The sequence below is a fragment of the Pseudomonas sp. LBUM1673 genome (genome assembly GCF_059695645.1).
Genome location: NZ_CP166780.1, coordinates 1827894 through 1885147 on the forward strand (window position 1 = coordinate 1827894; position 57254 = coordinate 1885147).

The window sequence follows — 57254 nt, forward strand, 5'->3', positions numbered from 1 at the left end:
TGCCGCAGGCGTTGCAGTTACTGCCGTGCGTTACAACGGCATGATCCATGACTACGGCTTGCTCAACGCAGTCACCGAGGTCCCTGCCGTGCGTGCATCCATGATCCAGGCAGGCACCGCGCTCAAAGAGCACCTGCAATAAGGCTTTGGTATCTATGCCCCTTAGCACCAGGTGCCACAAGACGCTCATCCATTACAGGAGTCCATCATGGACGTAGGTACGGTCAACGAGGCAACCACCCTAGTTGTCAGGCACAGGGTTAAGGTTGGATATGAGCCGAAATATGAAGCGTGGCTGCGGCGCATCATCGATACAGCAAGCCGTTATGCCGGGCATATGGGTATTGATGTATTCCGCAGCCAAAGCGATGGACTGCCTCTTTTCACCTGCGTACTGCACTTTTCCTCCACGTTGCACTTGCAGAGCTGGCTGGATTCGACTGATCGCCAGGAGTTGATCGCCGAGGCGAAGCCTTTGCTCGCCGACGGCGATCAGATCGAAGTGTCGAGCGCCCGCGAGTTCTGGTTCGTACCCGCCTCAGAGCAACGGCCTCCACCACGCTGGAAGCAGGCCTGTGTGACCTTCCTAGTCATTATGCCGCTTAGTTTGATAGTGCCCCAACTGTGGCAGCCCATCTTCAAACACCTTGTCTGGCTAGGCAGTTATCCCGTCAGCGATGTGGTGATCACGCTGAGTATCGTGCTGCTGGTGGTTTATTTTTTCATGCCAATGATGACCCGCTGGTTAGCTGGCTGGCTCAACCCACCACGTCCTGAGGAATGATCATGAGTGAAGATCTTTCAGACAAAAGCCGTCGCAAGTTTCTCGCTACCAGCTCAGTTCTCGGCGCAGCCGGAGCACTCTGGTCTGCCATGCCTTTTGCCGGCTCCGCCGGCGCCTCTTTCGCCAACCCTCCGGGAGGTTCCATGAAAGCCGATCTGATCCTTTACAACGGCCGTCTGCACACCGTGGATCGTGAAAAGCCGCAAGCAACAGCTGTCGCCATTAAGGACGGAAAGTTCATTGCCGTGGGCAGCGACGCAGAGGCCATGGCGGTCCGCGGTGATGCGACCCAGGTTGTCGACTTGCAAAAGCGCACCGTGATCCCGGGTCTCAATGACTCACACCTGCACCTGATCCGTGGTGGCCTGAATTACAACCTGGAACTGCGCTGGGAGGGTGTTCCATCTCTCGCCGATGCGTTGCGGATGCTCAAGGATCAGGCCGATCGCACTCCTGCTCCGCAATGGGTTCGGGTCGTGGGGGGCTGGAATGAATTCCAGTTCGCCGAGCGTCGCCTGCCCACCCTGGATGAATTAAACAAGGCCGCACCAGATACACCAGTCTTCGTCCTGCATCTTTATGACCGTGCCCTTCTCAACAGGGCGGCACTACGCGTTGTCGGCTATACCCGCGACACGCCAAACCCACCGGGTGGCGAGATTGTCCGCGACAGCAATGGCGAACCCACCGGCATGCTGGTGGCAAAACCCAACGCGATGATTCTCTACTCGACCTTGGCCAAGGGGCCAAAGCTGCCGCTGGAGTATCAGGTCAACTCGACACGCCAGTTTATGCGCGAACTCAACCGCCTTGGCGTGACCAGTGCCATCGATGCTGGCGGTGGTTTCCAGAACTACCCGGACGACTACGAAGTGGTCCGCGAGCTGGCCAAGAACAATCAGTTAAGCGTGCGCATCGCCTACAACCTGTTCACCCAGAAACCAAAGGAAGAGCTGACCGACTTCAAGAACTGGAGCAGGATGGTCAAGCCTGGCGATGGCGATGACTTCTTGCGGCACAACGGTGCCGGCGAAATGCTGGTGTTCTCTGCCGCAGACTTCGAAGACTTCCTCGAACCTCGCCCAGACCTTGCGCCGACTATGGAGCAGGACCTGGAACCTGTGGTCCGCCACCTGGTGGAGCAGCGCTGGCCATTCCGGCTGCACGCGACCTACGACGAATCCATTTCACGGATGCTCGATGTGTTCGAGCGGGTCGATCGCGACATTCCCTTCAACGGCCTGCCATGGTTCTTCGATCATGCTGAAACCATCAGTCCGAAGAATATTGAGCGGGTACGCGCCCTTGGCGGTGGCATTGCCATTCAGGATCGAATGGCCTTTCAGGGCGAGTACTTCGTCGACCGCTACGGCAGCAAGGCCGCCGAGCAGACCCCGCCAATTCAACGCATGCTGGCCGAAGGCGTACCAGTTGGTGCGGGGACTGATGCAACCCGCGTCTCCAGCTACAACCCCTGGACCTCGCTTTACTGGCTGGTCAGCGGCCGAACCGTTGGAGGGCTGGAGCTTTACCCCAACGGTCTTTCTCGTGACACCGCACTGCAGCTCTTTACACATGGCAGTGCCTGGTTTTCGTCAGAGCAGGGCAAGAAGGGGCAGATCAAGGTTGGGCAACTGGCGGACCTTACGGCCCTGTCGGCAGACTTCTTCAGTGTTGAGGAAGAGGCGATCAAGTGGATCGAGTCCGTGCTGACCATCGTCGATGGAAAGGTGGTCTACGGCGCTGCGGAATTCGACCAGCTGTCGCCGCCGATCCTGCCGGTCATGCCGGACTGGTCGCCGGTGGCCAAGGTGCCTGGTCACTGGCGCCCGGGTTCGCCGCTGGTAGCCCAGGTACACCACTGCTCCGGTCCGTGCGCGGTGCATGCGCACAGCCACGACAAGGTACGCCGCTCGTCGGTGCCGATCAGTGATTACCAGGGCTTCTGGGGCGCCTTCGGCTGCTCCTGCTTTGCTTTTTGAGGTGCTGATGCTGCCCATGAAAGAGCCGGTACGCCGGCTCGTTTCTCTACCGCGAATGTTGTCGGGTGTGACGCGGACGCCGCATGCGCTCGCGTTTCTCGCCCTGGCGTTCACTGCGCTCGACGCGCAGGCGGATAGCGAACGCACGCAGGGCGACACTACCTGGTCGTTGCTCGGCCGTAACTACGCCCTGCATAACGATTACCGAGGCACGCCGGTCGCTGGCCGAAGCTACCAGCAGGAGTGGGCGCAGGGTTTCATTGCCGGTGTGGCGTCCGGTTTCACGCCGGGCGTGCTCGGGCTGGGTGTCGACGCCCACGGTTTTCTCGGCCTCAAGCTGGACGGCGGGCGCGGTCACACTGGCACGGGCCTGTTGCCGCTCAACGGCGACGGCCGTGCGGCCGACAGGTATTCGAGCGCCGGCTCGGCATTGAAGCTGCGTCTGCGGCAAAGCCGGCTGCGGTATGGCGAGATGACCGTCGAGACTCCGGTATTCGACACTTCGGACAAGCGCTTGCAGCCGGAGTACGCCACCGGTGTGCTGTTCGACAGTCGTGACATCGCGAACCTGCACCTGCAGGCGGGACGCTTTACCCGCTTCAAGAACCAGGACGCTAGTTCCGGGCATGGCGACTTTTCCGGCTACGGTGCGTCCACTCGCGGCCGTGCGATCAGCTTCGTCGGCGCAACGATCAAGACCGACGCGCCGCTTGGAGCAGCGCTCTACGCCTCGCAACTCGACGACACCTGGCGCCAGGCCTACCTCAACCTGAACCTCCAGCACGGAGCCCTGACACTCGACGCGAACCTCTATACCACGCGCGATCAGGGCCAGGCGCGCGCCGGCGATATCGACACCTTGGCCTATAGCCTGTTGGGCAAATACAGGCAGGGCGCCCAGGCGTTCACGCTTGCTTTCCAGCAGGTCCGGGGCGACACCCCGTTTGACTTCGTCGGAGGCGACTCGATCTACCTGGCCAACGCGATTAAATACGCCGATTTCAACGGCCCGCACGAACGCTCCTGGCAGATCCGCTACGACCTGGACCTGGCGCCGTTCGGCGTACCGGGCCTGACCGTCATGGCGCGCTATGTCAGCGGGCGCGGCATCGATGGCAGCCGTGCCCCCGTCGGCGGCGCTTACAACCCGCTGGACCCGGCGAGTGGCGTGCCGGTGCCCGTGCAGGGCAAGGGCGGGCGTCACTGGGAGCGCGACCTCGAGCTGCGTTACGTGTTTGCAAGCGGCCCGGCCAAAGACCTCAGCGTGAACGTGTCGCACGTCAGCCACCGTGGCAATGACGCCCAGGCCGCGGCTGACATTGATCGGCTGTACCTGATTTTCGAATACCCCCTAAAGGGTTAGTTGCGATCATGACTTCACATGCTGTTTCCCCCTGGAGCGCCCTGCGCCATCGCACATTCCTCTGGCTGTGGCTGGCCAGCATCGCCTCCAATATCGGTACCTGGATGCACGAAGTGGGTGCCGGCTGGCTAATGACCACTCTGTCCGCTAGCCCGATGCACGTGGCGCTGGTCCAGGTGGCCGGCTCGGCACCGATGTTCTTCCTGGCCCTGCCCGCAGGCGCCATGGCCGACATCGTCGACAAGCGTCGCTATCTGCTCAAGGTGCAGGTGTGGATGGCCGTGGTGGCGATGCTCCTGGCTCTGCTCACGCTCAACGGCATGATGACCGTCTCGCTGCTCCTCTTGCTAACCCTGGGCATGGGCGTTGGGACTGCACTGATGATGCCGGCCTGGTCAGCTTTGACGCCCGAGCTGGTCGACAAGCGCGATCTCGGTTCGGCCATCGCTCTGTCCAGTCTAGGCATCAACGTGGCTCGGGCCATTGGTCCGGCGATTGCTGGGGTATTGGTCAGTCTCACCGGCCCCTGGGCCACCTTCGCGCTGAACGCCGTGTCCTTCTTCGCGGTGATGGCAGTGCTGTACACCTGGAAACGCGAGCAGGCGCCTGCTCTTTTTCCGGCGGAACGGCTACTCGGCGCTGTTCGCGCAGGTTGGCGCTACAGTCGAAGCTCCCAGCCGTTGCAAGCGGTGCTGATGCGCTCGGCAGCGTTCTTCGTCGGTGCCAGTGCCGGTATGTCGATGCTGCCGCTGATCGTGCGCGGTGAGCTGAACGGTAGCGCCAGCGATTTTGGACTGCTACTGGGCAGCGTTGGCATCGGTGCAGTGCTCGGTGCGACGTTACTGCCGCGCATCCGTGACGCGGTGAAACCCGACCACCTGGTGGCCGGCTCCAGTGTGCTCTATGCCTTGGTGCTTGCCGCGCTGGCCGGGGTGCGCAGCCTGTACTGGCTGATACCGGTGATGATGATCAGTGGTGCGGCCTGGATTGCCGTGCTTTCGAGCCTGCAAATGGCGGCACAAACCTCGGTACCCAACTGGGTGCGCGCGCGGGCGCTATCGGTGTACATCCTGGTGTTCTTCGGCAGCATGGCGGTCGGCGGCACGCTGTGGGGCTTCGTCGCCAGCCACCTGTCGCTCAGCGTTACCCTGCTGATCGCTGGCGGGGTCCTGCTGCTGGGCATCGTGCTGACGTTGCGCTTCCACCTCCCGGTTACCGAGGCCGAAGATCTGGCGCCGTCCCTGCACTGGCCTACACCGATTCTTGCCGATGACCAGGACCAAGACCAGGAACGCGGTCCGGTAATGGTGACCCTTGAGTACCAGGTCGATCCGTCGCAGGCGGAGCCATTTCGCCTTGCGATGAAAAATGTACGCAGCATGCGGATGCGCAATGGTGCCTTTTCCTGGGGCCTGGTCCAGGACAGCGAACATCAACACCGTTGGTTGGAATTTTTCTTCGATGAGTCTTGGCTTGAACATCTGCGCCACCATAGCCGGGTAACGCGTGCCGAACAACGTATCGAGGCGGCGGCTCGCCAGTTTCAGGTTGCCGGGATCGACATACGCATTCACCACTACCTGGCACCCAGTAAGTCCCACATCTGAGCGTACTTGCCGAGGAGTCAGCGCATGTATCGCAATGCCACGCGCAAAGGTGGATCTAAATCTGCTGATGTTTTGAAGGAGTTCATGCACGAACACAATTTTGCTCGTGCGCCGGGAAAATGCTCATTGGGGCCACACCGGTTAACCTCGCGCATCGCTCTGCCATGCCCACCAGAACGGCACGCCGACGAACCGCAGCCTCGGTATCAATGCTTTAGTGCAGGCCCGCAGCAAGCTTGTGATTAGTTTACGCCCATAGGGGGCAGGGATGAATACGACGGTGCTATTTATACATGGCGAATGGTTATCTGCCGCCGTCTGGGATAATTTTTCCAGTCGCTATCGGGCCTGTGGCTACACCTGCATTGCACCACCTTGGCCCTTATCGAAAGAGCCACCAGATAGGCTGCGCGCCGCGCCACACACCGACTTCGCAAGGCTTGGGATCACACAAATTATTGAACACTATGCAGCGCTGATTCGGCGCATGCCTCAGCCCCCGTTGCTGATTGGCCACTCGCTGGGTGGTCTGCTCGTACAAATACTGTTGGATCGTGGTCTCGGCTGTGCCGGCATATCCATAGCCGCGATTCCCCCTCGCGAGGTAATACCCCGCTTGAGCGTTCTCTGCCAAGCGATACCCATGCGCATGGCGTGGGGCAGTTGGAAGCGGGTCATGTATCTTCCGCTAAGAGAATTTGCCCAACAATTCACCCCGGCTATGGCGGTCCGGGATCTTAGGTTGTTACATACAAGCCATATTGTGCCGGCACCAGGGCGGATTTTCTTTGAAGCGGCTTTCGGGGTTGGCACCTATGTTGACTTTGCCAATGACCGCCGAGCACCGCTGCTGTTGATCGCCGCCGAGAACGATCGCAGCATACGGCCACGCGTAGTGACGTCGAATTATCGGCACTACAATCGCTCTGCGGCCAGTACCTCGTATAAGTGCTTTGCTGGATATAGTCACTGGCTCATCGCAGAACCCGGTTGGGAGCAGATAGCTGACTACACAATTGAATGGGCGCAAACTCAACTGGGTCGTTTTTGATTATTTCAGGTAGCGCGGTGATGAGCGTAGTGGGCTCTTCCTCAACCCAACAGCAGATACCCAGCCCACGCTGGCGCACATGCACGATCTATATGCTACTGGTTTGCCTGCAATGGTTCAGTGCGGCGGTAACGGCCTCCGACTATTTAATGCAAAAACTGGAGCACCACCGTTGGACCGCCGCTGATGACGGCCCTAGCCAGGTCGGGGCCTTGGCTCAGACCCGAGACGGTTACCTCTGGCTCGGAACCAATGATTCGCTCTACCGTTTTGATGGGCTGGACTTCGAGCGCTACACATCACCGAACGGCAATCCGCTTGGCATCATTTCCGTACTCAAGGCGGAGGATGAAGGCTTGTGGGCCGGCTTGCGTAATGGGGGCATGAGCCTGATCACCGACGCAGGCATAACCACCTACCCGGTTAGTGCAGGATTGCCTGGCGGGGTGATATATAGCATCGCCAAAGATCACAGTGGCGCAGTTTGGATCGCCGCCAATAATGGGTTGGCACGTTTTGACGGTAACTCTTGGCAACGTATCAGTTCCGACTGGAACTTTCCGGGAGGAAATGCCCGAGCTGTGCTCGTCGACCGCGGTGGTACGCTGTGGGCAGCAAATGAAGATCGCCTTTTTTACCTGCCGCCGGGCGCTCGAACTTTTATCGATGCAGGCATTGCGGTTGGTTGGGTGAGTCAGATGGCTCAGGCTCCAGATGGGTCCATCTGGATGGCCGAACGATATGGCGGTTCGCTACGCCGAATCGTGCCAAAGGAGGGCGATGCGGCTACCGAGGTGACCGTAATCGATGGTGCTCACAGCTTGTTATTCGACAGCGCCGGGGCGTTATGGGTGGGTACCAACGGTAAGGGCGTTCGCTACGTGCCTGCCTCTAACAGCCTCGGGACACTTTCGTTAGCTGATGCATCCGGGCACCAAGAAGAGTTTTTGGTCAAAAATGGCCTGAGTGCAGACAACGTTCTCCCAATACTTGAAGATGTCGACGGCAATATTTGGGTGGGCACTCGCTCCGGGCTGGACCGTTTTCGGCCAAGGGCAATGGTTTCGGCGGCATTTCCACACTACGCTCAGAATTTCGCATTGGTTGCCGGGGCTGCAGGCAGTGTCTGGGCAGGTACCAGCAACCTCCCGGCAATGCGCCTTAGCAGTGCGGGGTTGGCTATCCAGGATATCCCGGCACCAATTAGTAATGCCTTCGGTGATGTTAACGGTGATATATGGATGGCCGGCAGCAATGGCATTTGGCGTGCGCAAGGAGACAAAGTCGAGCGAGTTGCATCATTACCAACCCAGGATGCGCTTGACTCAGCCGTCCGCGCGATGACTCTTGATGAAAAGGGCAATCTGTGGGCGTCTATCAATCGTAAGGGCCTGTTTGTTCTTCGAGGCGGGCGTTGGTCAATAGTTGCGCCGCCTAGTACAGATCCAAGCCAATTAATGCCTGTCACTGCTACCACTGATGCTCTTGGTAGGCTCTGGTTCGGCTACCGAAATAACTTGATCGTGACTTATGACGACGAAGTACCGCGACACTGGGGAGCAGACGACGGTTTAAATGTTGGTCATGTCACGGCGATGCTGCATCAGGATAATCTCACTTGGGTTGGTGGCCAGCGTGGAGTGGCATTTTTCGATGGTGAGCGCTTCAACAGCCTTCAACTACCGGACAATGGGCTGTTCGATAATATCTACGCGATCCTAGCCTCGCCTCCCAAGGACCCAGAAGGCGATGGTAGCTATGATCTCTGGCTTCATGGCAAAGCCGGTGTCTACCAACTGACCGCAAGTGAATTAAATCGCGCCATCGCTGACCCGCAATACCATATACGTTACCGCAGCTTTGAGGTGATGGGTGGCTTGGCCAATGATCCACACCATCTACTCCCATTACCCACTGCAGTGCGTACTACGGATGGACGTCTATGGTTTAGCACCAGTAAGGGCGTGACTTGGATTGACCCGACTCGCTACGTACAGAGTAAAACCGCCCCCAAGGTAGTAATCCAATCATTCAATGTGGATGGTAAGGAGCCCCGACCAAGTGAGTTGTCACAGCTGGGAGCAGAGCCTAAAAGCATCGAAATCTCTTATACAGCGCTCAGTCTATCCGGTATGCAAGGCTTGCACTTTCGCCATCTGTTGGAGGGCGTGGACACGGATTGGCAGCCGGCGGGCTCAAAGCGTAGCGCCACCTATGCAGAGCTCGGGTCTGGGGATTATCGGTTTCGCGTCTTAGCCTCCAATCAGGACGGACTACTAAGCACCGAGGAAGCGGTGCTAAGCTTCAGTATTCAGCCAGTTTTCTACCGCACCCCCCTGTTTCTAATGCTGAGCGGTCTAGCGGTGGTAAGTATTTTAGGGATGCTGCATCGGTTCAATATTCGCCGTTCAGCCCAGAATCTGCGGGATCGCCTTGAGGAGCGACACGCCGAGCGTGAGCGAATCGCCCGTGAGTTGCATGACACCTTACTCCAGGGTGTGCAGGGCCTTATGTTAAGTTTCCAGGCCGCCACAGAGCAAATCCCCAACACTCATCCAGCGCGATGCAAAATGGAGAGCGCGCTAGACCGTGCAGATCAAGTTTTAGTGGAGGCACGAGAGCGGGTGAATAATCTGCGTGATTTAAACGAGCCTGCTCTGAATCTGATCAATGCTTTTGCTGCTGTCACGTGTGAGCTGCAGCTAGAAGGCAGTACCAGCTTTACTCTGAGCAGCCACGGCACGCCGCTGCCGCTGCACACTATCGTCGGTGAGGAAAGCTACCGGATAGGCTACGAAGCGATCATGAATGCCTTCCGACATGCCAATGCAAAGAACGTAGAAATCCGCATCATCTACTCCCAACACTCATTTCAGCTAAGCGTTGGCGATAATGGTAGCGGCATCAACCCCCAGTATCTGCCTCCCAACATCCGCCCCAATCACTGGGGCTTACACGGCATGCTGGAGCGGGCTCAAAAAATAGGCGGACGGCTGTCTATTCAAAGAGGAGCCCACAGTGGCACTGAAATTCAACTGACCGTACCCGCGTTAACAGCCTATCGAAGTACCCCCCGACGTCTCAGCCTGTGGCTACGAGCATTGACCCAACTGAGGACCTAAGTGTGCACTCGGAGAAAGAACAGATAAGCGTGCTGGTCGTTGATGACCACCCTCTGCTGCGCGAGGGTATAGCCGCCGTCCTTGAGGCCCAATCAGACATAGCACTGGTCGGCGAGGCGACCAATGGCTGCGAAGCGCTTCAGCTATTTCGCTCGCTGCGCCCGGACGTCACCCTAATGGATATACAAATGCCCGAGATGGATGGCATCGAGGCGATTCATGCCATCCGCGCCGAGTTTCCTTGCGCACGCATTGCCATCTTGACTACGTATCGGGGTGATGTACGCGCATTGCATGCAATCAAGGCGGGAGCCATCGGCTACTTATTGAAAAGTAGCCTGCGCAAAGAGTTGCTGGATGCCATCCGCTCTATCGCTGCAGGCAAAAGTCATTTTCCGGCAGAGATAGCTGTTGAGCTGGCTGATCACTTAAGCCACGACTGCCTGACCGCTCGTGAAGTCCAGGTTCTGCAATGTGTGGCTATGGGTAAACCCAATAAACATATCGCCGCAGAGCTTATGGTCGCGGAGGACACCATCAAGGGGCATTTACGGAACATCATGGACAAATTAGGTGCTAGCAACCGTACCCATGCGGTCACCCTCGGCATTCAGCGCGGCATTATTACTGTGTAGCACCCCACTTTTGAGGGGGGCGAGCGCCCCCCATTGTTGTCTTATACCCATTCTGTGCACGACATAGCATGGCTCCATGGACATAAAGATCCACAGTGGAGCACCGCCATGCGTGCCGCCTTGCATGCCATTACCCCGGTAATCGCAGTAGACAGTCAGACTCAGCGCTGTATTCCCGACGAAACCTATGACAGCGTCATGCTATTGCTAAGAGATGCTCAAGCGCATTTGAGCATTGATCGTGACTCAGCGTGCCTATGCCTGACCCGTGCCCTAGCCATGTTACAAAAGAGTAATAGCCAGTTAAAAAGTCGCCATGGCTGCCTACCCAGTTGGCAAGTTAAACGGTTGGTTGATTACGTCGACGCTAACCTCGACTCATCAATACGCACAATTCAGTTAGCTGCTGCTCTAGGCCTGAGTGTCAGTTATTTCTCCCATGCTTTTAAAAACACCTTTGGTGTAACGCCACTGGTTTACGTCGCACGTCGCCGCATCGAATCTGCTCGACAGATTATGCTCACGACCGACTCCTCGCTGACCGATATCGCCCATAGCCACGGATTCTGTGACCAATCCCACTTCATCCGTACCTTCCGCCGCCAGATTGGAGTTACACCCCAGACTTGGCGACGTTTGTGCGATGCAGGGTTATACGAGGAACAGACCAGTACCTCTCCCATAACATTGGCCATTATTAGGACCCCAGTGTGCAGCGCATAGCGCACTTCTTCGTTCATCGTTTCAGGAACCCGCTTTACCACAACTTCTGTCCCTGGAACGCTGCGCGCACCTTCGGCGATCTTGTTCGCCATGGTCTCAATGTGACCATACATGGAGTGATAGAGCACTAAAACTTTAGCCATTGTTAGTTCTTCATTGCGTGATTTACACGATTGGATACCCGCACTTCGGGTGTATCTCGCCAGCCCAAGCGAGCATCTTGGGCAGATTTCAATATGGCGCCGTTATGCAGCTGCACTGGCGCCAGTCATGATGCACTGCTGACTTGTGCAGCTTATTGGGTTGAAGAATCAGGTAGGGAAGCATGCAGCCGTGCGTTGGGTGCATGCAGATTTCGCCAGGTTTGCGGCGAGAAGCCTGTTTCGCGTCTGAATACACGGCAAAAGTGTGATTGGTCGCAGAATCCATGACTCAGCGCCACGTAGCTCAAGGAGTGCGCCGAACAGAGCATAACTCGCCGCGCCGCTTCTACATGCGCGGCGGCCACATACATCAGCGGCATTATGCTGGTCGTCTGTTTAAACGCTTGCGAAAAATGACTGACGCTCAAGCCCAGTAACGATGCAAGTTCGGTAGTCCGTATGCACTGATCGATGTGTTCTTTTATGAATGTGTCTACACGCAAGATCTGCCAGCGGGCCAGCCCGCCTCTCTGCTTATGCGGCGCATGGTCGCGTTGATTGTCGACTGCCAGCAACGCGATCGCCTGATTAATATAAGTCGAAGCAGTGTTGGGATCACAGTGAATGACCCGCTTCGTTTCGATCAGCAACGTCAACAGCTGCCTCGCCTGTTTTACTCGTTCAGGATGGCTGGAAGCGGTGTTAGCCAGCAAGTGACTTGTACCGATACTCCACCTCATAGCTCACGCTTCTGAATCGTAATTAAATTCAGGTAGTTCGCGTTAATTGCCACTATGAGCGGTACAAGATGGCTGGATGGTTCCTTCTCACCGTCATTTGGAGTAACGAAGAATTCAGGGTTGCTCATAGTGCTCTCCAGATTACGTAATTTACAGGACCGCTACGAACTTCTGTGCAGAGCGACAGAAGATGCTTGAGCAAATGCTATGTCATCGAGGAATATTTATAGAAAATCATTATTAATAGGCAGGGTAGGCTTAATACGGTGTGGTCTGGATGGAACCAGCGTTCGGCGGAGGGATTTGGATAGATCATTTGGTAAAGCGGTGGGGGGGCGTTGCGGATTTGATCAACGCCGCTGAGGTGTTTGTTGTAGACGTACCACAATTCGCCGGGAGCTGCCCGGGAATGATTGAAGTCATTGGGCGCCGCCGTCGCTGATGGCACGTGTAGGTTTTCGAAATAATGCGAAATCCTGGAAATTATTGCGACTGGCTATGACATTAGTTCGGCCACCCAGTAGTGGCACTCACTACAGCTCACACAAGTCTTCCACGAATCAAGTAATAGCCAGTTGACGCTATAGTTTTGTCCGCGTAAGTAGGCATCAGGCCAAAAGCTTTTTGCAAGGAATGAAATGCTGATGAGCGAAACACCAACCGCACCAGAGAGCGTATCTAAGATTGTGTGCTTCCCGGGAAAGGGGTGCAACGACTGGTTTGGATACCATCTACGGCGCTGCCTACTCCAAAATCGACACAGCATTCGCTGTCGCCCAAAGGGATTAGCGTGTAATGAAGAGCGGAAACAAATTTAACTGGCTGCACATCGCCCTTATGCCTTGTTAAATTGCTTCAGCGAGCCTCAAGATCAGCGGGTGCAAGAAGACAATTACTGCAAGGTTCGGCGGCGCAGATATGAGGTGCTAAGGTGAGAATTTTACTGATCGAGGACGAGCTTCAACTGGCTGATACGCTGCGCGTAGCGCTGGAGCGGGAGCGCTTCATTGTCGATCACGCCGACCGGTTGGCGACCGCGCGGGTGGCGGCGATGCTCGCCCCCTTCGACCTAGTCTTGCTGGACCGCACCCTGCCGGACGGTGACGGGCTCTCACTCGTTCCGACCCTGCGTGCGGGCAATCCCGGTCTTCCGGTCATCGTGCTCAGTGCGCGCGGTGAAATCTCTGACCGGATCTTTGGACTTGACGAGGGTGCCGATGACTATCTCATCAAGCCGTTTTCACTTGACGAAATGCTAGCACGCATCCGGGCCATAATGCGGCGCACTGCCGATCTGGCCGGTGAGGATAACTACCTAGCCAGACTGTTCGATTCAGTTGAACCGGGTTCTACCCTGTTAGCATAGATGCCCGAGAATCGGCTACGAGAGCGATGAACTCACGCACCCATCTGAAGCCGGCGTGCCCATCCGACCGCTCATGCCAGAACATGCCAATCGCAAAACCTTCCACCGGCAATGGGGGGGCTACGCACAGCAGCTGCTCGCCCCGACCTTCTACGAGACGACGTGGAACCAGGGCCACACAATCCGACTGCGCGACCAACTCCGGTACTGGAAGGAATGACGACGCTGACAGAACTACGTTACGCCGCTGCCCCCGCGCTACCAAGGCGTTATCCACCGAGGTAGAGAAGCCTCCGCCGCGTAGTGACACAACGACATGTTCCAGCTGCGCGAACTCATCCACAGTCAGGTCCGCGCGCAGGCTTGGATGCTCACGGCGCCCGATCAGCACGTAACTCTCATCATAGAGGTGTTGCGAGCGCAGTGCGGGCGGAGCCCCGTTCATGTTTATCACGGCTAGATCCACCTCGCCGCGGGTCATCTGCAGCTCCAGTTGTGGTACGTCCAGGATGCGCAGTGCGATACGGACACCCGGCGCTTCGCGTCGCATGGCGACAACGAGATGTTTGATCAAGGCCGCCTGCACGTAATCCGTGCAGGCGATTGATACCGTTAAGCTCGCCGTCGCGGGCTCGAAATTTAGGTGAGTAGTGACGGCGGCCCTCACTTGGTCAAGTGCTTGGCGAAGCGGGACGAGCAGCTCTAAGGCTTTGACGGTGGGGGTCATTCCACGCTGCGCGGGGATCAGAAGAGGATCGTTGAAGACGGCGCGCAGGCGGCCCAACTGTGCACTGACCGCTGGCTGGCTCAAATGCAGACGGGCGGCCGCCCTAGTCACGTTCTGCTCGATGAGAAGGGCCTCCAATGTAACAAGCAGATTGAGATCAAGGCGTCTGGTATCCATCGAGCTTATGCTAGCAGGAAAATTTTGCGATTTCACAGATTGTCCGAGCCCCGCGACACTTCATCGACATCACAGCGGAGCCGTCATTCATGTCGAAAAGAGTACTGATCATCTATGCCCATCCCGAGCCTTCGTCGCTGACGCGGCAACTGGTGGATGTTTCTGTTGAATGCTTGACTGCGCAAGGGCACGAGGTCCTGCAATCCGATCTATACGCCATGGGCTGGAAAGCAACGTTCGACGAGCACGACTTTCCTGAGCGGGCCAACCTTCAGCGGCTGTCGTTCGGCGCAGAGTCCTCCCACGCCTACCGTCGTCGCCGCCAAAGCCCTGACGTGGCGGCAGAGCAAGACAAGGTTTTAGCGGCAGATGCTGTCATCTTCCAGTTTCCACTTTGGTGGTACGGCATGCCGGCCATCATGAAGGGATGGATAGATCGCGTTTGGGCAGCCGGACTCGCCCACGGCTACAAGGACGCTGGCAACGCCTACCGCTATGGTGACGGGGCCTTCAAGGGAAAGCGGGCCATGTTGTCAGTCGCTGTCGGCGGACCCGCAGAAGACTACTCGCCGCGCGGTATCAACGGACCACTTGAGCAATTGGTGTTTCCGATCACGCACGGCTCGCTCTACTTTCCTGGGTTCGATGTGCTGCCTACGTTCGCCATATACGGCACTGGCAACTTGACCGCCGCGGATGCTACCGCAGCCAAAGAGGCTTGGCGCACCCGTCTCGAGGATTTGTTCACCGACGCGCCAATACCCTTCCGGCCCCAAAACGGCGGGGACTACACTCCCCGCAACGAGCTTAAACGGCATGTGGCCGTCGGCCAGACCGGCATAATGGCGCACATCGCTTGTGGCGAAACAGCACAGCCGCAGCCGCTTGAAACGAAGGGTGTGTTATGAAAACCTTCGTGATTCTGACTCGCCGTGCTGATGGAACGGCAGAGGACTTCAAGCGACTAGCGAAACCGGAGGTATTACACGTTTGGCAAGGCTTCGCCGACGGTATTGTTCGCGCAGTCCATGGACTGGCCGCTGGTCCCGGTGCAGCGTTTGAGTTAGAGTCTGCCACCTTCGAAGAGGCTCGTGAATACATCGAGGCGCTGCCTTACGTCAAAGAGAATCTGCTACACGTGCAGTATTGTGCGCTCAAGCCCTTCTCTGACTACGAGAGACTCGTTTCCTCTTGATTAACGATCAGCGGATGCTGCAGCAAGATTCGCTCGCAGCATGCACGCTGCGCTAAGCCGGGATGGAGCAATACGCTTTCGGCCTCTCTCAAGGCGCAAGTAGCGAGCCAGACGTGGGGGCCCGTGCGCTGTGCTCTATCTAATCGATTTGAATCAGTTCCCCGGAGCAGGCCTTAGGTCTACACCGGGGTGTCGTAGTGCTGAATAGCAGATGCTCAATTGCGGTACGCGAACAGCCAGTTGCTGAGCTTATGAGACAGCGGAGCGCAGTCGAGATTTGAAGAAACTAAGACGTTCCTGCTTCATCATTTGAACGTTTCTAGGCGGCGGTGAGCTTCACCAACTGACTACCCAGCACAGCCCATGAGTAGTGGCCGCTTTTGGCCCAGACTGTGTAAAAACGTTGGCACCGACCTTGCGGTGATTTGATGGATTCAAATCAGCGGGGGATGCCTATGAAGCGTTTTGTCCAGGGAGAGCATCGGGGCCAAAGCGCGCTGCTTCCCGAGAGCCTGGATGGCGGACACTAACCCGGTGCGGGTGGTCGATGTTTTCGTCGATGAACTCGATCTCGGCCAGCTAGGTTTTGAAGGTGTCGTCCCGGTTGAAAAAGGTCGGCCCGCTCACCATCCTGCCGACCTCCTGAAGATCTATATCTACGGTTATCTCAATCGCATCCAGTCCAGCCGCCGGCTTGAGCGAGAAGCCCAGCGCAACGTTGAGTTGATGTGGTTGACCGGACGTTTGATGCCGGACTTCAAGACCATCGCTAACTTCCGCAAGGATTACGGCAAAGCAATCCGCGGCGTCTGTTGGCAGTTCGTGGTGCTGTGCCAGCAGCTTGGCCTGTTCTCTGAAGCGCTTGTGGCCATCGATGGCAGCAAGTTCAAGGCGGTTAACAACCGCGACCGCAACTTCACCAGCGCCAAGCTTCAGCGGCGAATGGAGGAGATCGAGTCGCCGACCGATGATAGGCTGCGCTGGAAATCGGCACTTTCGACATTGGCCGGGATCGACTCGGTATCGGTCGATCCGGGCAGGACAAGATTGACCGTAATCCCCTGCGGGCCGAGTTCGCGCGGGCCGCTCTGCCCAAGAGGCAAGACTGGCCATTGCGGGCTCGAACGATGCCCCGCTGTATTGCTAAGTATCGATGTGCGTTCGCTGTTGCAAGGGCCGAGCCCTGACCAGCACAAAAAAGGCAATGAGGAAGACGTCAACCGCCATTGGTGGTGAGTGCAGGATCTGCCTTGGCAAGATTGGCTGTCAGTTCGGCCTGGGTCTGCCGCTCTTGCCGCCAGGCCGGTTGACCGGGCGCATTACGCCATGACTCGCTCAGTGGGCTGTGATCTACGGCGTCGAAACCAAACTGATCATATAGCTGCGCCACCCACTCCACGGCCTCTGGAAAATCACTGGATAGCGCTAGGGCAAGACGCTCCGGTGAACCCTTAGCGCGGTTCCAGAGCGTGATGCGAGGAGCCTGAATATGCGTGAAAGCCTTTACCACCTTGGAGGCTGGAAGCTGCTCCTGACGCAGTTCGTGAGCGGTCTTCTCACCCGAGTCGATCATCGGATAGTGGCCGTCTCGCCAGATCATATAGTTATTGGTGTCGATCACTATTTTGCCGGCTAGCTCTACCGCCGGCATGTTGTTTACCAGCTTCAGCGGCACTGCAATGACGATTAAATCGCCTTGTGCAGCTGCATCACGAGCCGTAGCGGCGCGCGCGAATGGCCCTAGTTCGTCGACTAGATCCTTAAGCGTTTCGGGGCCGCGAGAGTTGGATATGACAACGTTGTAGCCGTTCGCAATGGCGGCGCGTGCAATCTGACTGCCTACCTCGCCAGCGCCGATGATACCAATGACGATCATATTCTCAATTTCAGGTTGGGGAGATAGCGGCAGAGAAGAGCACCGCTATCTCTCTGTTTTATATTCTAGAAGGGCTGCGTAACGCTGGGTGGTCAGATACTCAGTCCACCCGCTACATCAATCACACCACCGCTCATGTAACCTCCATTAGGCCCTGCGAGGAAGCAAACAAGGGCCGAGACCTCTTCGAGCGTAGCGATGCGTCGAATGGGGTGCAGATCAAGCAAAGCCTCAGGAGCGCCATTGTCGCCCAGCACATCTGCTGCCATGTCGGTGGGCATGACGCCGGGCTGGATGACGTTTGCCGTGATATTGCGACCTCCCAAGTCGCGCGCTACGCCTTTGGCATAGCCAATGAGAGCGGCTTTAGAGCCCGCATAATCAGCAGCACCCTGAAAAGGCACATGAGTACCCAGCAGGGAACCAATGAAAATGATACGGCCGCCGTTAGACAGAAGTGGAGCGGCTGCGCGTGTTACTGCCACCGAACCCATGACATTGATCTGCCATTGCCGATCAAGATTTTTAGTGTCCAGTTCGGGATCGTCGACCGTCTTGCCCTGGACTGCGATAGCGGCGTTGTTGACGAGGATGTCGAGCTTTCCAAAGTGGGCTACCACTTTGTCGATCATCGGTTTTGCCGCGGACATATCGGCCTGATCACTTTTGATAGCCAGAGCACGGACGCCTTTGGCCTTCAGCTTTGCGACAATTGCCTCCGCTTTATCGGCCGAAGCTACATAGCTGATTGCAACATCAGCGCCCTGATCTGCGAGTGCTTGCGCCGTAACGGCGCCAAGTCCGCGTGATCCGCCGGTAACTAGTGCGACCTTACCTAACAACGATTTTTGCATGTGAACCTCGTGTCTATGAGTGATGTCCGAGCCGCGGGCATATTCGTAATGATCATTACCGTAACTGACGTTATGTTATTGGACATGCAGCGTCAAGCGATTTAATATCGCTCGTTATGAAAAATGAGGTGATTAGAATGGGCCGTCATCGCGAGTTCGACGTGGAACAGGCACTCGACGCCGCGCTCGGTGTTTTCTGGCGCAAGGGCTACGAAGGTTCGTCGTACACCGATCTGACGAAGGCCACAGGTGTCGAGCGTCCTGCCCTCTACTCGGCTTTTGGCAATAAGGAAGCGCTATTCCTACGTGCTCTCGAACGCTATTACGAACATTACCTTTCGTTCTTCCCTGCGGCGCTGGAGCAATCGACCTCGCGCGAGGTGGCTGAACACATCCTGCGCAGTGCAGTCGAGCTGAACACTCGTTATCCGGAGCACACCGGATGCTTGGGTATCCACGGCTCAATCGCCGGCACGGACGATGCCCAACCGATTCGGCAAGCTCTTATCGATGCCCGGGCTGCTGGGGAGGCATCGCTGCGGGAGCGCTTCGAACGAGCCCGACGGGAGGGTGATCTGCCAAAAACGGCCAACTGCGCAGTACTGGCCACCTACATATGCGCTGTGCTCCACGGCATGGCTGTTCAGGCCAAGGCCGGTTTCAGTCGTGAAACACTGGAAATGGTGATTGATCAGGCCATGTCGAATTGGCCATCAGATATGTAGGATGTTAGCCGGAACATTCTCATCAGAAGCTTTCATCTTATCCAGTCACTGTATAAACAGCGGTGCGCTCAAGCGCACCCGCGCCCACGTAAGTCTTGTTGGCGACGAGTTGTGCCTCCTGCGATCCCAGTTGGAGCGATGCCCGTCGAACAATCCAATACAGCCCGAAATAAAGCAGCAGACCGCCCAGCGCTGTAGACAGCCAAATGATCCAGTGGCCCCGATTGAGGCGTTTGATCAGGTCCCTCGGCTCTTTGTAGATTTCAACCACTGCCAGGATATTCCCCAAATCATCTACTAGGGGGATGTAGCTCTCGATAAAGAACATTTTGGGCGCGAGTAAAAATTGCTGTTCGGGACGGCGCTCATCAGCATTACTATATTTGGTGGAAACCCGGTCTTTTTAGCTGAAAGCCGCTTCAAGTGCTTCGTTATTCAGAAATTTTTGCCCGATAAGCTGCGGATTGGTCGACCACATTACCGTCCTACGCGGGGAGTAGATGCTGATCAAAAGTGAATCGGGGAGGTGTGATAAGTGGTCGAGGAACTCGGAGCGGGCACGGTGCCGATTCAGAGACATTTCTTCCGACAGCATTCCATAATGGGTGGCTACCAGAACGTCCCCCATCCGCATCCCGGCCAGCCCGTGGTGACGTATCTCACCCTTGGCGATGGTCTGGATAAATTGCGCTGATAACAGGGCGTCGCGCGCCAGGCTTTCGATAACCAAGAAGCGAGTCGATACACAACCCAGTCCGATAGCTATGGCGCTGATCAGGATGAAGCTGATGATCGAAAACCAACACAGGAGGTTTTTTGGTTTAAGCGGTGCAATTGAGTCTGCCGCTTCTAGAGGCTGGCGTCTGAAAAAAGCTGATAATGGTTGCATGGGAGTGTCCTATGCCTGCTGCTAGCAAGTTGAAGCCGCTTGAACCACTCAATGAATCGTAGATGAATACCCAGCATTCTCTATGCCCACACCTCAGTGCTTGGCCGCGTTGGCAACTTGATCAGTGTTGGTACCGTTTCAACGCTTAAGACGGAGCAAACTGAATTTCTATGCCAACGTCGTCAGCACGGGCATTCGAAAATATGGGGCAATATAGCCAGCTTTGGACGTGTGCCTCTGCGAAACGAAGGTAAGGGACGTCTAACTCTTTGGGGTTGTGAGTTGCCTTGAATACTGTCGCTTGAGGTCTGTTCGCGGCATGCAGCTGACGACACATAGCATTCAAAAGCGCAGGGCGCTACGCTCGCAGGCAACCGATCAGGGTATAGATGCCATGCATCTCCTTCAATCGGCGGATATGTTTTGGACTCAGCCTGATGTTGGTGAATAAGCATTACTGACGTGCTCAGGCCTGCTGGTGAGAAGCAGGCTTGAGCGCTCAATGCTTTTGAGTGCGATTACTCCGCGTGCTTCACTACTAAAGTCAAAATATCGTAACTGGCCACCAGTTCGCCCAACTGATTGATGACTTCCACATCCCACGCCACCACCCCTTGCGGAGTACCTTGTGGGCTGTTTTTGCCCTGATCGATCTTGCGTTTGCAGGTCAGGCGCGCCTGGATGGTGTCGCCGATGCCCACTGGGTTGATGAAGCGCAAGGTGTCCAGGCCGTAGTTGGCCAGGACCGGGCCGGGCGCCGGGGACACGAACAGGCCGGCCGCCGCCGACAGCACGAAGTAACCGTGGGCGATGCGTTTGCCGAATTGCGATTCCTTGGCGGCGATGTCGTCAAAGTGCATGTAGAAATGATCGCCGGACAGGCAACCGAAGTTCACCAAATCGGCTTCGGTCACGGTGCGGCGGTGAGTCAGCAATGACTCGCCGATCTGCAGGTCCTGGAAGAACCGACGGAACGGATGCACTTCGGTTTCGATGACCTTGGCGCCACGCACGTATTCGCGGGTGACCGCCGCCAACATGGTCGGCGAGCCTTGCACCGCCGCGCGTTGCAGGTAGTGCTTCACCGCGCGCAAACCGCCGAGCTCTTCACCGCCGCCGGCACGACCCGGGCCGCCGTGTTTGAGTTGTGGCAGGGGTGAACCGTGGCCGGTGGATTCGACGGCAGATTCGCGGTCCAGCACCAGCAAACGGCCGTGCCAGGCAGCCACTACCGGGATTGCCTTGGCGGCGATCTGTGGATCCTTGGTGATCAAACTGGCCACCAGGCTGCCTTTACCGCGAGCTGCCAGGACCAGTGCTTCGTCCAGATCGTCGTAGGCCATCAAGGTACTGACCGGGCCGAACGCTTCGATATCGTGAGCACCGCCCTCGGCGTGCGGGTCGCGTGATTGCAGTAACGTCGGCGCAAAGAACGCACCCTGGCTGACGTTTTCACCGCGCGGCTCGAAACCATCACGGGCACCGAACAACAGATCACTGCTCTGCAACAGGCTTTCCAGACGCTCGGCGACGTCTTTTTGCTGATCGTGAGACGCCAGCGCGCCCATGCGTACGCCTTCCACCGACGGGTCGCCAACCACAATTTTCGCCAGTCGATCGCGCAGGCGGGTCGCGACCGCATCGATGTGGTTGGCCGGGACAATCGCGCGGCGAATGGCGGTGCATTTCTGCCCGGCCTTGGTGGTCATTTCCCGGGCGACTTCCTTGATGAACAGCTCGAACTCTTCGTCGTCCGGCGTTACGTCCGGGGCGAGGATTGCGCAGTTCAGCGAGTCGGCTTCGGCGTTGAAGGGCACCGAGTTACGGATCAGGTTTGGATTGACCCTAAGCTTGGCGGCGGTGTCGGCCGAGCCGGTGAAGGTCACCACGTCCTGGCCTTGCAGGCGATCGAGCAGGTCACCGGTGCTGCCGATGATCAACTGCAAACTGCCTGCGGGCAGCAAACCGGATTCGTCCATCAGCCGTACCACGGCTTCGGTCAAATAGCTGGTGGCGCTGGCCGGTTTCACGATGCACGGCATGCCGGCGAGAAAGCTCGGTGCGAACTTTTCCAGCATGCCCCATATCGGGAAGTTGAAGGCGTTGATGTGCACCGCCAGGCCGCCACGGGGCACCAGAATGTGCGTGCCGGCGAAGGTGCCAAGTTTGCTCAGCGGCATCGCCGGGCCTTCGTGGACGATATTGCCTGATGGCAGTTCGCGGGAGCCGAGGCTGGCGTAGGTAAACAGCGTGCTGTTGCCGCCTTCGATGTCGATCCAGCTGTCGGCGCGGGTGGCGCCGCTGTGGTGGGAGATGGCGTAGAGCTGCTCTTTGCGTTCGCTCAGGTACAAGGCCAGTGCCTTGAGACGCTGGGCCCGTTGCTGGAAGTCCAGCGCCATCAAGCCGCTGACGCCCTGGCGACGGCCGTGTTCGACAGCTTCGGCGAAATCCGGGCGCTCTTCGTGGGTGCGCGCAATTTCATGGCCGTCGATGGCACTGCGCAGCACCTGGGCACCGTGCTGGCCGATCCAGCGACCGGCGATGAAACTCTGCAGAGTAGGGGCGTGCAGTGTAGGTGAAGAGGACATCACGATTGCTCCTGGTGATGAAAAGTGTTGGCGCGGCCGCGACCGCGCCATTCGGGATTACCAAAGCGCCACGGTGTAACCGACGATCAGCCGGTTTTCATCGATGGCGGTATTCAAGCCATTGCCGGAGCGGAAGGTCACATTGCGCCAGCGCAGGCTGACGTCCTTGAACACGCCGCTCTGGATGACGTAACTGATGTCGGTATCACGCTCCCACTCGCGGCCGTTGTCGACGCTGCCGGATTTAACGTGGCGACCGTCGGTGTAGCGGGTCATGAAGGTCAGGCCGGGGATGCCTTGTGCCGCGAAGTCATAGTCGTAACGCAGCTGCCAGGAATCCTCGTCGGCGCGGGTGTAGGTGTTGTAGGTCACCAGGTTGACCACGTAGGGATCACCGCCGTTGAGGAACGGAAAGGCGCTGTCGCCGGACAACTGCTGGTACGTGGCACTGACCTTGTGGGCTCCGTGGGACACGGTGAACATGCTGTTGAAATTGCGGTTGTCGATACGCCCGGCGCGCTCGACGCCATCCCCTCGGCTATCGAAATAGCGCACGTCGCTGCGTAGGTTGAAACCGTTGCCCAGCGGCTGGGTATGCACCAGCCCGACGAACTGCTGGCGATAAATCTGATCAAGCTTGCCGTAGTAGTAGCTCAGGTTCAGCTGCGGGCTGAAGGCGTAGCTGCCGCCGGCGAAGTCGAAGTGATCGCTGCTGGCGGCGCCGTAGCCGATGTCATCGTTGCTGGACGAGTCCCGCAGGTTGGCCTTGGTCAGGCGCCCCGCATTGACCGTCAGGCCACTGATTTCCTGGCTGGTCAGCAAGCCGCCCTCAAAGGTTGAACCCAGCAGACGGGTGTCGTTGTAGGTCGCTACCGGCAGCAAGGGTTGCAGGGTGCCAAGCTTCAATACGCTCTTGGATACGCGCAGCTTGCCGGTCAGCCCCAGTTGGCTGAACTCGTCAGCCGGCTCATGGCTGTTCGGGCCAAAGGGCAGCAGCCCGGTGCCACGACGATCCGGGCTGGAGTCGAGTTTCAGCCCCAACTCCCCAAGCGCGTCGAGACCGAAGGCGAATGTACCGTCGGTGAACCCGGACTCGATGCGCGCAGTGAATCCCTGTGCCCATTCTTCAGCCTTGGATTGCGGCGCGTTGTCCTGACGGAAATCGCGATTGATGTAGTGGTTGCGCATTTCAATGCGGGCCTTGCTGTCGTCGATGAAGTCAGCCATGGCGCTGGGTGCGACCATGGGCAGACTCAATACGGCGGCGAGCGAGAACAGTGATTCGTAGGATGCGGTACGCGCGGGCTTCATTATTTTTATTCCCTGCCATCAGATCGATCGTTGTTTAGTGTTTGCTGGCGCCGGAGGCACCGATGCCGGTCATGGAGCGGATGAACTGCGCCAGATAACGGCCACGCTCAAGGGCTGCACGCGGTGAGGTGTCGGTGACGGAAAACACCCAGGCGCTGAAGAACGCCAGGCTCATGGAAAACAGCGCCGGGTTGGAGTAGGGGAACAGGGCCTTGTCGTGATGCAGCACGTTGACCCACACCGCCGGGCTCAGCACCAGCAGGACAATCGCCGAGATCAGCCCCGCCAGACTGCCGGTCACCGCGCCGCGGGTGGTCAGGCCTTTCCAGTACATCGAGAGGAACAACACCGGGAAATTTACCGAGGCGGCGATGGCCAGCACCAGTCCGGAGAGGAAGGCAATGTTCTGCGATTCGAACAACAGGCCGAGGATGATTGCCAGGACACCGATGCACAGCGTGGCAATCCGAGAGACGCGGATTTCCTGCTGTTCGCTGGCCTGGCCCTTGCGCATCACGCAGGCATACAAATCGTGGGACACCGCCGAGGCGCCGGACAACGCCAACCCGGCAACCACCGCGAGAATGGTGGCGAAGGCGACCGCCGAGATGAAGCCGAGGAACAGGTTGCCACCCACGGCCTGGGCCAGGTGCACCGCGATCATGTTGCCGCCGCCGATGATTGCGCCGTTGGCGTCACGGAACGCTGGATCGGTGCCGACCATGACGATCGCGCCGAAGCCAACGATGATCAGCAGCAAGTAGAAGTAACCGATAAATCCGGTGGCGTAGAACACGCTTTTGCGCGCTTCCTTGGCGTCGCTGACGGTGAAGAAACGCATCAGGATATGCGGCAGGCCGGCGGTGCCGAACATCATGCCCAGACCCAGCGAGATTGCATCGATCGGGTTCGACAGCAAACCGCCGGGCGCCATGATCGCGTTACCCTTGGCGTGCACGGCAGTGGCCCCGGCGAACATCGCCTCGGTGCTGAAACCGAAATGCTTGAGCACCATGAACGCCATGAACGTGGTGCCGAACAGCAGCATAACGGCCTTGATGATCTGCACCCAGGTGGTGGCGAGCATGCCGCCGAAGGTCACGTAGAACACCATCAACACGCCGACCAGCATCACCGCGTAGAGGTAATCGATGCCGAACAACAATTCGATCAGCTTGCCGGCGCCGACCATCTGCGCCACCAGGTACATCAGGGCCACGGTCAAGGTGCCGAAGGCGGAGGTCAGGCGCACCGGGGTTTGTTCCAGGCGATAGGAGACCACGTCGGCAAAGGTGTATTTACCAAGGTTGCGCAGGCGTTCGGCGATCAGGAACAGAATAATCGGCCAGCCCGCCAGTACGCCCAGGGCGTAGAGCAAGCCGTCATAGCCATTGAGGAACATCATCGCCGAGATGCCCAGAAAGGACGCCGCGGAGATCATGTCGCCGGCAATCGCCAGACCGTTCTGGAAACCGGTCATGCCACCGCCAGCGGTGTAGAAATCGCTGGCGGAGCGAGTGCGCAGCGCGGCCCAGCGCGTCACACCGAGGGTGAACAGCACGAACACCAGGAACATGCCGATCGCGGTCCAGTTCAGCGGGCGGGACGCGCCGTCGGCCGCTGCCGCAAAGTCAGCGACAAAGGCCAGAGGCAGGAATAACGCAAGAAGACGGCTCATCGGGCGCACTCCTGTTTGAGCTTTTCGTTGAGCGGATCGATCACGTTGTTGGCGCGATAAACGTAGAAACCGGTCAATGCGAACGCCATTGCCACGATCACCACACCCACCAACATGCCCACGGTGGTCACGCCACCGCTCAGGGATTGGCCTAGGGTGGCGGGGGAGAACGCCACCAGTAAGACGAAGCCGAAATAGATCACCAGCATGATCAGCGACAGCGACCAATACAGGTTCTGTTTGCGGCGTACCAACTGGATGAAGTCGGGGTTCTGCCGGATGAGTTCTACGTCTTTGGGTGTCATGGCGCGCTCTCTGTTGTTGTTTTTGTTGTGGGGTGAAGCGGGTTTACGGTTTCACGCTGAAAGAAGGTCCTGCGGCCCTTATCGCGGGCAAGCCACGCTCCCACAGGTATTGCGTGGACCCTGTGGGTGTGGAGTAATCAGAGCTGATCAAAATCCAGCACCACTTTGTCGCTTACCGGAAACGCCTGGCACGACAGCACATAGCCGGCGGCCACTTCGTAATCTTCCAGGGCATGGTTGCTGTCCATTTCCACTTCGCCTTCGATGACCTTGCATTTGCAGGTCGAGCACACGCCGGCCTTGCACGAGTAAGGCAGTTCGGCGCCTTGGGCGTTGCCGGCGTCGAGGATGCTCTGGCTGTTGCGCGGCAGGTCGAAGGCCAGGGCGCGGCCGTCGCTGATGACGGTGATCTGGCTGACGGCGGCATCAACCTGCCGAGCCGCCTCGCGGGCTTCGCGTTTTTGCTGGCTGCCGGCGGCGGCAAACAGTTCGAAATGGATGCGCTCGTGCGGCATGCCTTTGGCTTTCAGGCTGTCGCGCACGGTTTCGGTCATCTCCTGCGGGCCGCAGATGAAGGCGGCGTCGAGGGCTTTGACGTCGAGCCAGCGAGAGAACAGCTGCTCGCATTTCTCGGCGTTGATCCGGCCGTTGTACAGGTCGACATCCTGCTGTTCGCGACTGAACACGAAGATCAGATTCAAGCGTTGCAAGTAGCGGTTTTTCAGGTCTTCGAGTTGTTCGCGAAACAACGCGCCGGAACTTGAGCGGTTGCCATACAGCAGCGTGACGCGGCTGTGCGGCTCGGTTTGCAGGGTGGTCTTGATGATCGACAGGATCGGCGTGATGCCGCTGCCCGCCGCGACCGCCAGGTAGTTGCCCTGGCGGGTCGGGTCGAGTTCGACATGAAAGTGCCCGGCCGGCGGCATCACTTCCAGGCTGTGCCCGGCCTTCAACTGCTCATTGGCAAATGCCGAGAAACGTCCGCCGGCCACGCGCTTGATGGCGATGCGCAGTTCACCGTCGTTGACCCCGGTGCAGATCGAATAGGAGCGACGGACTTCTTCGCCGTCCATCTGGGTGCGCATCACCAGGTGCTGGCCCTGAGTGAAGTGAAAACTGTCTTGCAAGTGCTGCGGAATCTCGAAGGCGATGGACACCGCGTCACGGGTCTCGGCGCGCACGTCCTTGATGGTCAGGCTGTGAAATTTACTCATTGTTATTCTCCAGCTGGGACGGCCGATTGCCGCTCAGATGCACTTGAAATAGTCAAACGGTTCGCGGCAATCAACGCAGCGGTACAGTGCCTTGCACGCGGTGGAACCAAACTCGCTAAGCACTTCGGTGTGTGCGCTGCCGCATTGCGGACAGACGATCACCGGGCTTTCGCCGAGCAGGCTGCGCTTGCTGGTGCTGCCCTCGGGCGGCGCGATGCCGTAGGCGCGCAGGCGTTCGCGACCGCTGTCAGTGATCCACTCGGTGGTCCAGGCCGGGGTCAATTTGCGTTCCAGTTGCGGTGCCTTGAACCCGGCGAGTTCCAGCGCCTCGCGGATGTCGCTTTCGATTACTTCGGTGGCGGGGCAACCGGAGTAAGTCGGTGTGACGACCACGTGCAGATGTCCGGCCTGCCAGTCGAGACCGCGAACGATGCCCAAATCGACCACGCTGACCACCGGCACTTCCGGGTCCATGACTTGCGCCAATGTCGCCCAGGCAGCCGTCAGGTCGGTTGGTTGAGCCGGCCGTGCACCCTGGTCGCTGGCGATCAGCTCACCAGGTTGCATCGGGGTACGCTCGTGGCAGTGATTGCATCTCGGCCAGCAGAATGCCGAGGTGTTCGGTGTGCAGACCCTTGCGTGCATTCAGGTAGAAATAGCTCGGTGCGGCAGGCACGGGCAGGGTGGCGCTGGCGAAAATCTCGCTGACCTTGGCTTGCCAGGCCGCGGCGACCTGCGCGGTATCCGGGGTAATACCGGCTGCGCTCAGGCGTTGTTCGCTGTCGTCAGCACTGGTCAGCTCGACCGTGAAACGCCAGACCTCAGGGATGGCCGCGAGCATACGCCGGTGGCTTTCTTCGGTGCCGTCACCCAGACGCTCGACCCATTCGCCCGAGCGGCGCAGGTGGTAGGTGACCTCCTTGACTGCTTTGGCGGCGATTCCGGCAATGCGCTCGTCGCTGGACTCGCTCAGGCCGCTGAGTACTTGCAGGTGCCAGGCGTCGTAGAGAAATTGCTTGAGGATGGTCACCGCATAATCGCCGTTGGGTTGTTCCACCAGCAGCAGGTTGCGATAGGCACGCTCATCACGGTGGAACGCCAGGTGATCGGCGTCGCGACCGTCGTTGAGCAGTTCGGCGGCGTATTCCAGCCAGTTGCGTGCCTGGCCCACCAGGTCGAGGCCGACGTTCATCAGCGCCAGTTCTTCTTCCAGCGCCGGGGCGTGGCCGCACCATTGGCACAGGCGCTGGCCCTGGATCAGGGCGCTGTCGCCGAGGCGCAGCAGGTATTCGATCAGATCAGTCTGGTTGTTCATGGTCGACCTCACATGTGCCCGACTTCGGCCGGCAACTCGTAGAAGCTGGCGTGGCGATAAACCTTGTCGTCCGACGGGTCGAACAGCGGGTCTTTTTCATCAGGGGAGGAGGCGGTGATCAGCGCCGAAGGCACGACCCACAGGCTCACGCCTTCGCTGCGGCGGGTGTACAACTCGCGGGCGTTCTCGATGGCCATGGTGGTGTCGGCGGCGTGCACGCTGCCGACATGCTTGTGGTTGAGGCCGTGCTTGCTGCGCACGAAAACTTCGAAAAGGGTCCATTCGGACATATCAGTGACTCCACATCAGGTGGCCGATCAGGCGGCGTTCTTGTTCTGTTTTTTGCGAGCGTGAGCGACCGCGGCTTCGCGGACCCAGGCACCGTCTTCAATGGCTTTGCGACGGGTGGAAACGCGTTCCTGGTTGCACGGGCCGTTGCCCTTGAGTACTTCGTAGAATTCGTTCCACTGGATTTCGCCGAAGTCATAGTGGCCGCGTTCGGCGTTCCACTTCAGGTCCGGATCTGGGCAGGTGCAGCCCAGCAATTCGAGTTGCGGGATGGTCTGGTCGATGAAGCGCTGGCGCAGTTCGTCGTTGCTCTGGCGCTTGATTTTCCAGGCCATGGACTGAGCGCTGTTTGGCGAGTTTTCGTCGCTTGGGCCGAACATCATCAGCGACGGCCACCACAGGCGGTTGATCGCGTCCTGGACCATGTCTTTTTGCGCTTGATTGCCGTGGCGCATCATGGTCAGAAGAATTTCGTAGCCCTGGCGCTGGTGGAAACTCTCTTCCTTGCAGATCCGCACCATGGCCCGGGAGTAGGGGCCGTAGGAGGTGCGCTGCAACACGACCTGATTGACGATCGCCGCGCCGTCCACCAGCCAGCCCACTGCGCCCATGTCAGCCCAGTTCAGCGTCGGGTAATTGAAGATGCTCGAGTACTTGGCTTTGCCACTGTGCAGCTTTGCGATTTCTTCATCGCGGTCGGCACCGAGGGTTTCCATGGCGCTGTAGAGGTACAAGCCGTGGCCGGCTTCGTCCTGGATTTTGGCCATCAATTGCAGTTTGCGTTTGAGCGATGGCGCGCGGGTGACCCAGTTGCCTTCGGGCAGCATGCCGACGATTTCGGAGTGGGCGTGCTGGGAGATCTGCCGGATGAGGGTTTGGCGATAGGCATCGGGCATCCAGTTTTTGGCTTCGATCTTGATTTCTGAATCGATTTTTTCCTGGAAGACGCGTTCCTGGTCGGACATCTCCGACAGGTCCTTTATGCGCTTGACGCCGGTTTCTACAAGCTGTGCGTACATGGGGGGCCTCCCGCCGTGAATCTGTTTGATGGCATGGAGAACTTTATAAGCGATACGGAAATTAATATCAAACACAAAATAACGTGTCGTATGCGTTTTTGTATCGCTTTGGGATGAGTGGTTGTTTTGGGGCGGGGTTATGCGTGCATATCCGTTTCTTCGGTATCGGCGGCTAAGGGTTCCGCCCTTACGGCGGGGCACTTTGAAAAGCGCACAGTAACCAAACGCTCTCGCCCTGACGTACGGTGCCTCGCCTAGGCTTGGCATACCCTCGCTCCGGTCCTGCTCCGTGGGCCCGCCATCGGCCATCCATGGCCGGGGGCGGCTAGCCCGGCATCCATGCCGGGGTGTCCACTGCGCAGAACCTCCACTCGGCCTTCCGACGGGGCAGATCAAGATCAAAATCAAAGGCGAGGCGGCCTACCGGCCGACCTGAATTCAAGTGCACGTGTTTGCCTGTAGTGATCGTTCCCACGCTCCGCGTGGGAATGCCGCCGGGGACGCTCTGCGTCCCGCTGACGACCTGAGGCTTGAGTCCTGCGCATGGGTGACGCGGAGCGTCACGGGATGCATTCCCACGCGGAGCGTGGGAACGATCAGAAACGGATATGTACACAGATCCCCCAAAAAAAACCCCGCAAAAGCGGGGCCATAAAGGGTGCAGCAGTCATGCTTTCGGGCGCTTATCCATCACGTGACAAGCCTTGCCCTCAGACCGCTTGATCGAATGCATAGGCTGCAAAACAATCCGCGAACTGATCCCGATATACGTCTTGATATGCCGACTCAACTCCGCACACACAGCCTTCTGCTGATCATCCCCCCAATGCTGATGTTCAGCCTTGAGCTCCACATGCACATCAACGCTGTCCAGGTTGCCATTGCGATACAGATGAATCTCATAACACTCCGCAAGCTGTTTGATTTTCAGCACCTGCTCCTCAATCTGCGTCGGAAACACGTTAACCCCACGAATGATCAACATGTCATCACTGCGCCCAGTGATCTTGTCGATACGCCGCATCGGCCGCGCAGTGCCCGGCAACAGACGCGTCAAGTCGCGGGTGCGATATCGGATCATCGGCAGCGCTTCTTTAGTCAGCGACGTAAACACCAGCTCGCCCATCTGCCCGTCCGGCAGCACTTCACCGGTGACCGGATCGATGATTTCCGGGTAGAAGTGGTCTTCCCAGATCGTCGGCCCGTCCTTGGTTTCCGCGCACTCCATGGCAACGCCTGGCCCCATGATTTCCGAGAGGCCGTAGATGTCCAGAGCGGTAATGCCCAGGCGATTCTCGATGGCGCTGCGCAGTTCGGCAGTCCAGGGTTCGGCGCCGAAGATGCCCAGGCGCAGCGCCAGTTTGTGCGGGTCGATGCCCTGACGCTCGATTTCATCGGCGATGTTGAGCATGTAGGACGGCGTGACCATGATGATGTCTGGTTGGAAATCCTTGATCAGCTGCACCTGTTTTTCGGTCTGGCCGCCGGACATCGGAATCACCGTGCAACCCAGGCGTTCGGCACCGTAGTGGGCGCCGAGGCCGCCGGTGAACAGGCCGTAACCATAGGAAATATGCACTTTGTCGCCACGTCGGCCACCCGCCGCACGGATCGAGCGGGCGACCACGTTGGCCCAGGTGTCGATGTCGTTCTGGGTGTAGCCGACGACGGTCGGTTTGCCGGTGGTGCCGCTGGAAGCGTGCAGGCGCACCACGTCATGCATCGGCACGGCGAACATGCCGTAGGGGTAGTTATCGCGCAGGTCGGACTTGGTGGTGAAAGGAAACTTCGCCAAGTCTTCCAGCGATTTGATGTCATCCGGGCGCACACCCAGCGCATCGAAGCGTTGACGGTACAGCGGCACGTTCTGATACGCGTGTTTAAGGCTCCAGCGAAGACGCTCCAGTTGGAGCTGGCGGAGTTCGTCGATGCTGGCGGTTTCAATCGGGTCCAGCACTGGATCAAGCACGGCTTTGGCAATTGGCATGTTCATAACTTCACTCGAATTATTTTTGTGTTTCAGCCCTTTCGCACAAGGGCTTAGAGTGCATGCCCCAAGGATACCTCTCGGCTCCTCGGGAATCGCGGTTCTTTAGTCGGACAGGCGCTCGATGATCAGCGCGATGCCCTGGCCAACGCCGATGCACATGGTGCACAAGGCGTAGCGACCCTGACGTTCTTCCAGTTCATGCAGGGCGGTGGTCACCAGCCGTGCGCCGCTCATGCCCAGCGGATGACCGAGGGCAATGGCGCCGCCGTTGGGATTGACCCGCGGGTCGGTGTCGCTCAGGCCGAGCTCGCGCAACACCGCCAGGCCCTGGGCGGCAAAGGCTTCGTTGAGTTCGATCACGTCCATGTCCGCCAGGCTCAGGTTCGCCAGCTCCAGTACCTTGCGGGTTGCCGGCACCGGGCCGATGCCCATGATCTGTGGTTCGACGCCTGCGGTGGCCATGGCGACGACCCGGCCGCGAGCCTTCAGGCCGTGGCGTTTAGCGACTTGCGGGCTGGCCAGCAACAGCGCGCAAGCCCCGTCGTTGACTCCGGATGCATTGCCGGCGGTGATGCTGCCGCCTTCGCGAAACGGCGTGCCGAGCTTCTGCAACTGCTCAAGCGTGGTGTCGCCGCGCGGGTGCTCGTCATGCTCGACGACTTTGGCAGGGCCTTTGCGCTGGGGGATTTCTACCGCAACGATTTCTTTGGCCAAGCGCCCGCTGGCCTGGGCTGCACCGGCGCGCTGCTGGCTGCGCAGGGCAAAGGCGTCCTGGTCGGCACGGGAGATGTTGAACTGCTCGGCGACGTTCTCGGCGGTTTCCGGCATGGAGTCGATGCCGAAGGCTTTTTTCATCAGTGGATTGACGAAGCGCCAGCCGATGGTGGTGTCGTAGACCTGCGCGTCGCGGGAAAACGCCTGTTCGGCCTTGCCCATCACCAGTGGTGCACGGGACATCGATTCGACACCGCCGACCAGCATCAACCCGGCCTCGCCACAGCGAATCGCCCGGGCGGCGGTACCGATAGCATCCAGCCCGGAACCGCACAAACGGTTGAGTGTGGTGCCGGGCACGCTGACCGGCAATCCGGCCAGCAGAGCCGACATGCGTGCAACGTTGCGGTTGTCTTCGCCGGCCTGGTTGGCGCAGCCGTAAATCACGTCATCAACGGCATTCCAGTCGACTTGCGGGTGACGGCGCAGCAGTTCGCGCAGCGGCATCGCGCCGAGGTCGTCGGCGCGCACGCTGCTCAAGGCTCCGGCGTAGCGGCCGATCGGGGTCCGCACCGCGTCGATGATCAAGGCGTCATTCATTCGGATTCTCCTGCGTCAGCACAGCGCCGCGCACTTTGTAGGATTTGCCATGGAACAGCGCAATGAGCTGGCCCAGTTGGTTTTCAATGCGTACGTCATAGTTGCCGGTGCGACCGGAACGGCTTTGCTCGATGCAGTCGGCATTCAAGGTGTCGCCCAGGCGCGCCGGAGCGATGTAGTCGATGCTGCAGCCGATAGCGACCGTGGCTTCGTTGTAGCTGTTGCAGGCAAAGGCAAACGCCGAATCGGCGAGGGCAAACAGGTAACCGCCGTGGCAGGTGCCGTGACCCTGAATCATGTCGGCGCGCACGCTCATGCCCACGCGGGCTGCACCGGGGGCCACCGAGAGCAGGCGCATGCCCATGGCTTGACTGGCGGCGTCGCGCTTGAACATCGTTTGCGCGCAGGTACTGGCCAGGTTCATCGCTTCGTGGTTAGTCATGGAAATTTCTCCCTTCGGCGACCCGGCGGCGCAATAGCAGCGACGGTCGATAGCGTTCTTCGCCATAACGGGCTTGCAGGTTTTCCAGCACCTTCAGGATGTGTGAAAGCCCGATCGTGGCCGCCCAGGCCAGCGGACCTTGGGGGTAATTGACGCCGGTACGCATCGCCAGATCGATGTCGGCAGCCGAGGCCACGCCTTGCAGCAGGGCGTCGGCGGCTTCGTTGGCGAGCATGGCGACGGTGCGCAAAACGGCGAGGGCCGGGCTGTCGCTGAGTTGGCTGACTTTGAATCCGGCCTGTTGAAGCAGCGCAATACCCTGTTCGAGCGCGCAGGGTTCGATGCCTGCGCAGCTACTGATGGCGATGCGGCTGGCCTTGCCAAAGTCGAACGCCAGGTCGAGCAGGATCAGATTGCGCAGGCCATCTTCGTTGGCGCGCTCACACGCCATGCGCCCGTCGCTCAAGGCCAGCACCGCATCACCGACGCGCAGCAAGCCCTGGCCATCGCGCTGTATGACGTCGATGCCGTGCTCGCGAAAACGCGAGATAAGAGCGTTTGCGATGCCCAGATCACCTTCTACAACGCAGGTTTCAACGGAGCTTTCGCGGCTGATTGAAGCGGGTTGCGCACGCTCGATACCTTCGGCATAGCTGTAAAATCCCTGGCCGCTTTTGCGCCCCAGACGTCCGGCATCCACCAGCTCTTTCTGGATCAACGACGGCAGGAAGCGGCTGTCACCGTAATAGGCGTCGAACACCGAGCACGTCACGGCATAGTTGACGTCATGACCGATCAGGTCGGTCAGTTCGAACGCGCCCATGGCGAAGCCACCGGCATCGCGCATCAGTGCATCCAGCGTCGGGCAATCAGCGGCGCTTTCCTGGAGCAAACGCAAGCTCTCGGCGTAGAACGGCCGGGCCACGCGATTGACGATGAAGCCCGGCGTCGAGCGTGTGTGCACCGGTTGTTTACCCCAGGCCTTGGCAGTGTCGTACAGACATTCGGCCAGCGCTGGATCAGTGGCCAGGCCGGATACGATTTCCACTAGCGCCATGATCGGTGCCGGGTTGAAAAAGTGCAGGCCGAGCAAGCGTTGCGGATGGTTCAGCTGCGCAGCAATGCTGGTGATCGACAGCGACGAGGTGTTGCTGGCGAGAATGCAGCGTTCATCACAGATACTTTCCAGCTGTCGGAACAGGGCGCGTTTGACCTCGAGGTTCTCGACGATGGCTTCGATGATCAGCTCACAATCGGCCAACGCTTCGATGGCTTCCACGGCCTGCAGGCGGGCGATGGTTGCGGTCCGCGCCCCGGCCGAGAGCTTGCCTTTCTCGACCCGTTTGCCCAATTGCCGGTCAATGCCATCGATGGCCTGAGCGGCAGCGCCCGGCCGATTGTCGAGCAACAGCACCGGATGGCCGGCTTGTGCAGCGACCTGCGCAATGCCTGCGCCCATGGCACCGGCGCCGATCACCGCGATGCGCGCGTTGGTGTTCAATGCAGTCATGACTCAGCGCCCCTTGAAGCTTGGGTTGCGTTTCTCCATGAAGGCGCTGACACCCTCACGGTAATCCTCGCTGCGCCCGGCCAGGCGTTGCAGGTCTTTTTCCAGCTCCAGCTGTTCGTCAAAGGTGTTGCTCAGGCTGGCGTTCAGGCTGCGCTTGATCAGCGCCAGAGCGTAGGTCGGTTGGGTGGCCAGGTGGCGGGCGAGCGTCAGGGCTTCGTTGCGCAGTTCGGAATCATCTACGCAGCGGTAGATCAGCCCCCATTGCTCAGCTTGCTCGGCCGTCAGGCGATTGCCGAGCAAGGCCAGCGCTTTGGCCCGAGCCATGCCTACCAGCCGCGGCAACGTCCAGGTGCCGCCGGAATCAGGGATCAGGCCGATTTTGCAGAAGGCTTGAATGAAGCTCGCTGAGCGTGCCGCCAGTACCAGGTCGCAGGCCAGCGGAATGTTGGCGCCGGCCCCGGCCGCCACGCCATTGACCGCGCAGATCACCGGCATCGGCAGGTCGCGCAATTGGCGGATCAGCGGGTTGTAGAACTTCTCGATGGACTCACCCAGATCCGGCACGGCGCTGCCCGGCGCGACATTGCGGTCGCTGAGGTCTTGCCCGGCGCAGAAGCCGCGACCTTCACCGGTCAGCAGCAGGACGCGCACGTCCGGATTCTGGCGGACCTGTTTCAGCGCTTCCTTCACTTCGCCATGCATCTGCGCGTTGAAGCTGTTGAGCTGGTCCGGCCGATTGAGGCTGAGCAGGGCGACGCCGGCCTCGATGGAAAACAGGATGTGTTCGAAGTTCATGGTCATGGCGCTCTCTGAGAGGTCGTTCGCTGCTTTTTTATTGGGGTAGTTGTGCCGGTTTATTGCCCGGTGAAGGTCGGCGTGCGCTTTTCCTGAAAGGCCCGGATGCCTTCATCACGGTCGCGGGTGCCGGCCAGCACGGTGAAGGCATGGCGTTCGAGGCGCAGGCCGCTGGCCAGGTCGGTGTCCATCGCCTTGAGCAGCGCTTCCTTGGCCAGACGCACCGCCAGCGGTGCTTTGCCGGCAATGCTGCGGGCGATTTGCAGGGTGCGTTCGACGGTGAATTCCGGTTGGGTCACTTCACTGACCAGGCCGGCACGTTGGGCCTGGCGGGCGTCGATCGCCTCGCCGGTCAGGACCATCTGCATGGCCATGGATTTGCCGACGGCGCGCAGCAGGCGTTGGGTGCCACCGGCGCCGGGCATGATCCCGAGATTGATTTCCGGCTGACCGAAGCGCGCATCTTCACCGGCAATGATGATATCGGCGTGCATCGCCAGTTCGCAGCCACCGCCGAGGGCGAATCCGTTGACGGCGGCGATCAGCGGTTTGTTGAAACGGGTGATGGTCTGCCACGACGCCTGGCGTGGGTCGTCGAGGATGCCGACCAGATTGCGTTCGGCCATTTCCTTGATGTCGGCGCCGGCCGCGAAGGCTTTGCGGCTGCCGGTCAGGACTACGGCGCGGGTGCCGGGATCGGCTTGTGCAGCGTTGAGCTCGTCCGCCAGTTCACCGAGGAGTTCGGTGGTCAGGGCGTTCAGCGCTTGTGGGCGCTGCAGGGTAATCAGGCGGACGCCCGGCTCGATGAACTCGACAGCAAGGGTTAGAGGCATGGCGGATGCTCTCACGGTGCACGCTCGGCTGTAATGCCGGCTCATTATTGGATCGGCTCGGTGGGCCGGTTTTGCCTGAGTATACCTATAACGTGATACGTAAATACAATAGTAAAACTGATTTAATGTGTCTTATTGATGAGTGGTTGGCATTTTAATGGCGGTCTTATGAGAAGGGTAATGATCGGATAATCGCCAGTTTTATTGGTTTTAATGGCTGGGATAGACGCATCGCTGGGCCTTCTTCAAGCGCCGTGATTAAGTGATACGGTTTTTTGTCTTTGTGCTGGTAAAAGAGATGTGATACAAAATGGCTCCATATCGGCATCGCTTTGTAAATACACCCGGCATTGCGCTTAAAGGAACGTCCCATGACTTGCTACAGCCTCGATGGCTTGACCCCGGTGGTTGATCCCACTGCTTACGTTCATCCGTCGGCCGTGCTGATCGGTGACGTGATTGTCGGCCCCCGTTGCTACGTCGGGCCGCTGGCGAGTCTGCGCGGGGACTTTGGCCGGATCGTGCTGGAGGAGGGCGCCAATCTGCAGGACACCTGCGTGATGCACGGTTTTCCGGACAGCGACACGGTGGTAGAGCGCAACGGTCATATTGGTCACGGCGCTGTGTTGCATGGTTGCCGGATCGGCGCCGATGCGCTGGTGGGCATGAATGCGGTGGTGATGGACAACGCGCGCATTGGTCCTCGCTCATTCGTCTCGGCAGCGGCCTTCGTCAAGGCGGGATTCGAATGCCCGGAGCAGTCACTGGTGATGGGCGCACCGGCCAGCGTCAAGCGCAGCCTCAGCGATGAGGAAGTGTCGTGGAAGCAGGCGGGCACCCGCGAATATCAGCAACTGGCCAAGCGTTGCCTCGAGCAGATGCAAGTCTGCGAACCGCTGACCGAGCCGGAACCCGATCGCCCACGCATCAGCGACAGCGGTGTGCGGCCCAAGGGCAGCAGCCTGTGAACACAACCCTGTGAACACAACCCCCCTGTGGGACGCACATTCGGTATATTCCTTTTCTTTTTTTAGCTCGGTACGCCCATGTCGTCCCTGACACCGTTGAACCATCTGATTACCCGCTTTCAGGAGCAGACACCGATCCGTGCCAGCTCCCTGATCATCACGTTGTACGGCGATGCCATCGAGCCCCATGGCGGAACGGTCTGGCTGGGCAGCCTGATTCAATTGCTCGAGCCCATCGGCATCAACGAGCGTCTGATCCGCACCTCGATTTTTCGCCTGACCAAAGAAGGCTGGCTCACCGCCGAGAAAGTCGGGCGTCGCAGCTATTACAGCCTGACCGGTGCCGGTCGCCGCCGTTTCGATAAGGCCTTCAAGCGGGTCTATAGCTCTTCGGTGCCAGCGTGGGACGGTGCCTGGTGCTTGGTGATGCTCACTCAACTGACCCCGGATAAGCGCAAACAGGTGCGCGAAGAACTGGAGTGGCAGGGTTTTGGTGCGATCTCACCGGCGGTGCTGGCTTGTCCGCGCAGCGACCGTGCCGACGTCAACGCGACCTTGCTGGACCTTGGCGCGCAGGAAGAAACCATCGTTTTCGAAACCATAGCCCAAGATGTCTTGGCCTCCAAGTCCCTGCGCTTGCAGGTGCGCGAGAGCTGGAACATCGAGGAGCTGGCGACCCATTACAGCGAGTTCATCCAACTGTTCCGGCCGCTATGGCAAGCGCTTCGCGAGCAAGAACATCTGCAACCCTGCGACTGCTTTCTGGCGCGGATTCTGCTTATTCATGAGTACCGCAAACTGCTGCTGCGCGACCCGCAATTGCCGGACGAGTTATTGCCTGGCGACTGGGAAGGTCGTGCTGCTCGCCAGTTGTGCCGCAACATTTACCGGTTGATCTACGCCAAAGCCGAAGAGTGGTTGAACAACGCACTGGAAACCGCCGACGGTCCGTTACCGGATGTTGGCGAAAGCTTTTATCGACGTTTTGGCGGGCTTAAATAAACCTTCGTTGCTCCGGAGGGTGTTTGGATTGGCGTAGTTAATGCCAGAAATCCCTCGCCATATGGTCTCGCTCACACGGCGATTAGGCATGAGTGCGATCCCATCTGGCAGGGGAGCCGATTTCATCCGCCTGGGCGCAGCAGAAAACGGTTCGCTTCCTCCCACACTGGTCATGAGTGGTGCATCGATTGATCTTAAGATCTTGAAGGGCAAGTGACGATCAACCCTAACTCGTTGGGATCAGGACGACGTGTTGGCCGAACGCTTACGGTATCGATCTAGGCTGTGTGAATTGTTTAACCTTCGGGACTTCGAGAAAATTCGGTGCGTGTGGACGACGTCTTCGTCAACGAATTCGACATGGATACTTTCGGTTTTGAGGGTGTCAAGCAGCCACGACCGGTCGCCCGGCCTTTCATCCTGCGGGCTTGCTGAAGATCTATATCTACGCCTAGCCACATACCGGGCTTCAACTGTCTTGAGTACCTTGAGCGACGTGTTTTCCGGGATCGTGCTCAACACCACCAAGCCCTACCAAGTGGACGACTGGATCATGATAGACGGCGTCGAGGGCAAAGTTCTCGACATCGACTGGCGCGCGACCCACCTGCTAACCAGCGCCGGCAGCACCGCGGTGGTGCCAAACTCAGTGGCCGCTAAGGCGAAAATCGTCAACCTGAGCCGACCAAATAATGTGCATGGCGTGTCGATCAGCATACAAGTGCCCAATCATGTTCGCCCGCGTCGGGTGCTGGATGCCCTGGAGCGCACACTTCAAGGCAGCAGCCAGTTGCTGTTCAGCCCGGCGCCAAAAGCGGTGTTGAAAGAAGCAGGTGAAACCATGTCCGAGTACGTAGCCAGCGGCTTCATTGCCGAACTTGGCAAGAAAAGCCAAGTGCACAATCAACTATTCGACTTGGCCCACCGGCACCTCGAAGCCGCCGGTATTTCCCGCTAGCTTGAGGGTGTGATCGAACCCACAAGTCGAGCGCGGACGCTGCTCGATGAAGTGAAAGTGTTCCGCTCCCTGAGCGAATACGAGCGCGATAACATGGCGCAGTTGATGGTGGCGCAACAATATGCGGCGGGCCAAGTGGTGCTGGAAGTAGGGGAGGTGCCTGACAGTTTGATGGTGATCGCAACCGGCGTGGTTAGCGCAACGGTGCCAGATGGCGCAGGGTACACCGAGGTTGGGCGAATGGGTCCGAGCGAGTTGAGGGGTGAACAGAGCATCATCAGCGATATACCCTCCCAGGCCACGTTTACCACCTTGACCTCGTGCATCATCTACCGGATCGACAAATCCCTGACCCGCGAATACATGGAAAAGCGGGTAGATGCTGGTCGAGCGTTGAACAAGCTACAAGCGGTTCGCCAGCAGAACGGCCAATTGGTGCTGGCGAGACCCGTGCAAATTAAGAAAGGCGGATTTTTGAGCTGGCTGCAAAACCGTAATGCATAACCAGGGCTCCTATGGAGCCGAGTCTGCTCGCGAAAAAACCTACGCATAAACCGCGTACAGGCCGCCATTAAAGTCCAACGGGCTGGCGATCTTGCTGATCTACCAGCTCGAAGCAGTGCCATTTGCGCCCACAGTCCCCCTACGCTGACGCCACCTCGAACTATACGAGTTCTTCGCTAATGCCGTGACTTCCCCCCATTCGCTGCCCCGCTGTAAAGGTCGGCCATAGGTATTGAGCTGATCAGTGACGCACGATGTCGATTTTGCAGTTGGCGTGAGCAACTGCCGGGCGGACTTGAAACTTAGCGCAGTGTGCGTTTTACAGCGTGCGCCTGACTGGTGGGGTCATTTCAATCAGGATCAGCCGTTCAGGGGTAAATCCCGGCTGAAGCTCGGTTTGCCTCCGCGCATTCCGCCAGACACAACCGTTCGATTGATCTTCGAGTAAGCTGAACGGACACCCGAATAGAGTGGTGCTAAATTGTTACTCGGTGCCTTGTGATCGGGTCTCCAGTGGGTCAGTAGGAAAAAAGCGCAAGGACGATGATAACTAGGATGATGAACCATTTTATCTGCGCCAAAAACACCCCGGAGCACTTGGAGTGGCTTGTCCAAGGGCCGAAATGAGATCTCTGGCCGATTCGGGATATGCTTGAAAAAAAGAGATGGAGTCGTGCGAAATGGAACACGAACCGCCGAGCTAGCATTGCCCCCCCGATATCCACTGACTCCATGAACTGAGCATCTATCAGGAAGCGAGCGCTGCATCGATGCTTCACATTTATAGCGGGTATTTTATCTAAAGTTTACTGCGCATGCACCCGATCCATTATTACGAGGCTAGCTTGAGGTTGTAGGTAAAGCGATATTAGCAATTGAGGTGGTAGCCTGGGCGCATTCGGTAACGACCTGCGCATATTCGGTTGACAGCCAAATATGCGCTTCCGCTTTGTGGCCAAACTAGCTCAGCGTGATGCTCAGTCAGCTCATAGAAATTCATTCTTCGTATCTCAAACGACTGGCTGCGAGTAACTGGATGCGTGCCGTTTCAGCTCTCTGTCGTAGTCTTTGATAAAATCCTGCAGCGAAGCAACGTCGGTAGGGTTATCTCCCATTTTGTTAAAGGCCAGCCACCCTGCTGTAATTTGTTTAGGTATGGAAATTGTGTTTGAAGATATGGCAGGCGATGGAAGGTGCTTGCTCATAAATGTGGTTCTATCCGTCAGGCTGTAGCACTTCACAAGCGCCTTAAAATCTATTTCAGTAAAATCAGAGATATAAAGACGTATCGATTGAAATAAAACGTCGTTATCTTCTAGCTGGTGCCCCGGACGATTTGAGAGCGCGATGGATTGACCAAGCGCGCCCAAAATCCAGCCAATTCCTACGGCCGGTGTTAGACAACGCATCTGTTCATGTGAAGCGTTTTTCAGTACGCAAGATACAACCACAATATTGTCTTTCTTGTTTTTCTGTACGTGCAGCATCAGATCACCTATGTTTTTTTTGGGGGGGGGGAATTTCGCAGTTTTAGGTCTGTTATTACAGTAACAAAAAAGCTTCGCCAAAGTAAATATTGTATGGGTTATCGAGCAAATTTTTAGACATGATTTATGTTGTCCGACATTCGCCTGTATATTTAACGAAGTGTGCCTATGGTTTCAGGTTAGTAGGATTGTTTCGACGATCCTGGGTGTTGCTGAGTTTCAAGTGACTTTGGCCTCGCAGTGGCTGGACGGCTGGGATCAGCTTATTTAAAATGATGATCTGCATTTCTCTAGCTTCTGCGAGGCTGGGAATAGCCACAGGCGAACGCCAAGGCTAAATGGTCGAGCACGGTTTAACGTATCCACTCTAGGCGCAGGCACGCCCAACATGCTCTGGCAATCACTCCAGAGAGGGCATTCGAACTCAGCGCGATTGGAAAGGCGATCCAATTTTTAGGCATGCGGGAAGACTTGAGGAATCGGCTGCTGCGCTTCCTTCCGGCTGTGCGTGAATATTATGCCAACGAGGCACGCGGGGGGATTATTTAGAATGGGAACTTGGCCTATGAACATAGCGCCATGCCCTCTCACCGATTGCATCTAAGATCTCCAGATTTCGGCGACTCCCTTGTTTTTGTGTTTAATTAGCGCGCAGTACCATGCTAGGTACTCAAGAAACGTGGCGAGGATGGTTCACTGAATATCACCACGTTCATTATTTTACGTAAAGATAAACACGCTCGAGCCTTCGCCTGAAGGACTGGCCATGCCTGAGATGGCAACCAGTTGACCCCATTGGAAGTAATGTTTGCACAGTGGTTTACAGCTAGTCAGCACGCTTATTGGGGTGTCGATAGGTATATACCCCATGAGAAAGTATTGTTTTTTATCGGTATCAAATCGATAAACACGAAACTCAGCATCTTCGCCACATTCATGAACGCACAATTCCACCTTCCAGTCGCCGTGTTTACTCAGCTGTTGATTGTACCGCTTGATGTATTCGGATGATCTGTAATTCACGGTCTTCTCCTTTTTTTGTTGTAGTTAATTGTAAAAATGGATCGAAGGTGGGCGCAATGGTTGTTTTCAGTTTTTAACAAAATTCAGAGTTTTGGAAGGGGCGGCGGTTTTTTTGCCTAATACGAGTAGGCGCCCTGGGCAGATGTTGTCTTTCGATGAGTAACGTGGCCTGGCGGGCTGCTGCGTCCTCCGCTATGGGGAGAGGGGAGATGCGCTGCGAAGTCAGCCATTAATACTTCATCTTTTGTTACTCACCTCAATGGCCACTAGGGGGCGGGCCATCCCTCGATAATGTTCTGACATTTATGAAGCTGCAAGCTAACAGACTCGTAGACACGTTACGGACGAAACTCTATCTATTAAGTCCTGAAGGGCGAGCCTCCCTTTGTTTTCTTTGCCGGGAAAGCTGCATAAATGTGATGGCGCAGATGTAAGCGCTGTGTTTATACTACTCTCATATTTACTGAAGCACATGAGGTTTCATATGTCCAAACTCGCGGAATTTCGCCAGCTAGAAAAACACCTTGCTGAACAGCTTCAAGCATTGGAAGTACTGAAGGGCGATGCCGGCCTCAAGCAGGAAATTGAATTTGAAACCAAATTGCGCGCCTTGCTAGCTAAGTACGGCTACAGCTTGAAAGACGTTATTAACCTGCTTGACCCGCAAGCAGGTCGTCGCGCACCAGCCACTGAAGCGAAGGTCGGTAGCCGCAAGCCGCGCCAGGTCAAGGTCTACAGAAATCCAGAATCAGGGGAAGTGGTCGAAACTAAGGGCGGAAACCACAAAACGCTCAAAGAATGGAAAACAAAATATGGCTCGGAAAAAGTCGAGTCTTGGCTGGCCAAGTGATCTTGGTTTGAATACAAAAGGCCCTTCGAGGGCCTTTTTTCATAGAGTTATCGGACGCGAGCTTTCTCAATGTGCAAGTCATGTGCAGATAGGGGGCAGCTATCAGATTTAGTTCGGTAATTGAATTCAACATTTTTCACCTGATAAACCCAGTACTCTAGAACATTGAGTCGACGGTAAACCATCCTGTCAGGTGGATGCACTCATGAGGACAGGTCATGAATTTTGAGAAGTCTCGCATGTACTACTCAGTAGACGGCGTTGATGGCGAGCAACTCATCCCATGCCAAGTTGTGCTGCGCGATGATTCCCTAATCATCGAGCATGTTGATGAAGGTGGTAGCCGCGTTACGTATCAAGCCAAAAAGAACGATGACGGAGCATTTGAAGTACGCCAGGAGTTGGCTGCAGATGACTATTTGTATACCGCTCTGCTGTATCTGGAAGAAACGGACTTTTATGGTGGCACGTGGTATCAGCGTTACGGCAACCAGCATAAGCGGGGTTCTTGGTCTATTGAACTGGCTTAGTTCGCGACTCCGAGATCGAACAACGGGACATCGCCGGCCTGGTTGAGCGAATTCTCACGTCCCGCAAGGTCGAAAAAATCATCAAGGAAAGTAAAAAGTACGCCGGCATTCTGGGCTCTCAAGGAGCTCGGCATCATTGAGCCGTTGGCCGTTCACCCCAAACCAGCGGTGACGGGGGGAATGTACATACTGCTGGACGGGCACCTCCGTCTGGAAGCGTTGAAAGCGCTAGGAGGGACTGAAGCGCTGTACCTGATATCAACTGATGACGAAGGGTTCACCTATAACCGGGAGATCAACTGTCTGATACCGATCCGAGAACATAAGATGATTAGTGCGGCCCTGGAGAAAGGGATGGAGGCCACTCGCATTGCCCAGGTGCTTGGAGTCAATCTGGATCGAATTCATGAGCGAGCGAACTTGTAAAACGGCATAGCGGCAGAAGTGGTGAAGATGCTCAACGTTCGTATGGTAACGCAGGATGTGTTTCGCGCACTCCGGCAGATAAAGCCAATTCGACAAAATTGAGACCGTGGAAATAATGATCTCGGCAAACTGTTTTACGCAAAGCTTGCCCGGATGGTGGTGGCTGCGACCCGCCCAGAGATGCTGATCGAGTCCGTGTTCACTTGGCCTAACTGTATGGAGCTTTCGTTTTTGGATGATATTGAGTCAGCCGTGTGGTCGATTGCTCAGACACATTATGGGCCTGACACGTTTCGCATTTTAATGAGTGATGCACTGGACAACTTCAGACGAACGCCAGGACTGGATGCGCCGGTGCGACTGCATGCATCGAGCGTAGGAGCTAATGCGACGCTGATGCTATGGACGTTACTCCACAGCAGGGGATGGGTGCTCAGCTCGTTTGATGACGCGTCGCGATTTGTGAGTTTGCGCCAGGGGTTGAAAGCCCATCTGCTTCGCTCGATCCAAGCTCGGTTGCTGCAGGACGGCTACGCGGATGATGCGATCAAAGAGGATTTTCTGGGCTGGGAGATTGGCCTGTAACCCCGTGGTGAGTGACCTTAAACTTGAGTTACGCGTAAACGGTATCGACCGCACTCCCTTCAAGATCGTCCCCTCGTAGACCTCATCTCGTTGCAGGAGCAGGGTTTGTTTAACCTGTTGACGAGGCCGCCATTTGGCCTAACTGACATGCCCCTGGTCAATTTTTTCCAGCGTCTCCTTTACCGAGATATACCTCGTTTCCGAGCAAGCAAACTCGATTGGTGAACGGCCATTGAACGCCGTCTTGGGTTGAGTCAGCCAAGCCTCAGCCTTGGCTTTGTTGCCAAATACCGCCTCGGCTTGGTGCTGAATCAACTCGACGTAATTCATTTTCTGGTTCTCGGGAAAATCGCGGTGTCTGCTTAGTTTTAGCTCGCGGTCGAGGTCGAAGCTTGTGCCTTGGCGCAATATTCGCGAAACGCGACGATGCCGCGCGTGATGTTTCGCACAGGCTTAATCATGAACCTGTACGCGACGAATAGATTCAGCGCGATCCAGCCCATTTGATAACTCGTCCCATGGAAACCTCCATGGTGCTCGCTGGCCTGCCAAAAACCGTAGGCTACGAAGATTGTGAAAATTGAGACCATCAACGGAAAGATGCTTAGCCGGCCCAGCGACACCGCAATGAAGGGAATGTTAACGACCGAACGAACCGGCTCTCCCTCAACCTGGATGGCCCAGATTCTGGCGACCTTGTCTTTGCCCAGCTGGGATGTCACTCGCACCCGATCCCCTGCCTTAACGTGAGCATCTAGCACATCTGGGATTTCGAGGGTTTCGAGCTTCTTGCCGTCAATTTTCCAATAGTGGTAGCTGACCATGTCGCCGCCGAAGCCGCGCGATTTTTCGTCGAGCCGCCCGTCTACGATCTGCATTTCCTTCATGTTGATCCCTGTCCTGCGTTGCGGAGTGATGGCAAAAGGATATTTCTGCAGAATACTAAGGAATACTTAGTATATCGTCAAAGCGAATCTAAGAATCTCTTAGCCTTTCGGCGATGAGAAAATGAGCACGTTTAGCAAACGCTTGAAGGAGGCGCGCAAGGCACGAGGGTTCTCTCAAGAGCGACTGGGGATCGAAGCGAATCTTGACCCAGCGTCCGCATCGGCACGCATGAGTCAATATGAGAAAGGTGTGCATCAGCCGGGAGAGAGCACGGTGCAGCAGATCGCGGCAGTGCTAAACCTACCGCTAGCCTACTTTTATTGTGAGGACGACGAGACGGCTCATCTGCTTCAGTGTTTTTACTGCCTGAAAAAAGATGATCGAAAACAGGTGGTCGATTTGGCTGAGAGTCTTGCTTTCAACCACTGAGGTTGGGATTGGATACAAGTCTGAATTGGCGTTACCTCCAGACGTGAGGCAAGCAAATTGCCTTACTTTCGGTCTGACATTCCCCGCTAGAGAAGACCTATTTGAGGTCGTGGTGCTCTCAATCGAGGCAGCGTTTCCTTCGAAGCGTAAGAAGAACAAGCCGGCGCAGCAGAATTGGTTGAAGGCAAGGTTTCTAAATCATAACGACACCCAAAACTGCATTCATCTAGGCATCACCGAGATACCGATGGACTTGGGGAGTCGTGTGCTCCTGCCCGCTACATCCCGCTCCAGCAACACCATGGCGATTCTGAAGTTGAGTTGATGCAGGATACGATCGCTGAGACTTGAACTCATTGTTAACGATGAAAGCGCCGGGGCAGGTGTGATAAAGAATCGTTTTCCAGATGTGTGAATTCTCCGCATGGACTACTGCCTGCTCTGTGGGAAAAAAAACATATCAACGTAGCCGGGCCAGCTACGCTTTAGCGTGAAATTGAATTCGCAAGACAGGGATTGTCATCACGTGAAGCGACTACTTCTTTTGAGCGGCCCGATGGCCAGTGGCAAGACGTCAGTTTCTGCTTCGCTACAACAACGCCATGGGTTTGTTCCGATTAACAGTGGCTCTTTTCTGCGGGCTCAGCTAGCTGCCCAGAATGAGCCACTTGATCGTCGTAACCTCCAAGAACTCGGTGACTCCCTTGACAGGGCAACTGACTTTTCCTGGCTCATAGAGTCTGTCGCAATTCCGGCCATCGAAGCGCTACCAGATGTTGATAACTGGCTCTTGGATGCAGTCCGCAAACCCCAGCAGGTGGAGTTGTTCAGGCTCCGTTTCGGGGATGTGGTGAGGCACGTGCACATCGTCGCGCCAGAGTCTGTTCTGGAGCAGAGATACGCTGCACGTGGCGCAAGTCGTCTCGATGAGTATCAAGTGAGCGTACAGCACCCTAACGAGCAGAGTGCTCGTTCGCTTGCAGGTTTTGCGGACAAAGTTCTAGACACTCAACAGCACACCTCATGGGAAATTGCGGATCAGATAATGGGCATCTGGGAGAAGTAGCGCATGGAAACTCGGCAGATTGTAGTGATCAGTGGCAAGACCTGTAGCGGCAAGAGTGGATTAGCCAGTTTGTTGGAAAAGCAGTTTGGCTTCGCCGTGGTTTGTGATCGTCGAGCCATTGAAGATGCCGAGTGGCGCCTTCGAATGGATCAGCCGGACATTCTTGATCGGCGACGTGATTTGGATACGGCAGCGCATGAGCAGTGGATGCTTCTGGAAACCCAGGCGATGTGCGCGAGTGAGAACGATGACCGATCATTAGTCGTCGATCACCTGGATACGCTGGCCGAGGTGCTGCAGTTTCGACAGGCTTTCGGTGCCAACCTGGTACATGTGCACCTCTACGCTAGCGATCCCACGCTTCAGGGGCGTTACGCGAAGCGTGTTGAAGGGCAAACCAGCCCTCCAGCCTATGAGGACGTGAATCAGCTCAAGGATCCGGATGAGATCGAAGCGCTCAAGCAGGATGCAGACGTTCGCATCTACACCGAACGCTCAGATTCCGAGGACACATTGGTGCGGGTCGCCGCTCGCTTGCACCTCTTCACACCGCCTGAAATCCGATGTGTAGATGTTCTCATCGGCGGGCAGTACGGAAGCGAGGGCAAAGGCAATATCGTCGCTTACCTGGCCCGCGAGTACGATGTCATGGTTCGCGTCGGTGGCCCCAACGCTGGACACACCGTGGCGAGTGCCGTCGGTACGTTCACCTATCATCATCTTCCCTCAGGGTCGCGTGAAGTGACTGCACGGCTACTCCTTGGCCCTGGCATGACTATCAGGTTACCGGGGCTTTTGAAGGAAATTGAAGCTTGCGGTATCGGCGTAGACCGGTTGTTCATCGACCCTCAAGCAACCATTATTGAAGATGAAGACATCGAGACGGAGAAGGAGGGGCATCTGGTGTCAACCATCGCCTCTACTGGAAGCGGAAGTGGGGCAGCGGCTGCGCGGCGTATTATGAGTAGAGGTAAAGCGATAAGGCTCGCGCGGGATGTTGATGAGCTTCGCCCTTACGTGGGGATTCCAGGAAAATATCACGGATGCACATCAGACAGACTGGAGGAGGCCTACCGCAACGGTAACTCCATTCTGCTGGAAGGAACCCAGGGGAGCGGGCTGAGTATTTTCCACGGTGACTATCCCCATGTGACGTCCAGGGACACGAATGTTGCAGGATGCCTCGCTGAAGCGGGGATATCACCCAGCAGGATCCGCAAGATCCTTATGGTGATTCGACCTATGCCTATCCGTGTTAGCGATCCGGATGGGGATCAGGGACACACTTCCGGGACGCTTAAGCATCCGACGACGTTCGACGACATTGCAAAGTTTGCGGGTCTCGAAGCGGACGCTTTGAACGCTGCCGAGAAAACCTCCACCACTCACCGTAACCGTAAAGTTGGCTGGTTTGAATGGGATCAGTTTCGCAGAGCATGCGCGCTGAATGCCCCGACCGACATCGTTCTGACTTTTGCAGATTACCTCAAGTCGACGAATCGTAATGCTCGTCGGTTCGAGCAGCTTGATTCTGACACGATCAAGTTCGTGGAGGAGCTTGAGCGAGTGTCTCAAGCGCCTGTCTCGCTGATTAACACTCGCTTTACCAGAGACCCGGATCCCAGCGATTTACGTTCGCTGATTGATCGGCGCAACTGGACGGCGCGCTCTGGCAGGAGATAACAGATGGATCTGTACAAGCTGATCGAGCTTTACCCTCGGGTTTACCATATGGCTGAGCGCGGAGCTTGGGACAGTATTCGTACCCATGGGCTGATGAGCGCAACGGCAGTCCTTGATCATCTCGCCATCGAAGGGGGCGACCGCGCCCCGTTCGAGAGCGAGCACCGCAATCAGAAAATGGATGTGAGGGCAGGGCACCCTTCCAACATTGTGCTTCGTGACCAGAAGCCCATGCCTGAGGGCAGATTGATACAGGCCCTCACGGATGGCACAACACCACGACAGTGGTATGAGTTGATCAACCACAAGGTCTTCTTTTGGGCCGAGGAACAAAGGCTGCATCGTCTGCTCGGCGCTCGCGATTACCGCAGGCTCGAACACGATGTTCTGACGCTGGATTCGGCGACTTTCATTCCGGCGTATGCCGAAGCCATTTGGTTGTGCCATATGAACTCGGGCAATACCTGGCCAATGCCGCATCGTCGCGATACAGAGATCTTCCGTAGAATTCCAGATTATCCTGTGAGGCGTTCAGGCAAACCGATCAAGACGGTGGTCGAGTTGGTTGTTGATTACTCCGTCCCCAACATTGCTGAGTATGTGGTGGAAGTTCGGCGAATGCGGGGTAGTGAGGTATTAGAGGTCATTGGTTAGCGCTGATACAACGGGGGGACTCATGCCGCGACGCCGTTTAGCCTCTCGCATATTGTTGATCAGCCCTGCTCATCGACTGCTGCTTTTCAAGATAGATTACAAGACCGGCGCTTTGGCAGGGATGAGCTACTGGGCGACACCTGGCGGACAACTCAGACGCGATGAGTCTTTTGAGGAGGCGGCAGTGCGCGAGCTCCAGGAAGAGACCGGCGTTGATGTTCAATCCGTTGGCCTATGCATCGCACGCAGAGAGTTCCTATGGCAAATGCCCAATGGGGAGCCTGTGCTCGCGGTCGAGAACTACTACGTGGTGCGTGCTGGCACCGAGAAGTGCTCCTCTGCCGCATGGAGTGATCAGGAGCGGAGCGTAGTGTGTGAAGTGAGGTGGTGGTCGGAAGCCGAACTGGCGAGGTGTGACGAGGATATTTACCCGCCGGATCTGACGAGTCTGTTCGCCGAGGCATTGCTCATCGGCGGCGGGTGAACCCAGCGAATCACCTCGATCAGTCGATTTGCCTCAGGTTACCGGCCGGCGCTCGTAAGGCGTTGCAGCAGATCGCGGCAGTGCTCAACCTACCGCTAGCCTACTTTTATTGTGAGGATGACGAGACGGCTCATCTGCTCCAGTGTTTTCACTGCCTGAAAAAAGATGATCGAAAACAGGTGGTCGATTTGGCTGAGAGTCTTGCTTTCAATCACTGATGTCTGGATCGGATAGAAGTTTTGAAGTCACTTTACCCCCACGCTGGTGGGGCAAGCAGATCGCCCTGCTTTCGGTCTGCCATTGTAGGCAATTACGCTGCCGCCGGCCTGGTCTATGATCTGCACCTAACCGCTGACTGGAGTAACCCTGTTGAATCGAAAAAAGGCGGTGTCACTGGCGGAGCGTGAGGGGCTTCAATCGGTGATTGATAACGCAAGAAAGCATGCCGAAGCAGGTTATCCAGACTTTACGGAGAGTGATCCTGCTACCTTCGACGCGGACTTTGTTATCAATAAAGAGCGAGAGGGAATGAGTGTCGCGCAGGCGCTTGAGGCATTGGTCGCATTCAAAAGCAGCCGCAGGTCATGAGCTTTACAGCTTCACCAGTCGCCTACTGTTAGAACGACTCCGGCCCCAGTCCCAGTAGTCCCAGTCTGGAGGAATCCCTCGCATCAGAGCAGGCAAAAATCGGCTTAAGCGGGATACACCTCGACGCTAATATTCAAACCGCTGACATGAAGCATATACCGTCCGCCTTCTTGGACGACCTTGGCCTGAGGCATGTACGCGTAGTGGTAGTAATACTTGTACGTCGCGGAGCTCTGATCGATTCTGACGGCAAAAATATTCAGACAGGATTGGCCTCAATTGCCGACTGAAAACCATCCCATGAATAGGCCAATGACGTTCCTCAAATACTAGGCGAGCGTGTAGAGCCACATCTCCGAGGTCTAGGAAACTAGTAGTCACGCACCTAGGCACTGGGTCTGTCTGACGAGTTGCTCGAATGGAGAAAAAAATGATTGTAAGCAAAGGACAACTGAGCGGTGAGTTTCAAGGCTTCAATGACCAAGACACCATTTTTGAATTTTATGGCGGCCGGAAATGGCGCCGTGCTTTTGATGTTGATCTGGAATTGATCGATTGTTCCGATAACCCTCTCGTCACGGCGCGTGATCTCTTGCCATGTCCCGAGCTCAAACCTCGCAGCACGGTGAAACTGTTGGCGAGTTTTCGTCTGTCGAGCCCGCTTCGTTACCAGGTCAAGTTGAGATGGACGACAGAGGGTGGAGGAGGGGAATCCGAGGTTTTTTGGGTATCTCAGGGGTGACGCCGACAATGGTGAGTTGAGACCAGCACAATCGATGTGGTTAAGCGAGCTTCACTCCTGAGAACGTCGTTTGTCGCGGCGGCCGCAACTTTGCCTGCCGCCTCTGGAAACCGCTTTGTGGAAGGATGGGGCTGTGCCATCATTTTAGCCTCGCTGCACCGAAGATCCCCCAAATGGGGATTGTCCTCGACACAGAAAATTTGTCGCCATCTTAAAGTTGCCGCAAAAACGAAAGGCTGCCGCCAGACAGTGCCTTAATGTCAATTCTTCGTTTGAGCTTAGTACTGGGCTGGCTACGAATACCTGTACGTTGAGTTTCGCCAGCTACAAATCCCAACGTTTTAGGAAGGGCATGAACATTACCGCAGCGATGGAGACGCGACTCTGGCGGCAAGCATTTCAGCATCTAGGTAGCCAAGGGCTGAGCGCGTTTGTGAATCAGTGCATGCGTGAGTATGTGAATACCAGCAGCACTAACGTGGTTGGCCTGCTGCGTTCGGAATGGGTCGGGGTTGATGTATTAAACGCGTTGAGTGAGGGGCTCAGGCTAGCTGGTATTGAGTCCCCGGTCGCAAAAAAGGCAACGTCGCTATCGATGTTGAATCGTCACAGACGCCATTTGAATTTGAGCCTGATTCAGGCCCTCCCGCCTCAAGTGATTCCAGAAGAGTTGATAGAATTTCGGCTTCATCTGGATATTGGAGTGTGATTCGGGCTGGGCTGTGGTGATGAAAATATCGATTATTCGATTAATTGCCAAGCCCGCTCAAAAGGGCCATCTCGGTTGTTCCAAGGGAGGTTTGAATGCTGGTGCAAGAAGCAGTGAGTTTGACCAAAGAGGATCAACGCATTCTGGATTCTCTGATGCCTGGCGGGGAAGGATGGCACACGCAGAGCGATCTGGAGTGCTTGCCTACCTGCCCATATTCAAGCCGATGCGTCGACCATGGGCCGGCAGAGAAGGTCTGCTCAGTTGATTGGAGACGAGCCCCATTGGATGAAGATTCTTCCAAGGTCTTCATTCACGTCGTGGAGAACTTTGATTTTTACAACCAGGGCGATTTACTGCATTTAACCGTCCAATCAAATCAAGTGGCGGCGCTTCATTCCAAATTCGTGAAAGCAAGGGAAAGCTTGGTTGCCCCGGAGTATGTCGAAGGGTCTCTGCAAATGAAGCAGCATCGTCGGCGTGAGCGAGCCAAGGGTGTTTCTCAGTGGATGAAGAGCGAGCGTTTTTTTCAAACGGAAAAGCTTGAGTGTGAGGCGTGTGGCGTTGATTTTTACGCGCTTTACGGAATGGAGGGCTTTCGAGTGATCGAGTGCCATCACCAGATTCCGCTGGCGCATGCAGACCATAAGGGGAAAACCAACGTGCAGGATTTAGCGCTGCTGTGCGCGAATTGCCACAGGCTCGCTCACACATCGGAGTCACTGCATCGAACGGATGCTTTGCGCCGATACGTTAAAGGGAAGGCAGGTAAATAATGGGTGCCACAGCTTAGGTTTTGAGCTGCGCGCAGTTTCTTCCCATCATGTTGTCATTCATATCCCTGGATGACAGCGGGCATCAGATATTCAGATGTCTACCCATTCCCATGAGGTGAGCTCTGACCTGTAAATGCTTCCTCATGCACGACTGTACGACGGCGATATGTGGTTCATCAGCTCTTTAAATTCTCCCTCCGAAGCTGAATACAGTGGCTCGAATCGACCCTCATCTCCTGCAAAGACATATTGGGAACAGCGACACGCGTCGGCATCCTCTTCACAGTTCTTGCAAGGGGATGAGCAGATTTCAATCATCCGATCAATTGCCGTGGAAGGGTCTAAAGGATCATAGGTGTCGGAGTAACTCCAGTGCCCAATGATCACCTCACCTTTGGCAAATTCCAGCACGCTTTCTGCGCTGTCAAATTCCCAATTAGCCAACGCCCTTAACGCAGGCAGAAGCACTACCCGGCAATAGTCAAATCGGTAGTTTTCCAGATGGCACAGCACGCGCCCCTCGTCCGCTACTAAGCTCTGAAATGAAATCTGTCCATAGCGCTCGCCTAGGCTTTTGTATCGCAGTGGATCAATCCGAACATGCTTGAGCGCGTTGTTGATCGCATCGATCAACTCCATTTTTCGGTTGCTTAAATACGCACCCGATACCGCGAATTTTTCGTCAAAGGACTTCACGAGGTCTTTGCGATTTTCTTTTACCCCAGCGGCTGATCGGATGGCCTGCAGGTAGTCAACACTGTGAGCCACAATCAAATTCACACCAAAGGCCTGATGGAGCAAAACCTCATTGTTGCTTACTTTCGCCTCCAGCTCTTCCTTCGCAGGCTCAAGGATGAATTCAATGTAGTGCTTGTAATCGTCGCATGCGTCTAGGATAGAGGCGGTCATTTCGATCACTGGCCGTGACTGCAAGTTATTGATGATTGCCATTGAGTTTCCTTTTTCGGCGAGATCAGGCGGCATCAGCGGACGCCATTCACCTTACCCAGCTACCTCGGTCAGATTTCGTCGACTGCCCACTGAACGATGTTTTTTTCGAAAGGAGTCAGAGGTGCTGACTCTATCCTCAACGCCCATGCACGCAGCTTGTCTAGCAACTGAGTTAGATTTGCTGACGGCAGAATAGCTCCTTTGAACTTGGTCGAAATTTGAGTGGGTACCCCATACTCATCCAACGCGGTAAGCAATGGATCATGGAATAGATTCTCCAGTTGCTCGGCGAAGAACCCGAAATTTCCAGGTTCAATACCTCTTTTGGTGAAGACGTCCGCTTGGATCTTGCTCAGCGCCATGATGTCTCGGGGAAGGCGGTAGGAGATGACATTGCGGATGAGCTTGAGCCTCTGCCCGATAGACTCGCTCGGTGTTCGGTCGGAGTTATCCTCGTCAATAGCTTGCTGAAGATAGGCCTGAAAGTTCTTCTGGGCCCTGAGCGCATTGATATGCCATGCGAGTTGCAGGCCTGAATGTATTCCGTACTCAGGGAGCTTGTGGGGCAGGTGTTCATAAATCAGCGTGCAGAGGTATTCGAGCTGCTTTTGTTCGGGATTACCTTTCCACGTGAGCCATATACGACTCAAGGACAGTTCCCGCAGGATCCTATCAGCGATCTCCACCTGTCGATCTACAGGTAAGTGCCTGTTTTCGATCAGAGTCGATACGGACAGTTGAGGGGTAGCGTACGCAGCGTCCAATCGTTGCCGCGACTGGTCTGTGAGGTATTCAGGTTCCAGCTTCATCAGCAGTCCCATCGGGGAGACTTCGTTCTGCAGGCCAATGGGATAATCGACCGTCAGGCTTTTCTCCTCTGGCGGCTCCTCCAGCATGAACACCTTGCCGATGAAATACTGATTCATGCGCCCGGCGCGGCCGGAAATGTTTTTGAAGGTGAAGAAATCAAAGGTGTTTTTGTTGATTCGGCGGTCATAGATGATGACATTTTCCGCCGAGGTGTTGACTCCCTCGATCATTGTGGACGTACAGATGATGTAGCGGATGGTTCGCTCGTTGAACAGCTTTACGAAGTATTGCTGGATTGCTCTGGGGACACCGCCGTGGTGGATGCCTATACCTAAAGAAATCGCCTTGGCCACGTTCCAGTCCGGGTGATAGTTTTCCGCGATCCACTCCGAGATTTCTCGGGTGTCTTCGAGCGGAGGAAACTCCCCCTGATCAATGAGGAATTGTGCGACTCGATTGGCGCTTGCTGGCGACTGGCAGTAGATCAAAGTAGGGGAGGAGATCTGCGCGCAAAGCTCCAAGAGTTTCTCTTTGCGTTCGTCGCCCCGTGTGCGCAGGTTGTAGTGGGTTACATCAACGGCCACTGTCGAGAAATTGGAGGGGATAAAATTGTACTCATACCCATCAAGGCCCTGGATGTTTTGGATGTTGGGGCCAAGCAAATAGAACTGGGCACCCTGCTTCGCGAGCTTATGGAAGGCAAGGCTTAGGTCGACAGATCTGTTTTTCTCGTCAGAATCGCTGGCTAGGTCGAGCTTGTAGAATTCATCGATAACAACGAAGTCCACGTCTGCCAAGTCGTTACGCTGCAGCACCCGTTCCTGGGTTAGCAAGTACACATTTATGAGTGAATCGTTTGCCTCTTGGCTAGGGTGCGTGATGACATTGCATGACTGCCTGAAGCGCCTGACCAGCCGGCGGCGTGTCTCGTCGATGAGTGCGATCGTCGGCACAATCACCACGACTTTTCGAAATTTTCCCTGAGCCAGTACCGCATCGATTACCAAACTTTTGCCAACACTGGTCGAGGCGCTAAGTACGACGTTTCTACCCTGCATCAATAAATGGAAAACGTGTGCTTGCAGACGGTGAAAAACCATGCCCTTTTCCACGCCTTCCACCCGATGAACCTCATAGGCTAGGCGATCGGAAAATGAAACGTTCTCCAAGTGTGGGGTGATATAGGGGAAGAGGCCAACAGTACGAACCAGGCTGAGCAAAAGCGACTGTTCCACCTCGTCGAACAGGTCGAATTTATCGAGAGACCGGATGACAAGGTCTCGGCCTTCCCATTCGGGATGGCCCCTGTTCACAATGTGACTTAGCTCCATGAGTAAACCAGTTCTGTCGCTGGTTTGGTCGCAAAGCATTTCCAGCTGTTGTTTGATGAGCTCGTATTTCATATCAGCTGGCTGCCTTGCAGAGCGTGTTGAATTTCTGAACGAGCAGATGAATGCTCTCGATCGGCACCAGGAAGACGACGACCCTGACCTGTTCGATCTTTGGCGGTAACGTGCTGGCCAGCGCGTTGTAATGCAGGGTGACCTCTGTTTTTAGGTTGGCCAGGTAATCCGATAAGTAACCTCCAGACAGCGCGTCGCTGTCGTAGGCCAACAAGATCGGAAAGCACAATACATTGAGCATATCCTGTGCGGGAGCGTTGCGGTGCAGGGCCTTGTTGAAGGCCTCGGCAGTGGGGAGGTGGTGATGAGGCTCACGCAGTGCAATGATAATCTCACGCTCCTCCGTTAGCGCCGCCCTGGAGATTGTGGCATCCAGCACATCGCAAATTTCTTTAAGCGTCTGATCCATCGTTCCAGTGGAAATCATCCGCGACAAGCCAAGCCACAACTGATCCGCCTGTCCTGTCTGTTGGACAATGTGGGCATTGCCGAACTCGGAAAGCTTGCCATTGACGGCATAAAAAACTTTGCATGCGATCGGCTCGCTGTTTTCCCGACTTCTCAGAATGGTGTGCAGGATAAGTTCTGCAATCAGGCGATCACGGGGAACGGTGGCGTTGTTCAACGCGTTGATGGATTTCGCCAATACCATGGGTGTGTGATGTACTTGAAAGTTGGCGATTTCACTCGCCCGCAGACAGAACTCAGGTAACCATTGCATCAGATGTTCGGCCAGTTGATGGCCTCGCCATTCTTCAAAATCGTACTCGACGTCAAAGCCTGAAAGTGACCGCAGTAGGCCGTCTTCCGTAGTCGTGTGAAACTCCACGAGGAAAGGGTCGGGTTTGGACTTGTAGGGTTTAGCGAAAGCGGCGGAGTGCTTTGCTGCTACATCGAGCAGCGCTTTTAGTCTTGCCAAGGCCGCAATTCGGGTGATGATTTTTTGCGCGGGCGCAGTTTTAACATCGGCAGTCGCTGCGTCATCTGCCCAGCTCAAGAATGCCTCGTAAATGTCCTTCTGCTGGCGGTGCGAAGGGCTCTCACCGTACAGATCAATAACTTCCGCGAGCATGCGTAGATTTGTTGCTTCCAACGACGCCACATCACCGCAGACCTGCCAAACGAAGTGGTCTGCCCAATAGGTGAAATCCCGACCTTCGGCGGATACAGACTTGGG

General features: G+C 56.6%; 56 protein-coding genes and 5 pseudogenes (2 of these 61 cut by a window edge). 31 read left to right on the top strand and 30 right to left on the bottom strand.

Annotated features, from left to right (window positions below):
• The 9 genes from ACA044_RS08290 to ACA044_RS08330 form a co-directional block, all read left to right on the top strand.
• On the top strand, positions 1-142 hold the end of the coding sequence (locus ACA044_RS08290; RefSeq protein WP_497445925.1) for an alpha/beta hydrolase. It extends 839 nt beyond the left edge of the window; the window shows 142 of its 981 coding nt (coding positions 840-981); its start codon lies beyond the left edge, outside the window; its stop codon occupies positions 140-142.
• 66 nt (positions 143-208) lie between these two features.
• The gene (locus ACA044_RS08295) at positions 209-784 is read left to right on the top strand and encodes an antibiotic biosynthesis monooxygenase (RefSeq protein WP_497445926.1); all 576 of its coding nucleotides are present in this window, start codon (positions 209-211) and stop codon (positions 782-784) included.
• A gap of 143 nt (positions 785-927) precedes the next feature.
• Positions 928-2766 (top strand): amidohydrolase, encoded by a 1839-nt coding sequence (locus ACA044_RS08300; RefSeq protein WP_497447184.1) that lies wholly within the window; start codon positions 928-930, stop codon positions 2764-2766.
• A gap of 55 nt (positions 2767-2821) precedes the next feature.
• Positions 2822-4129: an OprD family porin gene (locus ACA044_RS08305; RefSeq protein ID WP_497447185.1), complete on the top strand. Its 1308-nt coding sequence runs from the start codon at positions 2822-2824 to the stop codon at positions 4127-4129.
• An 8-nt stretch (positions 4130-4137) separates the two neighbouring features.
• On the top strand, positions 4138-5736 hold the full coding sequence (locus ACA044_RS08310) for an MFS transporter (RefSeq protein WP_497445927.1): 1599 nt from the start codon (positions 4138-4140) through the stop codon (positions 5734-5736).
• A gap of 268 nt (positions 5737-6004) precedes the next feature.
• Positions 6005-6787 (top strand): alpha/beta hydrolase, encoded by a 783-nt coding sequence (locus ACA044_RS08315; protein ID WP_497445928.1) that lies wholly within the window; start codon positions 6005-6007, stop codon positions 6785-6787.
• A 20-nt stretch (positions 6788-6807) separates the two neighbouring features.
• A complete protein-coding gene (locus ACA044_RS08320; RefSeq protein WP_497445929.1) occupies positions 6808-9909 on the top strand; it encodes a sensor histidine kinase in 3102 nt (1033 codons plus the stop codon).
• A 29-nt stretch (positions 9910-9938) separates the two neighbouring features.
• A complete protein-coding gene (locus ACA044_RS08325) occupies positions 9939-10544 on the top strand; it encodes a response regulator transcription factor (protein ID WP_497445930.1) in 606 nt (201 codons plus the stop codon).
• A 108-nt stretch (positions 10545-10652) separates the two neighbouring features.
• Positions 10653-11267 carry a helix-turn-helix transcriptional regulator gene (locus ACA044_RS08330; protein WP_497445931.1) on the top strand — a complete coding sequence of 205 codons (615 nt, stop codon included), beginning with the start codon at positions 10653-10655 and terminating at the stop codon, positions 11265-11267.
• A 5-nt stretch (positions 11268-11272) separates the two neighbouring features.
• On the opposite strand, the pseudogene ACA044_RS08335 reads toward ACA044_RS08330, so the two are convergent.
• The 3 genes and pseudogenes from ACA044_RS08335 to ACA044_RS08345 all read right to left on the bottom strand — a co-directional run.
• Positions 11273-11410: pseudogene (locus tag ACA044_RS08335) on the bottom strand (flavodoxin domain-containing protein); the annotation flags it as partial.
• A 152-nt stretch (positions 11411-11562) separates the two neighbouring features.
• Entirely contained in the window at positions 11563-12066 is a 504-nt protein-coding gene (locus tag ACA044_RS08340; protein ID WP_497445932.1) for a helix-turn-helix domain-containing protein, read from the bottom strand.
• An 80-nt stretch (positions 12067-12146) separates the two neighbouring features.
• Complete coding sequence (locus tag ACA044_RS08345) at positions 12147-12278, bottom strand: hypothetical protein (protein WP_497445933.1); 132 nt, start codon at positions 12276-12278, stop codon at positions 12147-12149.
• Positions 12279-13081: 803 nt separating this feature from the next.
• Here ACA044_RS08345 and ACA044_RS08350 point away from each other — a divergent pair.
• Positions 13082-13516 carry a response regulator transcription factor gene (locus ACA044_RS08350; protein WP_497445934.1) on the top strand — a complete coding sequence of 145 codons (435 nt, stop codon included), beginning with the start codon at positions 13082-13084 and terminating at the stop codon, positions 13514-13516.
• On the opposite strand, the gene ACA044_RS08355 is transcribed toward ACA044_RS08350, so the two are convergent.
• On the bottom strand, positions 13500-14420 hold the full coding sequence (locus tag ACA044_RS08355; RefSeq protein WP_497445935.1) for a LysR family transcriptional regulator: 921 nt from the start codon (positions 14418-14420) through the stop codon (positions 13500-13502). The genes ACA044_RS08350 and ACA044_RS08355 overlap by 17 nt on opposite strands.
• Before the next feature lie 89 nt (positions 14421-14509).
• On the opposite strand from ACA044_RS08355, the gene ACA044_RS08360 reads away from it, so the two are divergent.
• The 3 genes and pseudogenes from ACA044_RS08360 to ACA044_RS08370 form a co-directional block, all read left to right on the top strand.
• Entirely contained in the window at positions 14510-15328 is an 819-nt protein-coding gene (locus ACA044_RS08360) for an NAD(P)H-dependent oxidoreductase (protein WP_497445936.1), read from the top strand.
• Positions 15325-15615, top strand: coding sequence for a YciI family protein (locus ACA044_RS08365; protein ID WP_497445937.1), 291 nt, complete (start codon positions 15325-15327; stop codon positions 15613-15615). Before ACA044_RS08360 ends, ACA044_RS08365 begins: the two co-directional genes overlap by 4 nt.
• Before the next feature lie 455 nt (positions 15616-16070).
• Positions 16071-16617: pseudogene (locus ACA044_RS08370) on the top strand (transposase); the annotation flags it as partial.
• A 214-nt stretch (positions 16618-16831) separates the two neighbouring features.
• On the opposite strand, the gene ACA044_RS08375 reads toward ACA044_RS08370, so the two are convergent.
• Together ACA044_RS08375 and ACA044_RS08380 are read right to left on the bottom strand one after the other, a co-directional pair.
• A complete protein-coding gene (locus ACA044_RS08375; protein WP_497445938.1) occupies positions 16832-17491 on the bottom strand; it encodes an NADPH-dependent F420 reductase in 660 nt (219 codons plus the stop codon).
• Positions 17492-17583: 92 nt separating this feature from the next.
• Positions 17584-18345, bottom strand: a complete 762-nt coding sequence (locus ACA044_RS08380) for an SDR family NAD(P)-dependent oxidoreductase (protein ID WP_497445939.1) — start codon at positions 18343-18345, stop codon at positions 17584-17586.
• 137 nt (positions 18346-18482) lie between these two features.
• Between ACA044_RS08380 and ACA044_RS08385 the strand changes: the two genes are divergently transcribed.
• On the top strand, positions 18483-19070 hold the full coding sequence (locus ACA044_RS08385; protein WP_497445940.1) for a TetR/AcrR family transcriptional regulator: 588 nt from the start codon (positions 18483-18485) through the stop codon (positions 19068-19070).
• Between the two features lie 37 nt (positions 19071-19107).
• On the opposite strand, the gene ACA044_RS08390 is transcribed toward ACA044_RS08385, so the two are convergent.
• The 17 genes from ACA044_RS08390 to paaF all read right to left on the bottom strand — a co-directional run bounded on the left by ACA044_RS08390 (position 19108) and on the right by paaF (position 36561).
• Positions 19108-19398, bottom strand: coding sequence for a hypothetical protein (locus ACA044_RS08390; RefSeq protein WP_497445941.1), 291 nt, complete (start codon positions 19396-19398; stop codon positions 19108-19110).
• Between the two features lie 75 nt (positions 19399-19473).
• Positions 19474-19959, bottom strand: coding sequence for a hypothetical protein (locus tag ACA044_RS08395; RefSeq protein ID WP_497445942.1), 486 nt, complete (start codon positions 19957-19959; stop codon positions 19474-19476).
• 518 nt (positions 19960-20477) lie between these two features.
• Entirely contained in the window at positions 20478-22547 is a 2070-nt protein-coding gene (gene paaZ, locus ACA044_RS08400; protein WP_497445943.1) for a phenylacetic acid degradation bifunctional protein PaaZ, read from the bottom strand.
• Between the two features lie 57 nt (positions 22548-22604).
• The gene (locus ACA044_RS08405) at positions 22605-23858 is read right to left on the bottom strand and encodes an OprD family porin (RefSeq protein WP_497445944.1); all 1254 of its coding nucleotides are present in this window, start codon (positions 23856-23858) and stop codon (positions 22605-22607) included.
• Positions 23859-23892: 34 nt separating this feature from the next.
• Positions 23893-25536, bottom strand: a complete 1644-nt coding sequence (locus ACA044_RS08410; protein ID WP_497445945.1) for a cation acetate symporter — start codon at positions 25534-25536, stop codon at positions 23893-23895.
• Positions 25533-25841, bottom strand: a complete 309-nt coding sequence (locus tag ACA044_RS08415) for a DUF485 domain-containing protein (protein WP_497445946.1) — start codon at positions 25839-25841, stop codon at positions 25533-25535. Before ACA044_RS08415 ends, ACA044_RS08410 begins: the two co-directional genes overlap by 4 nt.
• A gap of 137 nt (positions 25842-25978) precedes the next feature.
• The gene (paaE, locus tag ACA044_RS08420) at positions 25979-27055 is read right to left on the bottom strand and encodes a 1,2-phenylacetyl-CoA epoxidase subunit PaaE (RefSeq protein ID WP_497445947.1); all 1077 of its coding nucleotides are present in this window, start codon (positions 27053-27055) and stop codon (positions 25979-25981) included.
• A gap of 33 nt (positions 27056-27088) precedes the next feature.
• The gene (gene paaD / locus ACA044_RS08425) at positions 27089-27622 is read right to left on the bottom strand and encodes a 1,2-phenylacetyl-CoA epoxidase subunit PaaD (RefSeq protein ID WP_497445948.1); all 534 of its coding nucleotides are present in this window, start codon (positions 27620-27622) and stop codon (positions 27089-27091) included.
• Entirely contained in the window at positions 27609-28370 is a 762-nt protein-coding gene (gene paaC / locus ACA044_RS08430; RefSeq protein WP_497445949.1) for a 1,2-phenylacetyl-CoA epoxidase subunit PaaC, read from the bottom strand. The genes paaD and paaC overlap by 14 nt, the downstream gene beginning before the upstream one ends.
• An 8-nt stretch (positions 28371-28378) precedes the next feature.
• The gene (gene paaB, locus ACA044_RS08435) at positions 28379-28660 is read right to left on the bottom strand and encodes a 1,2-phenylacetyl-CoA epoxidase subunit PaaB (protein WP_007943393.1); all 282 of its coding nucleotides are present in this window, start codon (positions 28658-28660) and stop codon (positions 28379-28381) included.
• Between the two features lie 27 nt (positions 28661-28687).
• Positions 28688-29677, bottom strand: a complete 990-nt coding sequence (gene paaA / locus ACA044_RS08440; RefSeq protein ID WP_497445950.1) for a 1,2-phenylacetyl-CoA epoxidase subunit PaaA — start codon at positions 29675-29677, stop codon at positions 28688-28690.
• 667 nt (positions 29678-30344) lie between these two features.
• Positions 30345-31670: a phenylacetate--CoA ligase PaaK gene (gene paaK / locus ACA044_RS08445; protein ID WP_497445951.1), complete on the bottom strand. Its 1326-nt coding sequence runs from the start codon at positions 31668-31670 to the stop codon at positions 30345-30347.
• Positions 31671-31769: 99 nt separating this feature from the next.
• Positions 31770-32981, bottom strand: coding sequence for a 3-oxoadipyl-CoA thiolase (pcaF, locus tag ACA044_RS08450; RefSeq protein WP_497445952.1), 1212 nt, complete (start codon positions 32979-32981; stop codon positions 31770-31772).
• Positions 32974-33423: a hydroxyphenylacetyl-CoA thioesterase PaaI gene (gene paaI / locus ACA044_RS08455; protein WP_497445953.1), complete on the bottom strand. Its 450-nt coding sequence runs from the start codon at positions 33421-33423 to the stop codon at positions 32974-32976. Before paaI ends, pcaF begins: the two co-directional genes overlap by 8 nt.
• Positions 33416-34933: a 3-hydroxyacyl-CoA dehydrogenase PaaH gene (paaH, locus tag ACA044_RS08460; RefSeq protein ID WP_497445954.1), complete on the bottom strand. Its 1518-nt coding sequence runs from the start codon at positions 34931-34933 to the stop codon at positions 33416-33418. The genes paaI and paaH overlap by 8 nt, the downstream gene beginning before the upstream one ends.
• 3 nt (positions 34934-34936) lie before the next feature.
• Positions 34937-35728: a 2-(1,2-epoxy-1,2-dihydrophenyl)acetyl-CoA isomerase PaaG gene (gene paaG, locus ACA044_RS08465; RefSeq protein ID WP_497447186.1), complete on the bottom strand. Its 792-nt coding sequence runs from the start codon at positions 35726-35728 to the stop codon at positions 34937-34939.
• Between the two features lie 59 nt (positions 35729-35787).
• A complete protein-coding gene (gene paaF / locus ACA044_RS08470; RefSeq protein ID WP_497445955.1) occupies positions 35788-36561 on the bottom strand; it encodes a 2,3-dehydroadipyl-CoA hydratase PaaF in 774 nt (257 codons plus the stop codon).
• Positions 36562-36932: 371 nt separating this feature from the next.
• Here paaF and paaY point away from each other — a divergent pair, with 371 nt between their 5' ends.
• From paaY to ACA044_RS08490, 4 genes and pseudogenes are all read left to right on the top strand, one after another.
• Positions 36933-37529: a phenylacetic acid degradation protein PaaY gene (gene paaY, locus ACA044_RS08475; protein WP_497445956.1), complete on the top strand. Its 597-nt coding sequence runs from the start codon at positions 36933-36935 to the stop codon at positions 37527-37529.
• 78 nt (positions 37530-37607) lie between these two features.
• On the top strand, positions 37608-38531 hold the full coding sequence (paaX, locus tag ACA044_RS08480; RefSeq protein ID WP_497445957.1) for a phenylacetic acid degradation operon negative regulatory protein PaaX: 924 nt from the start codon (positions 37608-37610) through the stop codon (positions 38529-38531).
• Positions 38532-38849: 318 nt separating this feature from the next.
• Positions 38850-38980: pseudogene (locus ACA044_RS08485) on the top strand (hypothetical protein); the annotation flags it as partial.
• Between the two features lie 32 nt (positions 38981-39012).
• Positions 39013-39993 (top strand): annotated as a pseudogene (locus ACA044_RS08490) (mechanosensitive ion channel domain-containing protein); the annotation flags it as partial.
• Between the two features lie 1010 nt (positions 39994-41003).
• On the opposite strand, the gene ACA044_RS08495 reads toward ACA044_RS08490, so the two are convergent.
• Both ACA044_RS08495 and ACA044_RS08500 read right to left on the bottom strand, forming a co-directional pair.
• Complete coding sequence (locus tag ACA044_RS08495) at positions 41004-41480, bottom strand: hypothetical protein (RefSeq protein WP_497445958.1); 477 nt, start codon at positions 41478-41480, stop codon at positions 41004-41006.
• A 720-nt stretch (positions 41481-42200) separates the two neighbouring features.
• Positions 42201-42503, bottom strand: a complete 303-nt coding sequence (locus ACA044_RS08500) for a hypothetical protein (RefSeq protein WP_497445959.1) — start codon at positions 42501-42503, stop codon at positions 42201-42203.
• Positions 42504-42987: 484 nt separating this feature from the next.
• Between ACA044_RS08500 and ACA044_RS08505 the strand changes: the two genes are divergently transcribed.
• The 4 genes and pseudogenes from ACA044_RS08505 to ACA044_RS08520 all read left to right on the top strand — a co-directional run bounded on the left by ACA044_RS08505 (position 42988) and on the right by ACA044_RS08520 (position 44894).
• Positions 42988-43353 carry a histone-like nucleoid-structuring protein, MvaT/MvaU family gene (locus tag ACA044_RS08505; RefSeq protein WP_497445960.1) on the top strand — a complete coding sequence of 122 codons (366 nt, stop codon included), beginning with the start codon at positions 42988-42990 and terminating at the stop codon, positions 43351-43353.
• Between the two features lie 218 nt (positions 43354-43571).
• The gene (locus tag ACA044_RS08510) at positions 43572-43883 is read left to right on the top strand and encodes a hypothetical protein (protein ID WP_497445961.1); all 312 of its coding nucleotides are present in this window, start codon (positions 43572-43574) and stop codon (positions 43881-43883) included.
• Positions 43884-43897: 14 nt separating this feature from the next.
• A pseudogene (locus tag ACA044_RS08515) lies at positions 43898-44495 on the top strand (plasmid partitioning protein RepB C-terminal domain-containing protein); the annotation flags it as partial.
• Positions 44469-44894, top strand: a complete 426-nt coding sequence (locus ACA044_RS08520) for a hypothetical protein (RefSeq protein WP_497447343.1) — start codon at positions 44469-44471, stop codon at positions 44892-44894. The pseudogene ACA044_RS08515 and the gene ACA044_RS08520, both read left to right, overlap by 27 nt.
• 138 nt (positions 44895-45032) lie before the next feature.
• On the opposite strand, the gene ACA044_RS08525 is transcribed toward ACA044_RS08520, so the two are convergent.
• Positions 45033-45224 carry an MbcA/ParS/Xre antitoxin family protein gene (locus ACA044_RS08525; protein WP_497445962.1) on the bottom strand — a complete coding sequence of 64 codons (192 nt, stop codon included), beginning with the start codon at positions 45222-45224 and terminating at the stop codon, positions 45033-45035.
• A gap of 38 nt (positions 45225-45262) precedes the next feature.
• Positions 45263-45781, bottom strand: a complete 519-nt coding sequence (locus ACA044_RS08530) for a hypothetical protein (protein WP_497445963.1) — start codon at positions 45779-45781, stop codon at positions 45263-45265.
• Between the two features lie 121 nt (positions 45782-45902).
• Here ACA044_RS08530 and ACA044_RS08535 point away from each other — a divergent pair, with 121 nt between their 5' ends.
• The 9 genes from ACA044_RS08535 to ACA044_RS08575 all read left to right on the top strand — a co-directional run bounded on the left by ACA044_RS08535 (position 45903) and on the right by ACA044_RS08575 (position 52913).
• Positions 45903-46211: a helix-turn-helix domain-containing protein gene (locus tag ACA044_RS08535; protein ID WP_497445964.1), complete on the top strand. Its 309-nt coding sequence runs from the start codon at positions 45903-45905 to the stop codon at positions 46209-46211.
• Positions 46212-46737: 526 nt separating this feature from the next.
• Positions 46738-47277 carry an AAA family ATPase gene (locus ACA044_RS08540; RefSeq protein WP_497445965.1) on the top strand — a complete coding sequence of 180 codons (540 nt, stop codon included), beginning with the start codon at positions 46738-46740 and terminating at the stop codon, positions 47275-47277.
• Positions 47278-47280: 3 nt separating this feature from the next.
• The gene (locus ACA044_RS08545; protein ID WP_497445966.1) at positions 47281-48960 is read left to right on the top strand and encodes an adenylosuccinate synthetase; all 1680 of its coding nucleotides are present in this window, start codon (positions 47281-47283) and stop codon (positions 48958-48960) included.
• A gap of 3 nt (positions 48961-48963) precedes the next feature.
• Positions 48964-49614, top strand: coding sequence for a DUF7002 family protein (locus tag ACA044_RS08550; protein WP_497445967.1), 651 nt, complete (start codon positions 48964-48966; stop codon positions 49612-49614).
• A 22-nt stretch (positions 49615-49636) separates the two neighbouring features.
• Complete coding sequence (locus ACA044_RS08555) at positions 49637-50098, top strand: NUDIX hydrolase (RefSeq protein ID WP_497445968.1); 462 nt, start codon at positions 49637-49639, stop codon at positions 50096-50098.
• A gap of 369 nt (positions 50099-50467) precedes the next feature.
• Positions 50468-50686 (top strand): hypothetical protein, encoded by a 219-nt coding sequence (locus tag ACA044_RS08560; protein WP_497445969.1) that lies wholly within the window; start codon positions 50468-50470, stop codon positions 50684-50686.
• Positions 50687-51116: 430 nt separating this feature from the next.
• Positions 51117-51428 (top strand): hypothetical protein, encoded by a 312-nt coding sequence (locus tag ACA044_RS08565; protein WP_497445970.1) that lies wholly within the window; start codon positions 51117-51119, stop codon positions 51426-51428.
• A 352-nt stretch (positions 51429-51780) separates the two neighbouring features.
• Positions 51781-52137, top strand: coding sequence for a hypothetical protein (locus tag ACA044_RS08570; RefSeq protein ID WP_497445971.1), 357 nt, complete (start codon positions 51781-51783; stop codon positions 52135-52137).
• A gap of 95 nt (positions 52138-52232) precedes the next feature.
• Positions 52233-52913: an HNH endonuclease gene (locus ACA044_RS08575; RefSeq protein WP_497445972.1), complete on the top strand. Its 681-nt coding sequence runs from the start codon at positions 52233-52235 to the stop codon at positions 52911-52913.
• A gap of 141 nt (positions 52914-53054) precedes the next feature.
• On the opposite strand, the gene ACA044_RS08580 is transcribed toward ACA044_RS08575, so the two are convergent.
• The 3 genes from ACA044_RS08580 to ACA044_RS08590 form a co-directional block, all read right to left on the bottom strand.
• Positions 53055-53864, bottom strand: coding sequence for a hypothetical protein (locus tag ACA044_RS08580; protein ID WP_497445973.1), 810 nt, complete (start codon positions 53862-53864; stop codon positions 53055-53057).
• 68 nt (positions 53865-53932) lie between these two features.
• On the bottom strand, positions 53933-56077 hold the full coding sequence (locus tag ACA044_RS08585; protein ID WP_497445974.1) for a DEAD/DEAH box helicase: 2145 nt from the start codon (positions 56075-56077) through the stop codon (positions 53933-53935).
• Between the two features lies 1 nt (position 56078).
• Positions 56079-57254, bottom strand: partial view of a HamA C-terminal domain-containing protein gene (locus ACA044_RS08590; RefSeq protein ID WP_497445975.1) — the 3' portion only. It continues 444 nt past the right edge of the window; 1176 of the gene's 1620 nt are visible here — the last part of the coding sequence; its start codon lies off the right edge, out of view; it ends in the stop codon at positions 56079-56081.

Coding starts and splice junctions, on each gene's coding strand:
- ACA044_RS08295 (WP_497445926.1), top strand. CDS start 209: ATGGACGTAGGTACGGTCAACGAGGCAACCACCCTAGTTGTCAGGCAC.
- ACA044_RS08300 (WP_497447184.1), top strand. CDS start 928: ATGAAAGCCGATCTGATCCTTTACAACGGCCGTCTGCACACCGTGGAT.
- ACA044_RS08305 (WP_497447185.1), top strand. CDS start 2,822: ATGTTGTCGGGTGTGACGCGGACGCCGCATGCGCTCGCGTTTCTCGCC.
- ACA044_RS08310 (WP_497445927.1), top strand. CDS start 4,138: ATGACTTCACATGCTGTTTCCCCCTGGAGCGCCCTGCGCCATCGCACA.
- ACA044_RS08315 (WP_497445928.1), top strand. CDS start 6,005: ATGAATACGACGGTGCTATTTATACATGGCGAATGGTTATCTGCCGCC.
- ACA044_RS08320 (WP_497445929.1), top strand. CDS start 6,808: ATGAGCGTAGTGGGCTCTTCCTCAACCCAACAGCAGATACCCAGCCCA.
- ACA044_RS08330 (WP_497445931.1), top strand. CDS start 10,653: ATGCGTGCCGCCTTGCATGCCATTACCCCGGTAATCGCAGTAGACAGT.
- ACA044_RS08345 (WP_497445933.1), bottom strand. CDS start 12,278: ATGAGCAACCCTGAATTCTTCGTTACTCCAAATGACGGTGAGAAGGAA.
- ACA044_RS08355 (WP_497445935.1), bottom strand. CDS start 14,420: ATGGATACCAGACGCCTTGATCTCAATCTGCTTGTTACATTGGAGGCC.
- ACA044_RS08360 (WP_497445936.1), top strand. CDS start 14,510: ATGTCGAAAAGAGTACTGATCATCTATGCCCATCCCGAGCCTTCGTCG.
- ACA044_RS08365 (WP_497445937.1), top strand. CDS start 15,325: ATGAAAACCTTCGTGATTCTGACTCGCCGTGCTGATGGAACGGCAGAG.
- ACA044_RS08375 (WP_497445938.1), bottom strand. CDS start 17,491: ATGATCGTCATTGGTATCATCGGCGCTGGCGAGGTAGGCAGTCAGATT.
- ACA044_RS08380 (WP_497445939.1), bottom strand. CDS start 18,345: ATGCAAAAATCGTTGTTAGGTAAGGTCGCACTAGTTACCGGCGGATCA.
- ACA044_RS08385 (WP_497445940.1), top strand. CDS start 18,483: ATGGGCCGTCATCGCGAGTTCGACGTGGAACAGGCACTCGACGCCGCG.
- ACA044_RS08390 (WP_497445941.1), bottom strand. CDS start 19,398: ATGTTCTTTATCGAGAGCTACATCCCCCTAGTAGATGATTTGGGGAAT.
- ACA044_RS08395 (WP_497445942.1), bottom strand. CDS start 19,959: ATGCAACCATTATCAGCTTTTTTCAGACGCCAGCCTCTAGAAGCGGCA.
- paaZ (WP_497445943.1), bottom strand. CDS start 22,547: ATGTCCTCTTCACCTACACTGCACGCCCCTACTCTGCAGAGTTTCATC.
- ACA044_RS08405 (WP_497445944.1), bottom strand. CDS start 23,858: ATGAAGCCCGCGCGTACCGCATCCTACGAATCACTGTTCTCGCTCGCC.
- ACA044_RS08410 (WP_497445945.1), bottom strand. CDS start 25,536: ATGAGCCGTCTTCTTGCGTTATTCCTGCCTCTGGCCTTTGTCGCTGAC.
- ACA044_RS08415 (WP_497445946.1), bottom strand. CDS start 25,841: ATGACACCCAAAGACGTAGAACTCATCCGGCAGAACCCCGACTTCATC.
- paaE (WP_497445947.1), bottom strand. CDS start 27,055: ATGAGTAAATTTCACAGCCTGACCATCAAGGACGTGCGCGCCGAGACC.
- paaD (WP_497445948.1), bottom strand. CDS start 27,622: ATGCAACCTGGTGAGCTGATCGCCAGCGACCAGGGTGCACGGCCGGCT.
- paaC (WP_497445949.1), bottom strand. CDS start 28,370: ATGAACAACCAGACTGATCTGATCGAATACCTGCTGCGCCTCGGCGAC.
- paaB (WP_007943393.1), bottom strand. CDS start 28,660: ATGTCCGAATGGACCCTTTTCGAAGTTTTCGTGCGCAGCAAGCACGGC.
- paaA (WP_497445950.1), bottom strand. CDS start 29,677: ATGTACGCACAGCTTGTAGAAACCGGCGTCAAGCGCATAAAGGACCTG.
- paaK (WP_497445951.1), bottom strand. CDS start 31,670: ATGAACATGCCAATTGCCAAAGCCGTGCTTGATCCAGTGCTGGACCCG.
- pcaF (WP_497445952.1), bottom strand. CDS start 32,981: ATGAATGACGCCTTGATCATCGACGCGGTGCGGACCCCGATCGGCCGC.
- paaI (WP_497445953.1), bottom strand. CDS start 33,423: ATGACTAACCACGAAGCGATGAACCTGGCCAGTACCTGCGCGCAAACG.
- paaH (WP_497445954.1), bottom strand. CDS start 34,933: ATGACTGCATTGAACACCAACGCGCGCATCGCGGTGATCGGCGCCGGT.
- paaG (WP_497447186.1), bottom strand. CDS start 35,728: ATGAACTTCGAACACATCCTGTTTTCCATCGAGGCCGGCGTCGCCCTG.
- paaF (WP_497445955.1), bottom strand. CDS start 36,561: ATGCCTCTAACCCTTGCTGTCGAGTTCATCGAGCCGGGCGTCCGCCTG.
- paaY (WP_497445956.1), top strand. CDS start 36,933: ATGACTTGCTACAGCCTCGATGGCTTGACCCCGGTGGTTGATCCCACT.
- paaX (WP_497445957.1), top strand. CDS start 37,608: ATGTCGTCCCTGACACCGTTGAACCATCTGATTACCCGCTTTCAGGAG.
- ACA044_RS08495 (WP_497445958.1), bottom strand. CDS start 41,480: ATGCTGCACGTACAGAAAAACAAGAAAGACAATATTGTGGTTGTATCT.
- ACA044_RS08505 (WP_497445960.1), top strand. CDS start 42,988: ATGTCCAAACTCGCGGAATTTCGCCAGCTAGAAAAACACCTTGCTGAA.
- ACA044_RS08510 (WP_497445961.1), top strand. CDS start 43,572: ATGAATTTTGAGAAGTCTCGCATGTACTACTCAGTAGACGGCGTTGAT.
- ACA044_RS08525 (WP_497445962.1), bottom strand. CDS start 45,224: ATGAATTACGTCGAGTTGATTCAGCACCAAGCCGAGGCGGTATTTGGC.
- ACA044_RS08530 (WP_497445963.1), bottom strand. CDS start 45,781: ATGAAGGAAATGCAGATCGTAGACGGGCGGCTCGACGAAAAATCGCGC.
- ACA044_RS08535 (WP_497445964.1), top strand. CDS start 45,903: ATGAGCACGTTTAGCAAACGCTTGAAGGAGGCGCGCAAGGCACGAGGG.
- ACA044_RS08545 (WP_497445966.1), top strand. CDS start 47,281: ATGGAAACTCGGCAGATTGTAGTGATCAGTGGCAAGACCTGTAGCGGC.
- ACA044_RS08550 (WP_497445967.1), top strand. CDS start 48,964: ATGGATCTGTACAAGCTGATCGAGCTTTACCCTCGGGTTTACCATATG.
- ACA044_RS08555 (WP_497445968.1), top strand. CDS start 49,637: ATGCCGCGACGCCGTTTAGCCTCTCGCATATTGTTGATCAGCCCTGCT.
- ACA044_RS08565 (WP_497445970.1), top strand. CDS start 51,117: ATGATTGTAAGCAAAGGACAACTGAGCGGTGAGTTTCAAGGCTTCAAT.
- ACA044_RS08570 (WP_497445971.1), top strand. CDS start 51,781: ATGAACATTACCGCAGCGATGGAGACGCGACTCTGGCGGCAAGCATTT.
- ACA044_RS08575 (WP_497445972.1), top strand. CDS start 52,233: ATGCTGGTGCAAGAAGCAGTGAGTTTGACCAAAGAGGATCAACGCATT.
- ACA044_RS08580 (WP_497445973.1), bottom strand. CDS start 53,864: ATGGCAATCATCAATAACTTGCAGTCACGGCCAGTGATCGAAATGACC.
- ACA044_RS08585 (WP_497445974.1), bottom strand. CDS start 56,077: ATGAAATACGAGCTCATCAAACAACAGCTGGAAATGCTTTGCGACCAA.